Annotated in this window: 54 protein-coding genes and 2 tRNA genes (1 of these 56 only partly in view); 28 read left to right on the top strand and 28 right to left on the bottom strand. The window is 71.8% G+C overall.

Features of this window, described 5'->3' with window-relative positions; all coding sequences use genetic code 11:
- Both trpB and ABD140_RS30425 read right to left on the bottom strand, forming a co-directional pair.
- Positions 1–826: the 5' portion of a tryptophan synthase subunit beta gene (trpB, locus tag ABD140_RS30430; RefSeq protein WP_425544168.1), read on the bottom strand. Its footprint begins 386 nt before the window's first position; the window shows 826 of its 1,212 coding nt (coding positions 1–826); the start codon lies at positions 824–826; its stop codon lies beyond the left edge, outside the window.
- Between the two features lie 116 nt (positions 827–942).
- The gene (locus ABD140_RS30425; protein ID WP_344244578.1) at positions 943–2,280 is read right to left on the bottom strand and encodes an aminotransferase-like domain-containing protein; all 1,338 of its coding nucleotides are present in this window, start codon (positions 2,278–2,280) and stop codon (positions 943–945) included.
- A gap of 204 nt (positions 2,281–2,484) precedes the next feature.
- Between ABD140_RS30425 and ABD140_RS30420 the strand changes: the two genes are divergently transcribed.
- Positions 2,485–3,147: a LysE family translocator gene (locus ABD140_RS30420; RefSeq protein ID WP_344244576.1), complete on the top strand. Its 663-nt coding sequence runs from the start codon at positions 2,485–2,487 to the stop codon at positions 3,145–3,147.
- A gap of 77 nt (positions 3,148–3,224) precedes the next feature.
- On the top strand, positions 3,225–3,860 hold the full coding sequence (locus ABD140_RS30415) for a class I SAM-dependent methyltransferase (protein WP_344244634.1): 636 nt from the start codon (positions 3,225–3,227) through the stop codon (positions 3,858–3,860).
- Positions 3,861–3,876: 16 nt separating this feature from the next.
- On the opposite strand, the gene ABD140_RS30410 is transcribed toward ABD140_RS30415, so the two are convergent.
- Together ABD140_RS30410 and ABD140_RS30405 are read right to left on the bottom strand one after the other, a co-directional pair.
- Entirely contained in the window at positions 3,877–5,388 is a 1,512-nt protein-coding gene (locus ABD140_RS30410; protein ID WP_344244574.1) for an ArnT family glycosyltransferase, read from the bottom strand.
- Between the two features lie 87 nt (positions 5,389–5,475).
- The gene (locus ABD140_RS30405) at positions 5,476–6,105 is read right to left on the bottom strand and encodes a TetR/AcrR family transcriptional regulator (RefSeq protein ID WP_344244572.1); all 630 of its coding nucleotides are present in this window, start codon (positions 6,103–6,105) and stop codon (positions 5,476–5,478) included.
- A gap of 142 nt (positions 6,106–6,247) precedes the next feature.
- On the opposite strand from ABD140_RS30405, the gene ABD140_RS30400 reads away from it, so the two are divergent.
- Positions 6,248–7,321, top strand: a complete 1,074-nt coding sequence (locus tag ABD140_RS30400) for a glycoside hydrolase family 113 protein (protein ID WP_344244570.1) — start codon at positions 6,248–6,250, stop codon at positions 7,319–7,321.
- Positions 7,322–7,542: 221 nt separating this feature from the next.
- On the opposite strand, the gene ABD140_RS30395 is transcribed toward ABD140_RS30400, so the two are convergent.
- Positions 7,543–7,929, bottom strand: a complete 387-nt coding sequence (locus ABD140_RS30395; RefSeq protein ID WP_344244568.1) for a winged helix-turn-helix transcriptional regulator — start codon at positions 7,927–7,929, stop codon at positions 7,543–7,545.
- 64 nt (positions 7,930–7,993) lie between these two features.
- Between ABD140_RS30395 and ABD140_RS30390 the strand changes: the two genes are divergently transcribed.
- On the top strand, positions 7,994–8,626 hold the full coding sequence (locus ABD140_RS30390) for an NADPH-dependent F420 reductase (protein ID WP_344244566.1): 633 nt from the start codon (positions 7,994–7,996) through the stop codon (positions 8,624–8,626).
- Positions 8,627–8,689: 63 nt separating this feature from the next.
- Here ABD140_RS30390 and ABD140_RS30385 read toward each other — a convergent pair whose 3' ends face one another.
- Positions 8,690–9,259 carry a TetR/AcrR family transcriptional regulator gene (locus ABD140_RS30385; RefSeq protein ID WP_344244564.1) on the bottom strand — a complete coding sequence of 190 codons (570 nt, stop codon included), beginning with the start codon at positions 9,257–9,259 and terminating at the stop codon, positions 8,690–8,692.
- 64 nt (positions 9,260–9,323) lie between these two features.
- Between ABD140_RS30385 and ABD140_RS30380 the strand changes: the two genes are divergently transcribed.
- Positions 9,324–9,713: a nuclear transport factor 2 family protein gene (locus ABD140_RS30380; RefSeq protein WP_344244561.1), complete on the top strand. Its 390-nt coding sequence runs from the start codon at positions 9,324–9,326 to the stop codon at positions 9,711–9,713.
- 87 nt (positions 9,714–9,800) lie between these two features.
- Here ABD140_RS30380 and ABD140_RS30375 read toward each other — a convergent pair whose 3' ends face one another.
- On the bottom strand, positions 9,801–10,523 hold the full coding sequence (locus ABD140_RS30375; RefSeq protein ID WP_344244559.1) for an enoyl-CoA hydratase-related protein: 723 nt from the start codon (positions 10,521–10,523) through the stop codon (positions 9,801–9,803).
- Between the two features lie 297 nt (positions 10,524–10,820).
- Here ABD140_RS30375 and ABD140_RS30370 point away from each other — a divergent pair, with 297 nt between their 5' ends.
- Positions 10,821–11,240: a nuclear transport factor 2 family protein gene (locus tag ABD140_RS30370; protein ID WP_344244557.1), complete on the top strand. Its 420-nt coding sequence runs from the start codon at positions 10,821–10,823 to the stop codon at positions 11,238–11,240.
- A gap of 23 nt (positions 11,241–11,263) precedes the next feature.
- On the opposite strand, the gene ABD140_RS30365 is transcribed toward ABD140_RS30370, so the two are convergent.
- Entirely contained in the window at positions 11,264–12,478 is a 1,215-nt protein-coding gene (locus ABD140_RS30365) for an acetyl-CoA C-acetyltransferase (RefSeq protein WP_344244555.1), read from the bottom strand.
- A 61-nt stretch (positions 12,479–12,539) separates the two neighbouring features.
- Positions 12,540–13,166: a TetR/AcrR family transcriptional regulator gene (locus ABD140_RS30360; protein ID WP_344244553.1), complete on the bottom strand. Its 627-nt coding sequence runs from the start codon at positions 13,164–13,166 to the stop codon at positions 12,540–12,542.
- A gap of 93 nt (positions 13,167–13,259) precedes the next feature.
- Between ABD140_RS30360 and ABD140_RS30355 the strand changes: the two genes are divergently transcribed.
- Positions 13,260–13,922 (top strand): PaaI family thioesterase, encoded by a 663-nt coding sequence (locus ABD140_RS30355; protein ID WP_344244551.1) that lies wholly within the window; start codon positions 13,260–13,262, stop codon positions 13,920–13,922.
- Between the two features lie 49 nt (positions 13,923–13,971).
- Here ABD140_RS30355 and ABD140_RS30350 read toward each other — a convergent pair whose 3' ends face one another.
- Together ABD140_RS30350 and ABD140_RS30345 are read right to left on the bottom strand one after the other, a co-directional pair.
- Entirely contained in the window at positions 13,972–14,688 is a 717-nt protein-coding gene (locus tag ABD140_RS30350) for a TetR/AcrR family transcriptional regulator (RefSeq protein ID WP_344244548.1), read from the bottom strand.
- A 143-nt stretch (positions 14,689–14,831) separates the two neighbouring features.
- On the bottom strand, positions 14,832–15,983 hold the full coding sequence (locus tag ABD140_RS30345; RefSeq protein ID WP_344244546.1) for a CoA transferase: 1,152 nt from the start codon (positions 15,981–15,983) through the stop codon (positions 14,832–14,834).
- A gap of 428 nt (positions 15,984–16,411) precedes the next feature.
- Between ABD140_RS30345 and ABD140_RS30340 the strand changes: the two genes are divergently transcribed.
- The 6 genes from ABD140_RS30340 (at position 16,412) to ABD140_RS30315 (ending at position 23,370) form a co-directional block, all read left to right on the top strand.
- Entirely contained in the window at positions 16,412–18,892 is a 2,481-nt protein-coding gene (locus ABD140_RS30340; RefSeq protein WP_344244544.1) for a glutamate--cysteine ligase, read from the top strand.
- A gap of 38 nt (positions 18,893–18,930) precedes the next feature.
- Positions 18,931–20,703: an N-acetylglutaminylglutamine amidotransferase gene (locus tag ABD140_RS30335; RefSeq protein WP_344244542.1), complete on the top strand. Its 1,773-nt coding sequence runs from the start codon at positions 18,931–18,933 to the stop codon at positions 20,701–20,703.
- 49 nt (positions 20,704–20,752) lie between these two features.
- Positions 20,753–21,529 (top strand): class II glutamine amidotransferase domain-containing protein, encoded by a 777-nt coding sequence (locus tag ABD140_RS30330; protein WP_344244540.1) that lies wholly within the window; start codon positions 20,753–20,755, stop codon positions 21,527–21,529.
- A gap of 90 nt (positions 21,530–21,619) precedes the next feature.
- Positions 21,620–22,057, top strand: a complete 438-nt coding sequence (locus ABD140_RS30325) for a nitroreductase family deazaflavin-dependent oxidoreductase (RefSeq protein WP_344244538.1) — start codon at positions 21,620–21,622, stop codon at positions 22,055–22,057.
- A gap of 116 nt (positions 22,058–22,173) precedes the next feature.
- A complete protein-coding gene (locus ABD140_RS30320; RefSeq protein ID WP_344244536.1) occupies positions 22,174–22,962 on the top strand; it encodes a thioesterase family protein in 789 nt (262 codons plus the stop codon).
- Positions 22,963–22,986: 24 nt separating this feature from the next.
- Positions 22,987–23,370: a hypothetical protein gene (locus ABD140_RS30315; protein ID WP_344244534.1), complete on the top strand. Its 384-nt coding sequence runs from the start codon at positions 22,987–22,989 to the stop codon at positions 23,368–23,370.
- A 13-nt stretch (positions 23,371–23,383) separates the two neighbouring features.
- On the opposite strand, the gene ABD140_RS30310 is transcribed toward ABD140_RS30315, so the two are convergent.
- Genes ABD140_RS30310 through ABD140_RS30300 form a run of 3 tightly spaced genes read right to left on the bottom strand, consistent with a single transcriptional unit; the run spans position 23,384 to position 25,324 of the window.
- On the bottom strand, positions 23,384–24,265 hold the full coding sequence (locus ABD140_RS30310) for an amidohydrolase family protein (protein WP_344244532.1): 882 nt from the start codon (positions 24,263–24,265) through the stop codon (positions 23,384–23,386).
- A gap of 10 nt (positions 24,266–24,275) precedes the next feature.
- Complete coding sequence (locus ABD140_RS30305) at positions 24,276–24,683, bottom strand: VOC family protein (RefSeq protein ID WP_344244530.1); 408 nt, start codon at positions 24,681–24,683, stop codon at positions 24,276–24,278.
- Entirely contained in the window at positions 24,671–25,324 is a 654-nt protein-coding gene (locus ABD140_RS30300; RefSeq protein ID WP_344244528.1) for a nucleoside/nucleotide kinase family protein, read from the bottom strand. Before ABD140_RS30300 ends, ABD140_RS30305 begins: the two co-directional genes overlap by 13 nt.
- Before the next feature lie 81 nt (positions 25,325–25,405).
- Here ABD140_RS30300 and ABD140_RS30295 point away from each other — a divergent pair, with 81 nt between their 5' ends.
- The gene (locus tag ABD140_RS30295; protein WP_344244526.1) at positions 25,406–27,025 is read left to right on the top strand and encodes an ABC-F family ATP-binding cassette domain-containing protein; all 1,620 of its coding nucleotides are present in this window, start codon (positions 25,406–25,408) and stop codon (positions 27,023–27,025) included.
- A 67-nt stretch (positions 27,026–27,092) separates the two neighbouring features.
- On the opposite strand, the gene ABD140_RS30290 is transcribed toward ABD140_RS30295, so the two are convergent.
- On the bottom strand, positions 27,093–27,755 hold the full coding sequence (locus ABD140_RS30290; RefSeq protein WP_344244524.1) for a DUF998 domain-containing protein: 663 nt from the start codon (positions 27,753–27,755) through the stop codon (positions 27,093–27,095).
- 135 nt (positions 27,756–27,890) lie between these two features.
- Here ABD140_RS30290 and ABD140_RS30285 point away from each other — a divergent pair, with 135 nt between their 5' ends.
- The 3 genes from ABD140_RS30285 to ABD140_RS30275 all read left to right on the top strand — a co-directional run bounded on the left by ABD140_RS30285 (position 27,891) and on the right by ABD140_RS30275 (position 30,812).
- Positions 27,891–28,208: a YciI family protein gene (locus tag ABD140_RS30285; RefSeq protein WP_344244521.1), complete on the top strand. Its 318-nt coding sequence runs from the start codon at positions 27,891–27,893 to the stop codon at positions 28,206–28,208.
- A gap of 56 nt (positions 28,209–28,264) precedes the next feature.
- Positions 28,265–30,214, top strand: coding sequence for a sigma-70 family RNA polymerase sigma factor (locus tag ABD140_RS30280; protein WP_344244519.1), 1,950 nt, complete (start codon positions 28,265–28,267; stop codon positions 30,212–30,214).
- Between the two features lie 241 nt (positions 30,215–30,455).
- Positions 30,456–30,812, top strand: coding sequence for a TSCPD domain-containing protein (locus tag ABD140_RS30275; protein WP_486303351.1), 357 nt, complete (start codon positions 30,456–30,458; stop codon positions 30,810–30,812).
- 467 nt (positions 30,813–31,279) lie between these two features.
- Here ABD140_RS30275 and galE read toward each other — a convergent pair whose 3' ends face one another.
- Together galE and ABD140_RS30265 are read right to left on the bottom strand one after the other, a co-directional pair.
- Entirely contained in the window at positions 31,280–32,233 is a 954-nt protein-coding gene (gene galE / locus ABD140_RS30270) for a UDP-glucose 4-epimerase GalE (RefSeq protein WP_344244515.1), read from the bottom strand.
- 257 nt (positions 32,234–32,490) lie between these two features.
- Positions 32,491–33,747, bottom strand: coding sequence for an aspartate aminotransferase type Ic (locus ABD140_RS30265; RefSeq protein ID WP_344244513.1), 1,257 nt, complete (start codon positions 33,745–33,747; stop codon positions 32,491–32,493).
- 88 nt (positions 33,748–33,835) lie between these two features.
- Between ABD140_RS30265 and ABD140_RS30260 the strand changes: the two genes are divergently transcribed.
- From ABD140_RS30260 to ABD140_RS30235, 6 genes are all read left to right on the top strand, one after another.
- Positions 33,836–34,306 (top strand): low molecular weight protein-tyrosine-phosphatase, encoded by a 471-nt coding sequence (locus ABD140_RS30260; protein ID WP_344244511.1) that lies wholly within the window; start codon positions 33,836–33,838, stop codon positions 34,304–34,306.
- A complete protein-coding gene (locus ABD140_RS30255; RefSeq protein ID WP_344244509.1) occupies positions 34,303–35,091 on the top strand; it encodes a fructosamine kinase family protein in 789 nt (262 codons plus the stop codon). Before ABD140_RS30260 ends, ABD140_RS30255 begins: the two co-directional genes overlap by 4 nt.
- A 21-nt stretch (positions 35,092–35,112) precedes the next feature.
- Positions 35,113–35,934, top strand: coding sequence for a PSP1 domain-containing protein (locus ABD140_RS30250; protein ID WP_344244507.1), 822 nt, complete (start codon positions 35,113–35,115; stop codon positions 35,932–35,934).
- Between the two features lie 99 nt (positions 35,935–36,033).
- Positions 36,034–37,530 carry an alpha/beta hydrolase gene (locus ABD140_RS30245; protein ID WP_344244505.1) on the top strand — a complete coding sequence of 499 codons (1,497 nt, stop codon included), beginning with the start codon at positions 36,034–36,036 and terminating at the stop codon, positions 37,528–37,530.
- A gap of 60 nt (positions 37,531–37,590) precedes the next feature.
- Positions 37,591–37,664 (top strand) — tRNA-Thr (locus ABD140_RS30240).
- A 150-nt stretch (positions 37,665–37,814) separates the two neighbouring features.
- Entirely contained in the window at positions 37,815–38,408 is a 594-nt protein-coding gene (locus ABD140_RS30235; protein ID WP_344244503.1) for an NADPH-dependent FMN reductase, read from the top strand.
- Here the strand turns inward: ABD140_RS30235 and ABD140_RS30230 are convergent.
- Positions 38,371–39,603 (bottom strand): TDT family transporter, encoded by a 1,233-nt coding sequence (locus ABD140_RS30230; protein ID WP_344244501.1) that lies wholly within the window; start codon positions 39,601–39,603, stop codon positions 38,371–38,373. The genes ABD140_RS30235 and ABD140_RS30230 overlap by 38 nt on opposite strands.
- A gap of 70 nt (positions 39,604–39,673) precedes the next feature.
- Between ABD140_RS30230 and ABD140_RS30225 the strand changes: the two genes are divergently transcribed.
- The 3 genes from ABD140_RS30225 to ABD140_RS30215 all read left to right on the top strand — a co-directional run bounded on the left by ABD140_RS30225 (position 39,674) and on the right by ABD140_RS30215 (position 42,083).
- The gene (locus ABD140_RS30225; protein ID WP_344244499.1) at positions 39,674–40,597 is read left to right on the top strand and encodes a LysR family transcriptional regulator; all 924 of its coding nucleotides are present in this window, start codon (positions 39,674–39,676) and stop codon (positions 40,595–40,597) included.
- 192 nt (positions 40,598–40,789) lie between these two features.
- Entirely contained in the window at positions 40,790–41,284 is a 495-nt protein-coding gene (locus ABD140_RS30220) for a hemerythrin domain-containing protein (RefSeq protein ID WP_344244497.1), read from the top strand.
- A 175-nt stretch (positions 41,285–41,459) separates the two neighbouring features.
- Positions 41,460–42,083 carry a hypothetical protein gene (locus tag ABD140_RS30215; RefSeq protein WP_344244495.1) on the top strand — a complete coding sequence of 208 codons (624 nt, stop codon included), beginning with the start codon at positions 41,460–41,462 and terminating at the stop codon, positions 42,081–42,083.
- A gap of 53 nt (positions 42,084–42,136) precedes the next feature.
- Here the strand turns inward: ABD140_RS30215 and ABD140_RS30210 are convergent, their stop codons facing one another.
- The 4 genes from ABD140_RS30210 to topA all read right to left on the bottom strand — a co-directional run bounded on the left by ABD140_RS30210 (position 42,137) and on the right by topA (position 49,714).
- Positions 42,137–43,810, bottom strand: coding sequence for a S8 family peptidase (locus ABD140_RS30210; protein ID WP_344244493.1), 1,674 nt, complete (start codon positions 43,808–43,810; stop codon positions 42,137–42,139).
- A gap of 85 nt (positions 43,811–43,895) precedes the next feature.
- On the bottom strand, positions 43,896–45,047 hold the full coding sequence (locus tag ABD140_RS30205) for a DNA polymerase III subunit delta' (protein WP_344244490.1): 1,152 nt from the start codon (positions 45,045–45,047) through the stop codon (positions 43,896–43,898).
- A 49-nt stretch (positions 45,048–45,096) separates the two neighbouring features.
- Positions 45,097–47,085 (bottom strand): dTMP kinase, encoded by a 1,989-nt coding sequence (gene tmk / locus ABD140_RS30200; protein WP_344244488.1) that lies wholly within the window; start codon positions 47,083–47,085, stop codon positions 45,097–45,099.
- 28 nt (positions 47,086–47,113) lie between these two features.
- Positions 47,114–49,714, bottom strand: coding sequence for a type I DNA topoisomerase (gene topA, locus ABD140_RS30195; RefSeq protein ID WP_344244486.1), 2,601 nt, complete (start codon positions 49,712–49,714; stop codon positions 47,114–47,116).
- A gap of 263 nt (positions 49,715–49,977) precedes the next feature.
- On the opposite strand from topA, the gene ABD140_RS30190 reads away from it, so the two are divergent.
- Positions 49,978–50,175, top strand: coding sequence for a DUF5703 family protein (locus tag ABD140_RS30190; protein WP_344244484.1), 198 nt, complete (start codon positions 49,978–49,980; stop codon positions 50,173–50,175).
- Between the two features lie 55 nt (positions 50,176–50,230).
- Here ABD140_RS30190 and ABD140_RS30185 read toward each other — a convergent pair whose 3' ends face one another.
- Together ABD140_RS30185 and ABD140_RS30180 are read right to left on the bottom strand one after the other, a co-directional pair.
- Complete coding sequence (locus tag ABD140_RS30185) at positions 50,231–50,671, bottom strand: hypothetical protein (RefSeq protein WP_344244482.1); 441 nt, start codon at positions 50,669–50,671, stop codon at positions 50,231–50,233.
- Positions 50,672–50,793: 122 nt separating this feature from the next.
- Positions 50,794–52,092 (bottom strand): M20/M25/M40 family metallo-hydrolase, encoded by a 1,299-nt coding sequence (locus ABD140_RS30180; RefSeq protein ID WP_344244480.1) that lies wholly within the window; start codon positions 52,090–52,092, stop codon positions 50,794–50,796.
- A gap of 135 nt (positions 52,093–52,227) precedes the next feature.
- Here ABD140_RS30180 and ABD140_RS30175 point away from each other — a divergent pair.
- Positions 52,228–52,316: transfer RNA gene (locus ABD140_RS30175), tRNA-Leu, on the top strand.
- Positions 52,317–52,522: 206 nt separating this feature from the next.
- Here the strand turns inward: ABD140_RS30175 and ABD140_RS30170 are convergent.
- From ABD140_RS30170 to ABD140_RS30160, 4 genes are all read right to left on the bottom strand, one after another.
- Positions 52,523–52,732 carry a hypothetical protein gene (locus tag ABD140_RS30170; RefSeq protein WP_344244478.1) on the bottom strand — a complete coding sequence of 70 codons (210 nt, stop codon included), beginning with the start codon at positions 52,730–52,732 and terminating at the stop codon, positions 52,523–52,525.
- Entirely contained in the window at positions 52,666–53,370 is a 705-nt protein-coding gene (locus ABD140_RS40230; protein WP_425544167.1) for a helix-turn-helix domain-containing protein, read from the bottom strand. Before ABD140_RS40230 ends, ABD140_RS30170 begins: the two co-directional genes overlap by 67 nt.
- A gap of 186 nt (positions 53,371–53,556) precedes the next feature.
- Positions 53,557–53,943: a hypothetical protein gene (locus tag ABD140_RS30165; protein WP_344244476.1), complete on the bottom strand. Its 387-nt coding sequence runs from the start codon at positions 53,941–53,943 to the stop codon at positions 53,557–53,559.
- Positions 53,940–54,292, bottom strand: a 353-nt coding sequence (locus ABD140_RS30160) for a tetratricopeptide repeat protein (RefSeq protein ID WP_344244474.1), incomplete at its 5' end; no start/stop codon positions are given. The genes ABD140_RS30165 and ABD140_RS30160, both read right to left, overlap by 4 nt.

The following is a 54,292-nucleotide window of genomic DNA, read 5'->3' as shown; positions in this document are numbered from 1 at the left end:
CCTCGACCCCGACCAGCCGGGCCGTCGTGTCGACGAAACCGGCGAACGTCCCGGCGGCGTTGGAGCCCCCGCCCACGCAGGCGACCACGTGGTCGGGCACTCCGCTCGGCAGGCCGGCCGCGCACTGGCCGCGGGCCTCCTCGCCGATGACGCGCTGGAACTCGCGCACCATCCACGGATAGGGGTGCGGCCCCATGACCGATCCGATGCAGTAGTAGGAGTCCGCGGCCGACGACACCCAGTGCCGCATCGCCTCGTTGCAGGCGTCCTTGAGCGTGCGGCTCCCCGAGGCCACGGGCACGACCTCCGCGCCGAGGACCTCCATGCGCAGAACGTTGAGCGCCTGCCGTTCGATGTCCCGCGCGCCCATGAAGACCGTCGTCTCCAGGCCGAGGAGCGCGCCGGCGGTGGCGGTGGCGACGCCGTGCTGCCCCGCCCCCGTCTCGGCCAGCAGCCGCCGCCTGCCCATCCGCCGGGCGAGCAGGGCCTGCCCGATGACGTTGTTGATCTTGTGCGACCCGGTGTGGGCCAGATCCTCGCGCTTGAGGAGCAGGGTGACGCCGAGCTCCTCCGACAGCCGCCAGGCGGGGGTCAGCGGGGTCGGCCGGCCCGCGTACACGGTGAGGAGCGTCTTCAGGCGCCCGCGGAAGTCGGGGTCGGCCCACGCGTCGCGGAAGGCGGCCTCGACCTCGGCGCACGCCGGGACGAGCGACTCGGGCACGTACCGGCCGCCGTACTCCCCGAACCGGCCCGTCGCCCCGGGGTCGCCCATCCCGTGCCGGGCGACCGGATGGGCCGGCCCGCTCGGCGAAGTCAACTCGCCCATGATGCTCGCTCCCGTCGTTCTAGATCTCTTGCCATCTGTTCTAGAACAGTAGCCGAAATCGTTCTCCCCGGGAACCCGGTTCTTCGGCGCGGGGCGGCGGGGCCCGGCCGATCCGATCACTCGGCCATCAGGTCGTCCGGGGCGGATCCGGCGAGCTCGGCGAGCGTGCCCAGCGCCTGGGAGAGGGCTTCGGCCGGCGGGGAGGCGAGCCCGAGGCGGACGGCGTTCGGGGCGCGGTACCGGCCCACGGCGAAGGCCGCCGCGGGGGTCACGGCGATGCCGCGGCGTGCGGCGGCGGCCACGAACGTGTCGGCCCGCCACGGGTGCGGCAGCTCCCACCAGCAGTAGTAGGAGTTCGGGACGCCGCGGATCGAGAACCCTCCCAGATGCCGGGCGACGAGTTCCTGCCGGGCGGCCGCGTCCCGCTGCTTGGCGCGGCCCACCGACCGCACGGCGCCGTCGTCCAGCCAGCGGGCGGCGGCGTCCAGCGCGAAGCGCGTCGGCGCCCATCCGCCGGAGCGCAGGGCCGTCGCCATGCCGGAGGAGAGCGCCCGCGGGACGACGGCGCACCCGACCGTCAGCCCGGGGGCGAGCCGCTTCGACAGGCTGTCGATCAGGACGGTCCGTTCGGGCGCCAGGGCGGCGAGCGGCGGGAGGCCGTCGTCCAGGAACGACCAGACGGCGTCCTCGATCGCGTGGAGGCCGAGCCGTTCCAGGACGTCCGCGATCCCCGCCCGGCGGTCCAGGGGCATGGTGGTCGACAGCGGGTTGTGCAGGGTGGGCTGGAGGTAGACGGCGTTGAGCGCGGCCTTGCGGGCGGCGGCCTCGATCGCCTCGGGCACGAGCCCGGCCTCGTCGACGCCCAACGGCACCAGGGTGATCCCGAGCCGGTTCGCGATCGCCTTCAGGACCGGATAGGTGAGCTCCTCCACGCCCAGCCGGGATCCCGGAGGCGCCAGCGCGGCCATGGCCGCGGCGATCGCCTGCCGTCCGTTGCCGGCGAACAGCACCTGCTCGGGGTCCGGCCGCCAGCCCGCGCGCGCGAGCAGATCGGCGAAGAGCTCCCGCGCCGAAGGCGTGCCGGCCACGCCGACCGGTCGCATGGACGACTCCAGGACGTCGGGGCGGAGCAAGGAGCCGATGCCGTGGGCGAGCAGCTCCGCCTGCCCGGGCACGACGGGGTGGTTGAGCTCCAGATCGACCCTGGTTCCGGCGGGTTCGGCGAGCGCGGGGCCCGGCACCCGGCCGGCGGCCCGGACGAACGTGCCGCGGCCGACCTCCCCGACCGTCAGGCCGCGGCGGGACAGCTCCTTGTAGACCCGGGCGGCGGTGGAGGCGGCGATGGCGCGCCGCCGGGCGAACTCCCTTTGCGGCGGCAGCCGGTCACCCGGCCTCAGCCGTCCGGCCGCGATGTCCGCGGCCAGCTCGTCGGCGACCCGCAGGTAGTCGTCCACGTCCGTCTCCTCCTCCGGGCGATCCGAAAATTGCTCCGAGAACATTTTCCTCTATTGCATTGAAATGGAGGGCGGAGATACTGTCAATGCACGCCGCTGAATCGGTGTGAATGGGAGGCCGTATGCTTTCCCGCCGATTCCGGCGTTCGTCGGCCATCGGCCCGTCGTGATCCGTATGACCCGCGTGAAGGAGGCGTCCGGGCCATGGTCGAGAAGACCGCGCTGCTGGGTGTCGTGTCCGTCGCCCTGGGAATGGTCCTGTCCCCGGGACCGAACATGATGTACCTGGTCTCCAGGAGCATCGGCCAGGGGCGGCGGGCCGGAATCGTCTCCCTCGGCGGGGTGGCGGCGGGCTTCCTGGTCTACCTGGTGGGCGCGAACCTCGGCCTGGCCGTACTGTTCGCCGCCGTCCCCGAGCTGCTCACCGCCCTCAGGATCACCGGCGCCCTTTATCTGCTCTGGCTCGCCTGGAATACCGCCAAGCCCGGCGGCGTATCGGTCTTCACCGTCCGGGAAGTGCCGCACGATTCGCCGCGGCGCCTTTTCGTCATGGGCTTGGCGACGAATCTGCTCAATCCGAAGATAGCCATTCTTTATGTGTCGGTCATTCCTCAGTTCATCGACCTCGACAAGGGCGACGTCCTGCTGCAGGGCGCCGTCCTCGGCGGCTCCCAGATCCTGGTGGCCGTGTCGGTGAACCTGTCGATCGTGCTCGCCGCCGGAGCCGTCGCCGGTTTCTTCGAACGGCGCCCCTCCTGGCTGCGGCTCCAACGGATCGCCATGGGAGGCCTCCTGGGCGTCCTCGCCATCACGCTGGCCCTCAGCGGCATCCCCTCGACGGGGGACGGGGGCGCCGCCGGCGGCTGAGACCCGTGTCGCCGCCGGCTTCGCCGGATCCCGCATCGACGATCTAGGGTCGTCGACTGTGATCGAGTCTTCTCTCCCTGGACACCACCCGGGCGGCCTACGATGCCGTCGCCACCCATTACGCCGAGCTGTTCCGCGACTCGGTCGAAGGACGGCCGCTGGACCGGGCGCTGGTCACCGCGTTCGCCGAGTCCGTACGGGCCGCGGGCGGCGGGCCGGTGGCCGACCTCGGATGCGGTCCCGGCGGCGTCACGGCGCGCCTGGCCTCCCTCGGCGTGACCGCCTTCGGCGTCGACGCCTCGCCGGCGATGATCGAGCTGGCCCGCCGGGAGTACCCGGACCTGCGGTTCGACGAGGGTTCGATGTTCGCGCTGGACATCGCGGACGGCGCATTGGGCGGCGTGCTCGCCTGGTACTCCATCATCCACACGCCTCCGGAGGACCTGCCGGCGATCTTCGCGGAGTGCGCACGGGTGCTGGCGCCGGGCGGCCACCTGCTCCTCGGGTTCTTCACGACAGACGGCGACTCGCCGCACCCGGTCGAGCCGTTCGACCACAAGGTCTCCCTCGCCTACCGGCTCTCCATCGACCACGTCGCGAGCCTGGCGGCCGGAGCCGGGCTCGCGGAGACCGCCCGGCTGCGCCGCGAGCCGGGCGAGAACGAGAGGTTCCGGCAAGGCCGCCTCCTCGCCCGCAAGCCGGCAGCGCCGTAGGCGCGCGTTCGCCGCCTCAGCTCAGGTGGGCGAGCCGCGGCCAGAGCACGGGCCAGGGGGCGCGGGGCCCGCGGCAGATCCAGACGGTCTGGTCCTGCTCCTCGTTGTCGAGCCCGACGCCGTTGTCGATGCGGCCCGCGGCGGTGACGTCGGTCCAGAAGCGGGACAGCCCCGCGGCGCTCTGCGCGCCCACGAAGATCACCGGGCCTCCGGTGTCCGGCGGGCGGCCGAAGTCCCGGTAGCCGTTGTGGCCGCTGTGGGCGCGGGGCAGGCCGAGATCGGGGCCGTAGCGGTCGATCGCCCCGGCCTCCCCGTAGTTCGCCGTCACGATGACGGCGCGGGAGCGCTCGTCCTCGGGCAGCGAGCGGTGCACCCGGGCCACCTCGGCGACCAGGCGGGGCCAGCCGACGGTCTCGGCCGCGTCGGCGTTGACGTACGGCTGCGGGGTGCGGGCCAGCAGGTCCACCGGATACACCGGCAGGGCGATCAGCACGGTGACGGCACCGGTGACCGCGTACACCGGGGCCGAGACCGCCCACCCCGCACCGCGCGGCGCGCCCCGCCGCTCGACCTCGACGGCGCCCGCCGCCCACAGCGCCGCCCACAGGCCCGCCAGGTAGTACGGCTTCCCCGCGGTGAGGAGGAAGACGAACGCCAGCAGCAGGGACGCCCAGCCGAGGAAGCGGAAGGGGGCGAGGTCCGGCGAGCGGAACAGCCGCCACAGGCCGTACATCCACAACCAGGACAGCACCGTGCCGGTGAGGACGAGCTGGAACGGCAGGAAGCCGAGCCGGCCGCCGAAGTCGCCCTCGGCGGCGATCCGGTCGGCCATCTCCAGCTGCGGCCACCCGTGCCGCGCCTGCCAGAACAGTCCGGGAAGGGCGGCGAGCACGGCGACGGCGGCTCCGGCGAACGTGGCGGGACGGCGCAGGAATTCCCGGGGCCCGCTGACCAGCAGCCCGGCCACGAGCGCGGCGACCAGGAAGACCACCAGGTATTTGACGTTCAGCGAGAAGGCCGCCACACCTCCCGCGGCGAACGGCTCCCACCGTCCGCGGGTGCGCGCCCACCGGATCGCCAGCCACACCAGCGCGGTGGAGGCGAACACGTCGAAGGTGGCCGTGGACAGCAGATGCCCGGTGGCGACGATGAAGGGGCACACCGCGTATGCCCCGGCGGTGAGCAGCTGGGCGCGCCGCCCGCCTCCCAGCTCCCGGGCGGTCACCGCGGCGAGCACCACCCCCGCCGCCGTCAGCAGCGCGGCCGGCGCCCGCAACGCGATGAGCGACTCCCCGAACACCTCGGTGACCGCCCGCGCGACCAGCGGCACCAGCGGAGGCTGATCGGGATACCCCCAGTCCGGATACCGCCCCGCGACCCGGAAGTACAACTCGTCGCGGTGATACCCGTACCGCCCGGCGAAGGCCAGCAGCACCGCCCCCACCCCGGCGGCCAGCACCAGAACAGGCCGCCACGCGACCGGCGGCACACCGGATTCCCGCCCCCGCGACCCGTCCGGCTCCGACATACGCGCACCCTAAGCGGCCGAACCCCGCCCCGCACGGCCTCTGTCCGCACCCGGCCGGAGAAGCGCCCGCCCCGCCGCGCCGTTCGATCACGGTCCCGAGGCGCGGCCCCGGACGAGGGGAAGGAACACCTCGTCCACGATCTCGGTCAGCGCCGTGTCCGGGACCGGTGGGTTTCCCCGGAGCGCGTACTCGTTGCGCAGCAGCGCGATCGGCAGCGAGGCGACGCGAGGATGGACGGCTTCCGGGGGCGCCTCGCCGCGTGCCACCGCGCGGTCGAGCAGGGTCAGCCAGGCCGCGTCCATGGCGCTGCCGTCGGCCTGTTCGCGGAGCAGTCCGAGCAGCCGCGGATCGTCGCCGACGGCGGCGAGAAGGTCCCTGAGGACGGCGCCCCGCGGGGAGGACCAGGTCGCGTTCGCCTGCCGGAGCAGCGCCAGCGCGTCATCGCGCAGGGAGCCGGTGTCGGGCACCGGGATCTGCGCCTGGGCGAGGTGGCGGTAAGCGGCGGCGCCGAGCGCCGCGCGGTGCGGCCAACGGCGGTAGATCGCGTTCTTGTTGGTGGCGGCGCGCCGGGCGACCCTGTCCATGGTCATCCCCGCATAGCCCGACTCCAGCAGCTCCTCCGCCGCGGCCTGGAGGATCGCCTGCTCCAGCGCCTCGCCCCGCCTGCGCTGGGGAACCCTCTCCCCGTGCCGAAGGCCTTCCCCGGCGGATGCCATGCCGTGCCCCCCGCCTTTCGAAAGCCGCGAACCCCGACCGCGATCAAGGGTACGCCCCGGGCCGCACTCCGCCGATTAGGGTACGTTGAGTACCTTAAATCGGCGGATGATCCGCCTTGCCACGTTCCGCGGAGGGGTACTGATGCGAGCCCACGGTCTCACCTACGACACCGGCTTCACGAGCGCCGGAACCACCACCCACGAGCCCTACGACCCGGACGCGGTACGCCGTGAGATGAGGATCATCCGCGACGAGCTGCACTGCGACGCGGTCCGTGTCACCGGAGGGGTCCAGGACCGCCTTGAGACGGCTGCGCGCCACGCTGCCGCCGCCGGGCTGGAGGTCTGGTACAGCCCGTTCACCAACGGCCTCACCCAGGACGAACTGCTGGCGTTCCTTTCGGACGGTGCCGAACGAGCCGAGCGCCTGCGCGGGGAGGGCGCCGAGGTCGTCTTCCTCACCGGCTCCGAGATCAGCCTCTTCACCCACGGCCTCCTCCCGGGTGACCGCCTCGAAGAACGGCTGGCGGTGCTGGCCGACCCCGAGCGCATGCGCGCCGTGCTCCCGCTGCTGCCCGCCCGCGTCAACGTCTTCCTGGCCCGGGCCGTCCCCGCCGTACGGGCCCGCTTCACCGGCCCGGTCGGCTACGCCTCCCTGCCCTTCGAGGGCGTGGACTGGTCGGTGTTCGACGTGGTCGCCACCGACGCCGGCTACCGCGACGCCACGACCCCGCCCGGCTTCGGTGAGCGCCTGCGAGAGCAGACCTCGCAGGCCAAGCCGTTCGCCGTCACCGAGTTCGGCTGCACCACCCACCGCGGAGCCGCTGCCCTGGGCGGACGCGGCGAGTCCATCATCGAGTGGGACGAACATGCCCGCCCCGCCCGGCTGACCACCCCCGTCGTCCGAGACGAGCAGGAACAGGCCGCCTACATCCGCGAACTCCTCGACGTCTACGACGAAGCGGGCGTGGACACGGCCTTCGTCAACACCTTCGCCCGCCGCGACCTGCCCACCTCCGCCATCCCCGAACGGGACTTCGACACCGCCAGCTTCGGCATCGTCAAGGTCCTGGCGCCCGGCGCCACGGGAACGACATACCCGGGACTGCCCTGGGAACCCAAGGCGGCCTTCCACGCCCTGGCCGACTACGGGCGCGCCAAGGCGGCCGCGGGAGCCCGGGAGGACCAGCGGGCAGGGCGGGTCCGGGGCTCCTGACCTCCTTCCGGTACGGGTTCCACGACGTGGACCGGCGACGGCGTGGCCGGCGCGGTCGAGCTGCTGCGGCGCGGCCTCCGTCCCGGCGGCATGATGCCGGTCGGCCATCCGTACCGGCACCACGACCCGCCGGACCGGGAGACCGTCGAAGCCCGCTACGCCCGGGACAAGGGCGACTTCCTGCTCCTTCCCCAGCTGATCGGGCCGTTCGGCGGGCTGGGCTACGACCTCGTCGAGATGGTGCTCGCGGCGCCGGTCCGGGCGTTTTCCTGGGCCTCGAACAGCTCGTCGCCGTGCTCGGCGATCCAGCGGGCCAGCGCGGTCATGGGGCCGTCCACAAGGCTCCGCCCCAGGCCGGTGAGCCGGTAGTCGACGCGGGGCGGCGCCTGGGCGTACGCGCGGCGCTCCACGAGCCCGTTCGCGGCCAGCCGGCGCAGGGACTCGGTGAGCGCCTTGTCGCTCATCCCCCCGATCGCCGCGCGGAGTTCGTGCCTGCGGTGCTGGCCCCGCTGGAGCGCGGCCAGCACGACCGGATCCCACGTGTGCGCGAACAGTTCCGTCGCGGCCCGCAACCGGCAGTCCGCCACCACCTCATGGCACTCGCTCATGGGCGCCATGGTCGCATCCCGACGCGCACCGATCGGTGCGCGCCGGGATGCCTACCGTGCCCCCATGAACATCGGAATCCTGGGAACCGGAAATCTGGCCGAGGCTCTCGGCACCGCCTGGACCCGCGCCGGGCACGAAGTGACGATCGCGGGACGTTCTCCGGCCAAGGTGGAGGCGCTGGCCGACCGCCTGGGCGCGCGGGCGCACGCCGCCACCCCCCGTGAAGCGGCGACCGGACGGGACGCGGTACTGCTCGCCGTGACCTGGACGGGCGTCGCGGACATGTTGCATGCCGCCGGAGGCCACGACGGCGTGCTCGAAGGCACACCGCTCATCGATCCCACGAACGCCGTGGAGCACGGTGTGGGCGTCCTGCTGACGGGTGCCGAAGCGATGGCCGAGCGCGTCGCCGCACTCGCCCCGGGCGCACGCGTGGTCAAGGCCCTCCACCTCTTCCCCGCCACCCTGTGGACGCGACCCCCGGCCCAGGACGAGGAGCCGGTGACCGTGGTGACGTGCGGCGACGACCCGGCCGCGCTGAAGACGGTCGGCGGCCTCATCCGCGACCTGGGCGCCGTCCCGGCGGCGCTGGGCCCTCTGTCCCGGGCCCGGCAGCTGGAGGAGGCCGCCGGTTTCGTCATCGGCCTGGTCTTCTCCGGCGTCGACCCGCACTCCGCACTCCCGCGCGTCGGCTGACGGTCGACGCCCGGCTCCTTCGTCCCGGTGGGAACGGGAGTGCTTCGGCGCGGGCCTCGCGGCTCATCCCTGCGAGGGCGGAATCAGCGCGTGGCAGGTCGTGGTGATCAGCTCGTCGACGGTCTCGGGGGGCCGCCTTCCGGCGAGCAGGTGGCGCCGGACCGCGGCGTAGGGGACGTCGACGGTGGCGAAGGCCAGCGTTTCCGGGTCGAGGCCGGGATGGCGCGCGGCGAAATCGCTCAGCGCGTCCGTCAGTTCGCGCTCGAGCAGTTCGGCCTCCGGGCCGAGCCGCTCGGGCCAGTCGGCGACGACGTCCTGCCGCCGGTGGAGCAGCAGGAGCCGGGCCCGCGCGGGATGCGACCGGCACCAGCGGGGGGTGTGCAGGGCGGCGGCCAGGGCGTCGTCCGCGGCCAGGGCCTCGACGAACCCCCGCTGGAAGCGCCGGACGCCGTGGATCCAGAGGTCGGCCAGCAGGAGGTCGCGGGAGGCGAAGCGGTGGTAGAGCGATCCGGTCGGGGCGCCGAGCCGGGCCGCGAGGGCGGCCATGGTCACGGCGCCCGGCCCGCTCTCCGCGGTGATCTCCAGAGCCGCGGCCAGGATGTCCTCCCGGGTGAACTTGGCCGGTCGCCCCATCGTCCTTCCGCCTCCCAGTATTAGAATGTGGATTCTAGAATCCTAGTTCACTGAGGAGGCGGGCATGCCCGACGCCGTCGATGAGTTCTACGCCGCCACCCGGCGGGCGGACGCCGCGGGGATCCTGGCCCTGCTCCACCCGGAGTTCGAGGCGCACACCGCCCCCGGCATGCCGTGCGGGGCGGGAGGCGCGTTCCAGGGGCCGGAGGAGACGCTCGCCCGGGTCTGGGGAGCGGTCTTCACCGACTACGACACGGCTCCCTACGCCGAGACGCGGCACCGGACCGAGGACGGGATGATCGTGGTCACCGGGCGGTACCGCGGCACGGCGCGCGCCACCGGGCGCGGCTACGAGGCCGAGTTCGTCCACCTGTGGAGGCTCACCGACGGGCGGATCTCCTGGCTCCACCAGTACACCGACACCGCACGCTGGCGCGAGGCCCTCGCCTCCTGAAGGGAGGCGCCGCAAAGGAACGCGGGGCGCGGACGCGCCCCGCGTTCGGATCGGCCCTTGCGGAGCCGGGCGCGCCCCGCGTTCGGGTCAGCCCTTGAGGAGCTCGGAGAAGGCGGCGTCTTCGCGGGAGCGGGCGGCGAGGACGGCTTCGCGGTGGGCCTCGGTGATGACGCGCTTGGTGGCGAGGAGGGAGGGGAGGGGCTTGGCGGCGAGCTCGCGGGCGAGGTCGAGGGTCTCCTCCAGGACCTTCTCGCGGGAGCAGATGCGCAGGGCCAGGCCCGCTTCGACGGCCTCTTCGGCGGTGAGGGGGTGGCCCCAGAGGAGGACCAGGTTGGCCTTCTGCGGGCCCAGGTAGTGGGGGAGGAGGTAGCTGCTGGCGGCCTCGGGGGCGACGCCCATGGTGGTGAAGGGGGCGCTGAGCTTGGCGCCTTCGGCGATGAGGACGAGGTCGCAGTGGGGGAGGATCGTCAGGCCCAGGCCGATGCCGTGGCCGTTCACCGCGGCCAGGAGGGGCTTGGGGAAGGCGACCACGGCGTCCATGAGGATCTGGAAGCCCTTGCCGGTGTCGGGGGTGGCGTCGCCCGCGGCGACGGCCTGGGCGATGCCGGCCATCTCCTTGAGGTCGGTGCCCGCGGAGAAGATCCGGCCCTCGCCGGTGAGGACGACGACCGAGACGGCGTCGTCGGAGGCCGCGGCGTCGAGGGCGGCGGCGGTGGCGCGGTAGAGCTCCTCGCTGAAGGAGTTGGCGGCCTCGGGGCGGCGGAAGGTCAGGGTGCGGACCTTGTCCGCGTCGTGGATTCCGAGCACCATGTCAAGCTCCCGTCAGGTCGGCGTCGAGGTGGCGACCGGCGCGTCACGGTGATGATCGCCGCCGCCGAAGAGCAATTGTGATCTCTTCGCCCGGTGAAAGTACAGACGGGTGGGATGTTCCCGATGCGCACGCCGCGCGGCGCCGTGCCACCCTTCGGGACCCGCGGCCCGCGCCTCGGGCCCGGGCGGGAGCATGGACGCCGTCGGCGGCCGTCCACCGGGGCGTGCGGCCAGGGTCATATATAAAATCCCTTTGCTGTCGAGCAGGGCGGGCCGAGGCCCGCGGAAAGGTGCGTCATGGGTGCGAGCAGGCCGGGAGAGACCGTGGCCGACGAGCTGGAGATCCGCAACGTCCTCGCCCGCGTCGCGCAGGGCTCCGACACGGGCGACCTGACCGCGTACGGCGAGCTGTTCACCGAGGACGCCCGCTGGGAGATGCCCGGCGTGCCGGTGAAGAGCGGCCGCGCGGAGATCGTCGCCGCCGGTGCCGCCCGCCGCGCCGAGGGCGTCACCGGACCCGGCTCCCACAGCCGCCACCTCATCACCACCGTCGCGGTCGCCGTCACGGGGGACGAGGCGGTCGCGGAGTCCTACTGGCAGTTCTTCACCGGCACCGCGACCACCCCGACCCTGCGCTCCATGGGCGCCTACCGCGACACCTTCCGCCGCACCGCGCACGGCTGGAAGCTCGCCGAACGCCTCATCACCCCGGGCTGACCGAACCGGCCCGCTGCCACGGGTCAGCCCTCCAGGCGTTCGAAGACGGCGGTGAGGCCCTGGCCGCCGCCGATGCACATGGTCTCCAGGGCGTAGCGGTCTTGGCGGCGGTCGAGTTCGCGCAGCAGGGTGGCGAGGATGCGGCCGCCGGTGGCGCCGACGGGGTGGCCGAGGGAGATGCCGGAGCCGTGGACGTTGGTGCGCTGCCAGTCGGTGTGGGTGAAGTTCCATTCGCGGGTGCAGGCCAGGACCTGTGCGGCGAAGGCTTCGTTGAGTTCGATGAGGTCGATGTCGGAGAGCTTCAGCCCGGCCCGCTCCAGGGCGAGGGCGGTGGCGGGGACCGGGCCGATGCCCATCGTTTTGGGCGGTACCCCTGCCACGGCCCAGGACACCAGGCGGGCCAGCGGGCGCAGTCCCAGGCGTTCGGCGTTGTCCCGGTGGGTGATGATGCAGGCCGAGGCCCCGTCGTTCTGTCCGCTGGCGTTGCCGGCCGTCACCGTGGCTTGGGGATCCTGGCGGGCCAGGACGGGTTTGAGCTTGGCGAGGGCTTCCAGGGAGATGTCCGGGCGGGGGTGCTCATCGGTGTCGACCGTCGTTTCGCCTTTGCGGGTCTTCACCGTCACGGGGATGATCTCCTGGGCGAACACTCCGGTGTTCTGGGCGGCCACGGCCCGCTGGTGGGAGCGCAACGCGAGTTCGTCCTGCTCGGCGCGGGAGATGTCGTACTCGGCGCGGAGGTTCTCTGCGGTCTCCAGCATCCCGCCGGGCACGGGATGGAACTTCCCGCCCGCGGTGATGCGTCCTCTCGCGAGGCCGTCGTGCAACTCCAGGGCTGCGCTGCGAACTCCCCAGCGCATGTCGGTGGTGTAGAAGGCTGCTGAGCTCATGCTCTCGGCCCCGCCCGCCACGATCAGCTCGCTGATGCCGGTCTGGATCTGCATGGCGGCGTTGAGGACGGCCTGCAGTCCCGAGCCGCAGCGCCGGTCGATCTGCAGTCCGGTGACCGAGACGTCCAGCCCGGCGTCCAGGGCGGCGATGCGTCCGATGGCGGGTGCGTCGGAGTTGGGGTAGCACTGCCCCAGGAACACCTCGTCGATGTCGGCGGAGGTCAGCCCGGTGCGTTCGAGGAGTCCGCGCAGCACGGTGGCGGCCAGGTCGACGGCGGGGGTGTCCTTGAAGGCCCCGCCGTAGCGGCCCACGGGCGTGCGGACGGGCTCGCAGATGACGGCCTCACGCATGTCGTCTCCTTCTGAAAGGGGGGAGGATGCAACACCAGCATGAAGGTCGCGCCCTCCGGCCTCACGACCCGGTCGTCACGAAGGCCGCGCCGACCGTCTCCAGCAGCGTCGCCAGGGGAAGGGGCCCCGACTCCTCCTCCGCCAGCTCGCTCGCCTGGAAGGCGCTCACCAGACCGGAGAACATCCGCGCCAGCAGCTGCGGGTCGCCGTCCTTGAGGACGCCCTGGCGCTGTCCGCGCCGGAACAGCTCGGCCTGCATCTCCTGCGCCTGCCGGAAGTTGGCGAGGATCGCCCCGTCGGCGGGGGCCCCGGTCGGCGCCGAGGCGATCGAGCCGCTGCGCAGGACGAGCCTCCCGTACCCGGGGTGGGCGCGGAAGAACCCCGCCTGCCACTCGGCGAGCTCCAGCAGCTGCCGCTGGGGCGGGTGGGGAGAGGACAGCACCTCTTTCATGCCGGTCAGGAACACGGTGGCGCGGCGCAGGAAGATCTCCCGGTACAGCTCGTCCTTGCCGCTGAAGAACCCGTAGACCGCACCCACGGAGTACTCGGCGAGTTCCGCTATCTCCCGCAGGGAGGCGTCGTGGAAGCCCTTGCGTGCGAAGACCCCTTCGGCGACGTCCAGGATCTGGTCGCGGCCGAGTTCACGGCGGCGCTCACGGCGCTGCTCCCGCAGGCTTCGCTCGCTCATCGGAGTGCGATCCCCCTTCACGCTGCACGGCACGGAACATCGTATAGTCCGGATCATTCCAGGCAGCCGACCCCGAACCCGCGAAGGAACCCCATGGAAGCCGCAGCGCAGTCCGCTCCCGTCCATCCCGTCCTGGAAGGGCGGCTGGACGCTTCGCTGGAGCTGGCCGACGCCGTCCGCAGGCTGATCGGCCTGACCACGGCGACCCGCGCTTCCCAGGAGGACACCCTGGCCGCGGCCCGGGAGCTGAACGCGGTCGCGGACCGGCTGGAGCGCCACGTCCCCGACCCGCCGCTGCCCAAGACGATCGTGCACCCCGCCGACGGGGGCACCGACCTGGCCGGGCGCATGCCCTTCGACGTGGTGGTCGGTCGGCACAACCCGCTCGCGGTTCCGCTGACGCCGCGCTTCGAGCCGCCCAAGGCCTTCCTGGAGGGGGTCTTCACCCGCCCCTACGAGGGGCCTCCCGGCTGCGTGCACGGCGCGGTGATCGCCTCGTCCTTCGACATCATCCTGGCCGCCGCCAACTTCATCTCCGGGGTCTCCGGCCCCACGGCGCGGCTGGAGATCTTCTACCGGCGGCCGACGCTGCTGGACGTCCCCAGCGTCTTCGAGGGGTGGGTCGAGCAGCAGGAGGACCGTTCCGTGCGCACGGTGGGCCGCCTCCTCCAGAACGGCCGCGTCACCGTGGAGGCCGTCGGCGAGTTCGTCCGCCTCGACCGGGAGCAGATGGAGAGGCTGGCGAGCCGCCGCTGAGGCGGGAGCGGCGCGCCGCCGCCCGGAGCCGCGGAGGCGGCGCGGTGTGTCAGTCCTCCGCGGCCACCGACTCCAGCAGCGCGGAGAGCTCGGTCCAGTCCTCGCCCCGGCGCACCGCGATGCCGGCCAGGACGGTGTGGATCTGCTCGGTGAAGGGCGCCTGCTCGATCAGGCCGGGGCCGGCCGCGAGCCGCTCCAGGTGGGGCAGGCTCCGGTCGCCGAGCGCCAGGACCCGCCGCACCTCCGGCTCGAACGGCCGGTTCCGCTCGCTGAGCCGGGTGATGGCCGCGCCCAGGGCGCACTCGGAGACCAGGTCGTAGGCACGCCGCGCCTCCGTGGGCGAGAAGCCCTGGCGCAGGCACAGTCCGAGCGCGGTGTTCACGGGCTCGGCCATCACCTCGAGGCTGATCGCGCCCTTGACGTACTGGGTGAACAGCCCCGGGTCGCGGACGAACGCCTGACGGATGTAGTGCGCCCACTCGCAGAGCCAGACGGCCCAGTGCTGGCCGCGGTCGACCGGCAGGGTCAGCCGGGTCACCGACTGCTCGGCCGCCAGTTTCAGCAGGTCGTCACGGCCCTGCACGTAGTGGTAGAGGCTGGGCACGCTGACGCCGAGCCGCTCGGCGACCAGCCGCAGGGTCAGATCGCTCAGCGGGATCTCGCTCGCCACCCGGGCGATCGCCGCACGGTCGATCTTGGGCGGGCGGCCGGGCCCGCGGCCGCCGGTGCGGCCCGTGCCCGCCGGAGAGTGCTTGGTATCGCTCACGACGCTCCTGACGGTGCGCGGCGGCCCGTGCCGCCGTGCCTTCTCCAGACAGGATTCCATGTCCCGCGGAGAAGGCACGGCAGGATCCTTCCGGCGGCCGCGGCGATCCCGCCGCGAGGTCCGCGCACGGGCTCCGCCGGGGGTCAGCCGAGGGCGCCGGAGGCGCGGAGGTCCGCGACGGCCGCCTCGCCGAGGCCGAGGTCGTCCAGGACGGCTTCGGTGTCGGCGCCGAGGAGGGGCGCGGTGCGCACGCCGCGGTCGGCGGTCCCGGCGTCGATGGGGGACGCGGGGACGCGGAGGCGGCCCAGGCCGGGCTGGTCGACCTCGTGCAGGAGGGGGTGCTCCTGCTGGAGGAGTTCGCGGAAGGTGCGGTAGGGCGACCACAGGACGGACGTCGCGGCGAGGGCCTCGGACGCCTCGGCCAGGGTGCGGGCGGCGAACCAGGGCTCGAAGAGCGCGGCGAGGGATTCGCGGTGGCGGTAGCGGTCGCCTTCGGCGGTGAAGTCGGCGCGGGTGAGGCGCGCGAGGTCGGCGACGCCGTCGGCGGTGCCGGTGAGGGCGACCAGGTCGGTGAAGTGGCGGTTGGTCAGGGTGACCAGCATGAGGCGGCCGTCCTTGACGGGGAAGTCGCGGGCGAAGCTGCCGTAGAGGTGGTTGCCGATGCGGGGGCGGTCGACGCCGTTCAGTTCGGCCTCGCCGAGGAAGCCGAGGTTGCCGGCGGTGGCCAGCGCGACGTCCGACAGGGGTACGCGGATGCGGCTGCCCTCGCCGGTGCGGGAGCGGTGGCGTTCGGCGGCGAGGATCGCGACGGCGGCGTACAGGCCGCAGGCGATGTCCCAGGCGGGCAGCACGTGGTTGACCGGCCCGTCGGTGCCGGCGGCCCCGGTGACCAGGGGGAAGCCCGTCTCGGCGTTGACGGTGTAGTCGACGGCGGGCCGCCCGTCGGCGCGGCCGGTGATCTGCACGTGGATGAGGCCGGGGACCTGGGCCGCGAGGTCGTCGTAGCGGGGGCGGGGGGCGTTGGTCAGCACGACGCCGGACCAGCGGGCGAGGCGGGCGAGCAGCTCTCTGCCCTCGGGGACGCGCTGGTCGATGGTGACCGAGCGCTTGCCCTTGTTCAGGCCCGCCCAGTAGAGGGACGCCCCGTTCTCCGTCAGCGGCCAGCGCCCGGTGTCGGCGGCGCCGCCGGGCGGGTCGACGCGGATCACCTCGGCGCCGAGCTGCGCCAGGGTCATGCCGCCGAGGGGCGCGGCGACGAAGCTGGAGACCTCCAGCACCCGAAGTCCACTGAGCATGCTCTCTCCTCCCGGACCGGAATAGTCATATATCTTATACAATCCTGCTCTTTCCTGCCGCGGGAGTCGGGCCCATGAGCCTCACCGACCGCGTCTCCCTCGCCCCCGACGAACCAGCCGTCATCGTCCCAGGCCGCCCGTCGCCGGCCCACCGCGGGCGGGAAGTCCGCCGGCTCCGGGGGCCTCGCGCCGTTTCCGACAGGCCGCGGCCCGCCGCCCTATCAATGGCCGGAACGGGCGGAATTGCTGCCGGTTCTTCCTCGAAACATGATGGGGGAAATCATGAAGTCGAAACTCCGTGATGAATGCCACGTTTAGCAAAGGCCTTTTTCGTCCACCCGTCTGAACTCCTGTGATCTCCCTGACCCCCAGGAGTGAAGGTGGTCAATAGGGGCATAGTAGACAGAAATGACTACTGGCTGAGGATCATGTTGGAGAAACTGGAATCCGTGGCGGTCGGTGTGGAAGAGGAATTCCACACCGTTGATCTCGCGACCCGCAAACTGGTGCCGCGGGCAGATCGGCTCCTGCAGAATCTTCCGGACGACAGGTTCTCCGGGGAGCTGCAGCGCTCGGTGGTGGAGACCAACAGCAGGCCGTTCGTCCGGCTGGCCGACGTGCTGGAGGACCTCGCCGCGCTGCGCCGGGCCGTGGCCACCGAGGCCGAGGCCTTCGGGCTGGGCGTCGTGGCCGCCGGCACCGTGCCGATCGTCGACCTGGACGCGCTGAAGGTGACGCCCGACCCGCGCTACGAGAACATGCTGGAGGAGTACCAGCTGCTCGCCCGCGAGCAGCTCATCTGCGGCGCCCAGGTGCACGTGGAGGTGGAGGACCGCGACCTGGCGGTGCAGATCGGGCACCGGGTGTCCCCGTGGATGCCGGTGCTGCTGGCCCTGTCGGCCAGCTCCCCGTTCTGGCTCGGCTCCGACTCCGGGTACGCCAGCTACCGCACGCTGCTGTGGAACCGCTGGCCCACCACCGGGCCCATGCCCGCGGTCTCCTCGGCCGCCGAGTACGAGGGGATGGTCGCCGACCTGATCAGGACCGGGGTGATCACCGACCCCGGGATGGTCTACTACGACGTGCGCCCCTCCGACCACGTGCCCACGGTAGAACTACGCATTCCCGACGCCTGCCCGCGGGTGGAGGACGTGGCCCTGCTGGCGGGGATCTTCCGCGCCCTGGTCGCCACCGAGCTCGACGCGATCGAGCAGGGCCGTCCGCCGGTGCCGACCGCCCGCCCCGAGCTGGTGCGCACCTTCACCTGGCGGGCCGCGCGGGCCGGACTGGAGGGCGAGCTCGTCGACCCGCTGGAGGGCAGGGCCAAGCCCGCCCGCCAGATCGTCCGGGAGACGGTGAACCGGCTGCGCCCGGCGCTGGAGGCCACCGGCGACTGGGACCTCGTCTGCGACCTCACCGACAACGTGCTGCGCCGCGGCACCTCGGCCACCCGGCAGCGCACCGCCTACGCCACCGGCGGTCTGGAGGCCGTCGTCGACCTGCTGGTCTCCGAGACCAAGGCCAACACCGAGTGGTGGCCCGAGGCGCGCTGCGCCGAGATCGTCTCCATGATGGGCGGCGCCTACGACACCTCCGCCGACGAGGCGGTCGTCTTCGACGGCACCGCGCGCGGCCCCTACGGGCTCGTGCTCACCGCCCTCGACCGGCTCGGCGCCCAGGGGCTCGCCGAACGCGACAGGCAGAAGGAGCAGGTCCAGCACGACCTCGGCATGTACTTCGAGGAGGGGCGCCTCTTCCCCGTCGACCTCATCCCGCGCATCGTGGGGAGCGAGGACTGGGAGCTGCTCCAGTCGGGGCTCAGCCAGCGGACGCGCGCCCTGGAGCACTTCCTGCACGACGCCTACGGGCCCGGCCGGATCATCGAGGACGGGGTCGTGCCCAAGGACCTCGTCACCGGCGCCCCCGGCTACCGCGAGGAGGGCAGGTTCGTGCCGCCGGAGGCGATCCGGTGCGCGATCTCCGGCACCGACCTCGTCCGGGACGGCGCGGGCCACTGGTTCGTGCTGGAGGACAACCTGCGCGTGCCGTCCGGGCTCGGCTACGCGATGGCCAACCGGTGGCTGTCGGCGCGGGTCGTGCCCGAACTGGTCCGCGCGGTGGCCACGCCCGCGCCGCGGCGCGCCATGGCCGTGCTGCGCGGCGCGCTCACCCAGGCGTCGCCGGAGCTGGCGCTGATCACGTCCGGGTCGTCCGACCCCGCCTACTACGAGCACCGGCTGCTCGCCAGGGAGCTGGACGTGCCGCTCGTGGAGCCCGGTGACCTGGAGATCCGCGACGGCGAGCTGTTCACCCTGGAGGGCAGGCGCATCCGCGTGCTCTACCGGCGGATCGACGAGGAGGACCTCTGGGCGGCGATGCCGGAGCTGCGCGACCTGCTGGCGGCCGGCTCGGTCGTGCTGGCCAACGCGCCCGGCAACGGCCTGGGCGACGACAAGGCGATCTACGCCTACGTGCCGCGGCTGATCTCCTACTACCTGGGGGAGACGCCGATCCTCGACAACGTGCCGACCTACCTGTGCCGCGAGCCCGCCGACCTGGAGCAGGTGCTGGACCGGCTGGAGGAGCTGGTCGTCAAGCCCGTCGACGGGTACGGCGGCCAGGGCGTGGTGATCGGCCCCGACGCCTCCCCGAAGGAGCTGGAGGCCGTCCGCGCCGAGATCGCCGCCGACCCCGACCGCTGGATCGGCCAGGAGACCGTGGCGGTCTCCACCCACCCGACCTTCACCGGCGGCCGGCTGGAGCCCCGGGTGGTGGACCTGCGGACCTTCGTCTGCCTGGGCGCCGAGCCCGACGTGGTGCCGCTGGCCCTCTCCCGGGTCGCCGCCCACGGCAGCAGGATCGTCAACTCCTCGCGCGGCGGCGGCTCCAAGGACACCTGGCTCCTGTGACCCGATGACCTGAGACCGCTAGAGAAAGGACCTTCTTCATGTGTGGCTTCTGCGGTGAGTTCCGCTTCGACGGGGCTCCCGCCGATGTGACGGCCGTGACCAGGATGAACGCCACCCTGGCGGCCCGCGGGCCCGACGGTCAGGGCGTCTGGTCGTCGGGCGCCCTGGCCCTCGGTCACCGGAGACTGCGGATCATCGACCTCTCCGACCGGGGAGCCCAGCCGATGACCGACCCGGAGCTGGGGCTGACGGCCGTCTTCAACGGCTGCGTCTACAACTACAAGGAGCTGAGGCGCGAGCTGGAGGCCGCCGGATACCGCTTCTTCTCCACCTCCGACACCGAGGTCATCCTCAAGGGCTACCACCACTGGGGCCGCGACTGCGTGAGCCGCTTCAACGGCATGTTCGCCTTCGCCGTGCACGAGCGCGACACCGGCACCCTGGTGCTGGCCCGCGACCGGCTCGGGATCAAGCCCCTCTACCTCAGCGCCGGGCCGGGGCGGCTGCGCTTCGCCTCGACACTGCCGGCGCTGCTGGCCGGGGGAGAGGTGGACACCTCGCTGGACATGGTGGCCCTGCACCACTACATGACCTTCCACTCGGTCGTCCCGGCGCCGCGCACGATCCTCAAGGGCGTCTCCAAGCTGCCCCCGGCGACGGTACGCACCGTCCAGCGCGACGGGAGCTTCGAGGACCACGTCTACTGGGACCCGTCTTTCACCCGGGGCAACGGGCCCGAGGACCCGAGGGAGTGGCCCGCGGCGATCCTGGAGAGCCTGCGGGCGGCCGTGGACGTGCGGATGGTCGCGGACGTGCCGGTGGGCGTGCTGCTCTCCGGCGGGCTCGACTCCAGCCTGATCGTCGGGCTGCTGGCCGAGGCCGGGCAGCAGGGCCTGGAGACCTTCTCCATCGGGTTCCACTCCGCCGGAGGGGAGTCGGGCGACGAGTACGAGTACTCCGACCTGGTGGCCCGGTACTTCGGGACGAAACACCACAAGATCCATGTCGGTGACGACCGGCTGCTGCCCGCCCTGCACGGCGCGGTCGGCGCGATGAGCGAGCCCATGGTCAGCCACGACTGCGTCGCCTTCTACCTGCTCTCCCAGGAGGTGTCCCAGCACGTCAAGGTCGTGCAGTCGGGGCAGGGCGCCGACGAGGTGCTCGGCGGCTACAGCTGGTACCCGCCGCTGGCCGGAGTCCCCCGCGCCGAGGCCGCGGCCGCCTACGCGAAGGTCTTCTTCGACCGGCCGCACGCCGAGCTCGCCGCCCAGCTCGGCCCCGCCTACCTGGACCGCGACCACAGCATGGAGTTCGTCGAGGCCCACTTCGCTCGGCCGGGCGCCGAGCAGGCGCTGGACGCGGCGCTGCGCCTGGACACCACGGTCATGCTGGTCGACGACCCGGTGAAGCGGGTGGACAACATGACGATGGCGTTCGGCCTGGAGGCCCGCACCCCCTTCCTGGACTACCGCCTGGTCGAGCTGGCGGCGGCCTGCCCGCCCGAGCTCAAGATCGCCCAGGGCGGCAAGGGCGTGCTCAAGGACGCGGCGCGGGGAGTGGTGCCCGACGCCGTGATCGACCGCACCAAGGGGTACTTCCCCGTCCCGGCCATCCGCCACCTGTCCGGGCCCTACCTGGAGCTCGTCCAGGAGGCGCTGACGGCGCCGGAGGCCAAGTCGCGCGGGCTCTTCCGCCCGGAGTACACCGAGCGCCTGCTGGCCGACCCCTCCGGCGAGCGCACCACGCTGGGCGCGAGCGCGCTGTGGCAGCTCGCACTCCTGGAGTTCTGGCTGCAGAAACACGGTGTTTAGCTCCTATCCTGAACGAGAAGAAGCGGCGACGGACAGTGAGGGAGGCTCTATGTGCCGACACTTCGCCTGGCTCGGGAGTGACCGTTCGGTCAAGGAGCTGGTCCTCGAACAGCCCTACGGTCTGCCCAAGCAGGCGGCACGGCCGCGCTGGCAGCACATCGACCTGATCAACCAGGACGGCTTCGGCGTCGGCTGGTTCCCCGCCCCCGGAGTGGCCACCCACTACCGCCGGACCGGCCCCATCGAGGCCGACCCCGGCTTCCCGGAGTTCGCCGCCTCCGTCGTCGCCGACTGCGTGATCGGCGCGGCGCGCGGCGCGAGCCCCGGCATGCCCATCGAGGCGGAGGCGACCGCCCCGTTCACCAACGGCTCGGCGCTGATGTCCCTCAATGGGCACCTCAACGTCGGCCTCACCGCGTCCCTGCTGGAGCCGGGCCGCCGGCCCGAGTCCACCTGCGACGCCGCCTACCTGGCGGCGCTGCTGTGGCAGCGCCTGGAGGCCGGGCTGCAGCTCACGGCGGCCGTGCCCGAGCTGGTGCGCGACGTGGCGGTCCTGGACCCGAACGCCTGCCTGAACCTCCTGGCCACCGACGGCATGACCGTGGTCGCCACCACCTGGGGCGAGACCCTGTGCTACCGCCGGGAGGAGGAGGGCTCGCTGCTGGCCAGCGAGCCCCTGGACGACGAGGCGGACTGGGTCAGGGTCCCCGACCGGCACCTGGTCATCGCCGACCCGCTGGGCGTCACCGTGATGCCCCTGCAGATCGACCTCCCGCACCAGGAGACCGGCTCGGAGCAGCCCTCCCAGGTGCCCGACCCGATCTGATCGACCGATCCGCCCGTCCGGGCCGCCACCCCGGCCCGGACGGCTCCGCGGCTCCATGAGATCTTGGAGTGGACACGGAGAGGAGTCGAGATGCCACTCAAAGGTGAGTACGAGCCGAGCCCCGTCGCCCCGGTCGCCGAGCAGGTGGAGCTGTACGAGCGCACCGGCGGCGAGGAGGGCGGCATGATGCAGGGCCTGCCCGTCATCATCCTGACCACCAAGGGCGCGAAGTCCGGCAAGATCCGCAAGACGCCGCTGATGCGGGTCACCGACGGCACCCGCTACGCCGTCGTCGCCTCGCAGGGCGGCGCGCCCAAGCACCCCGTCTGGTACCACAACATCGTCTCCGAGCCCCACGTCGTCCTCCAGGACGGACCCGTGGTCGGCGACTACGTCGCCCGCCGCGTCGAGGGCGACGAGCTCGACCGCTGGTGGGCCCGCGCCGTGGAGGCCTTTCCCCCCTACGCCGACTACCAGAAGAAGACCGACCGCGACATCCCGGTCTTCGTCCTGGAACCCTCGCCCTGAGGCGCCGCCCGCCGATGAGGCGAACGCCTCAGTCGCCACGGCCCGGCGGCGAGAACTCGGCGCCGGGCCCGGTCGTCGGAACAGGTGACGATCTCCGAACGACTGCGAGAAGGACGATGACCTCCACGATCACCCCGCCCCGGGCGCCGACGCCCGGAGCGTTCCTCGACGCCTCCTCGGGCGGCATGGTCGAACCCGGCACGGGACTGCGGGGCTTCGGCGGGCTGACCGACGGGCTCGCGCTCGGCTTCATGGCCGGCGCGATGAACGCCCACCTGCCCGGGAGCCTCCCGCAGAGCGCGACGATCCGGTTCCACCGGCCCCTCACCGGGGCGTTCCGGCTGGAGACCGAGCTGGGCGGCACCGGCCACCCCCTCATCACGGCGACGGCCCGCGCCTTCACCGACCAGGGGATCTGCGCCGACGCGACCGCCGTCTTCGCGACGGAGCACACCGGAGGCCACCGCGTCGCCGCGCCGCCCGCGCCGTCCGTGCCGGGGCCCGAGCGGTGCGAGCGCCACGTCGTCGCGCCGGAGGCCGCGCCGGTCACGGCGCACCTGGACATCCGGCCGGTCGCCTCCGCGCCGGCCCGTCCCGGCGGAGCGCCGGAGCGGACCGCGTGGATCCGGCTCACCGAGGACGACACCCCGCCGGACTTCTTCCGGCTCATGGTCCTCATGGACGTGCCCGCCGCGTTCTGCGCCCCCGCCCCGCACCCGACCCTGCAGTTCACCGCCTACCCGGGCCTGGGCCTGTCCCGCGCCGCCTCCCCGTGGGTGCTGGTGCGCGCGACCGTCCACCGCGCGGACGAGGACGGCCGCACCGACGAGCGCGTCGACGCCTGGGGCCCCGACGGCCTCCACCTCGGCTCCGCCCGCCGCCTGCGCACCGTCCGGGGCGGCTGACGCCCGCGACCGGAAGGAACCGCCATGACCGACGTCTACCCGTTCGAGTTCGCTCCCCGCTACCGGAGCCTGCTGAAGGCCCTGGGAGTCCGGCCGGACAACAGCCGGGTCGTGGTGGGGGACGGCCTCTTCTCGGCCCGCTTCGGCCGGTGGGAGCTGACCACCCCGCTGGCCAACCTCGCTTCGGCCGAGGTCTCCGGCCCCTACAAGGCGGTCAGGGCGATCGGGACGCGGCTCTCCCTGAAGGACTCGGGGCTGACCTTCGGCAGCGCGCTGAACGGCGTGTGCATCACGTTCCGGGAACCCGTCCGCGCCTTCGGGCCGCGTGCGCACGCGGCCCTCACCGTCACCGTCGCCGACCCCGAGGCCCTCGCCGGGCATCTCGCCTCCGTCATCGCGGAGCGCTGAGGCCGCGGCCCCTTCACAGGCCGAAGAGGTCCGCGGCGTTGTCGTGGCAGACGGTGCGCAGCCACTTCTCGCCCAGGTCCAGGCGCTCCAGGCTCTGCAGGGAGTGGAGGTAGGGGTAGGGGATGTTGGGGAAGTCGCTGCCGAAGAGGACGCGGTCCTGGAGGTCGAGCAGCAGCGGCAGGTCGGCGCGGGGGAAGGGCGCCTCCTCCTCGATGAAGTCGGTGAAGACCATCGTGGTGTCGAGGCGGACCTCCGGGTGGCGCAGGGCCATGCGCACGAAGTCGGAGTACTCCGGCGCTCCGCAGTGCGCGATGACGACGCGCAGACCGGGGAAGCGCTCCAGCACCTCGCCGATGGGACCGGGGCCGGTGAACGGGCCCGCCAGGCCGGGGCCGGAGCCGCAGTGCACCACGATCGGCACGGCGGCGTCCCGCAGCGTGCCCCACACGTCGTCGAGCAGGGGATCGCGCGGGTCGTAGGCGCCCACCTGCAGGTGCGACTTGAAGACGCGCGCGCCCGCCTCGACGGCCTGCGCGACGTAGCGGGCGGCGTCCGGTTCGGGGAAGAACGTGGCGGTGTGCAGGCAGTCGGGGGTGCGGGCGGCGAAGTCGGCGCACCAGGCGTTCAGGTTCGCCGCCATGTCCGGCTTGTGCGGGTAGATCATGGAGGTGAAGGCGCGCACCCCGTAGGCCCTGAGCCGCGCCAGCCGCTCGTCCTCCTCGTGCCGGTAGGTGATGGGCCACGTCCTGCCGATGGCCGGGCCGGCCATGTCGAAGTAGGCCCACACCTTGTCCAGCAGCCGCTTCGGCATGAAATGCGTGTGCACGTCGATGAGCCCGGGCAGCCCCAGCCGCCGCCAGAACTCCACGACCGGTGCGGTGTCGGAGAGCGTCATGCGCCGGAGCCTACGCCTCGGGGCCGGCCAGGACCCGGGTGTCCCGGCGGAGGGGGTGGTCGGCGGGGATCTCCACCAGGACGATCCGCACCCCGTCCGGGTCGGCGATCCACATCTCGATCAGCCCCCAGAACTCGAGCTTCGGCTCCCGCAGGACGGTGACGCCCGCGGCGGCGAGCCGCTCGTGCTCGGCGTGGACGTCGCGGACCTGGATCCACAGCTCCAGCGACGGGCCGGGCGGCTCGGCGGAGCCCCCCGAGACCTCCAGGAAGCCGGAGCCGAGGAAGAACACCGTGCCGAGCGCGTCCGGAGGACCGAACTGGCGGTGGACCGCCAGCCCCAGCACGTCCCGGTAGAAGCTCCGGCTGCGTTCGAGGTCCGTCGGGTGCAGCAGGACCCGGCTGCTCAGTACGTCCATGAGTCCGATCCTCCCCCCTCGGTGAGGAGGGCGGGATGGCGGGGGTCGTCCACCTTGACCACGACGTCCGCCGTCCGCAGCGGCGCGGCCTCCTCCTCGTACCGGGCGTAGGCGGGCAGCGTCCAGGCCTCGTCCCCGCCGGTGCGCCGCGCCAGGGCGGCGGGGGAGAGGGCGAGGTGGACGGTCAGGTCGAAGGGGAGCTGCCGGCCGAGGAGCAGCGCCCCGTCCAGCAGGAGGACGCCCCCGTCCGGGACGTCGACGTACCGCGCGCGGGCGGCGCGGTCGCGGTCGCGGTCCCACAGGCGGGGCAGCACCTTGCCGGTGCCGCCGGGATCCAGCGGGGCGAGCGCCTCCCGCAGCAGGCCTCCCGTGTCGAGCCAGTCGTCGTAGAAGACGTCCGGGTCATACCGCCCGAACTCGTAGCGGAGGGAGGCCGGGCGCAGGAAGTCCCACGCGGACACCCGGACGACCTCCCGGCCCCGCGCCCGCACCGGACCGACCAGCGCGTCGGCGAGAGCACCCGGCTCCGCCGCCGGGGCGCCGTCGATCGCGACCCGCAGCCACTGACCGCCGGGAGCCGCCGCGATCCGCTCGCACAGCTCCTCGACCAGTCGCTCCGGTGAGATCGGCCGTCCGCGCATACCGCAGATCCTTTCACGGCGTGTGCTCCCGCCCCGGCGAACGGTTGGCCCGGGGCTCGGGGAGGGCTTTAGGCTTCGGCGATGGGACATGTCGAGGCCGCGCACGTGGAGTACTTCCTACCGGACGGGCGGGCGCTGCTCGGTGACGTCTCGTTCCGGGTCGGGGAGGGCGCGACGGTCGCCCTGGTGGGAGCGAACGGGGCGGGGAAGACGACGCTGCTGCGGCTGGTCGCGGGCGAGCTGAAGCCGCACGGCGGGAAGGTGAACGTCACCGGCGGGCTCGGGGTGATGCCGCAGTTCGTCGGATCCGTCAGGGACGAGCGGACGGTGCGCGACCTGCTGGTCTCCGTCGCGCCGCCGCGGATCAGGGCGGCCGGGCTGGCACTGGACGAGGCCGAGACGGCGATGATGGAGCGGGACGACGAGGCCGCCCAGATGGACTACGCGCAGGCGCTCAGCGACTGGGCGGAGGCCGGCGGCTACGAGGCCGAGACGCTGTGGGACATGTGCACCCTGGCGGCGATGGGGACGCCGTACGAGAGGGCGCAGTGGCGCGCGGTGCGGACCCTGTCCGGCGGCGAGCAGAAGCGCCTGGTGCTGGAGGCGCTGCTCCGCGGCCCCGACGAGGTCCTCCTGCTCGACGAGCCGGACAACTACCTGGACGTTCCCGGTAAGCAGTGGCTCGAACAGCGGTTGAAGGAGACCCGCAAGACCGTCCTGTTCATCTCGCACGACCGGGAGCTCCTCGCCCGGACCGCGGAGAAGATCGTCAGCGTCGAGCCGGGTCCCGCGGGCAGCGACGTGTGGGTGCACGGCGGCGGGTTCGGCACCTACCACGAGGCGCGTGCGCAGAGGTTCGAGCGGTTCGAGGAGCTGCGGCGGCGGTGGGACGAGCAGCACGCGAAGCTGAAGAAGCTCGTGGTCGACATGCGGCAGTACGCCAAGCGCAGCGACGAGATGGCCTCGCGCTACCAGGCGGCGAAGACCAGGCTGCGCCGGTTCGAGGAGGCGGGCCCTCCGCCGGAGCCGCCGCGCAAGCAGGAGATCACCATGCGGCTGCGCGGCGGCCGGACCGGGCTGCGGGCGGTGACCTGCGCGGGCCTGGAGCTGTCGGGCCTGATGCGGCCGTTCGACCTGGAGGTCTTCTACGGGGAGCGGGTGGCGGTCCTGGGCTCCAACGGCTCGGGGAAGTCGCACTTCCTGCGGCTCCTGGCGGGCGAGGACGTCGCCCACACGGGCGCGTGGAAACTCGGCGCCCGCGTCGTCCCCGGCCATTTCGCCCAGACGCACGCCCACGCGGAGCTCCTGGGACGCACCCTCGTGGAGATCCTGTGGGCGGACCACGCCAAGAGCCAGGGCCCCGCGATGAGCGCGCTGCGCCGCTACGAACTGGACAAGCAGGGCGACCAGCGCTTCGAGACCCTCTCCGGCGGCCAGCAGGCCCGCTTCCAGATCCTGCTGCTGGAGATCGGCGGCGCCACCGCCCTCCTGCTGGACGAGCCGACCGACAACCTCGACCTGGAGTCGGCCGAAGCCCTGCAGGAAGGCCTGGAGGCCTACGAGGGCACGGTCCTGGCGGTGACGCACGACCGCTGGTTCGCCCGCTCCTTCGACCGCTACCTCGTCTTCGGCTCCGACGGCGTCGTCCGCGAGACGCCCGAGCCGGTCTGGGACGAACGCCGGGTGGCCCGCGACCGCTGAGGAGAAGGCTCCCGAAGGGGCGAAGCCCGGCCGTCGTCGGACGGTCGGGCTTCGCCCCTTCGGCGGGTCAGAGGGCCGTGGCGCGGAGGCGGGCGGCGACGGCGGAGATCCAGAGCATGCCGGTGATGACGCCGACGGCGAGGGCGAGGGAGGCGGCGGGGGAGCCGCTCATCGCCCACAGGTTGCCCAGGGCGACGGCGGTGCCCGCGAAGCGGGAGAGGACGGCGCGGGTGCGGTCGCCGGCGCGGGCGAAGCGGCGGGCGAGGACGAAGCAGGCGGCGGCGAGGGCGATGAAGGCGATGGAGCCGGAGGCCAGGTGCAGGAGGGCGTGCCAGCTCATCGTGGTCGGTGCTCCGGCGGGGGTGCCGACGGGGAAGCCGTCCGCGGGGTCCATGACGAAGACGCCCGCCGCGACCATGCCCAGGCCGTAGGCGGCGACCAATCGAGGTGCCCAGGTGCCGCCGGGAGCACCGTGCAGGGCGCGGCGCAGGCCGATCGCTCCGGCGGCCGTCAGGAGGCCGCAGACCAGGAAGTTGGCGATCTGGAGCCAGCCGAGGGAGCCGGTGCTCAGCACGCTCAGCGGGTGCCGGGTCAGGTCGTAGCCGTCGCGGGTGAACGCCTGGGCGAGCGAGACCGCCGCCCACAGCGGGGAGGCGGCCGCGACGAGCGCGAGCAGCGTCCGGGTGCGGGCCGGTGCGGGGGCGGCGTGCTGGAGGGTGATGGTCGTCATGGTCTCTCCCGGTGCGTTCGGCTGTTCTCGTCCGGGACGTCGTACCGGCGATGTGACAGGGAACGCGTTCCCTGTCACATCCTCCCGATCGACGGAGGTGCGTAAGGCGAACGAGAGAACGAAGAAGGAGCGGGCATGCGTTACCTGATGACCACCAAGGGCGGCGCCGAGGCGGACGAGAAGCTGTACGCCGAGATGGGCGCCTTCGTCGAGGAGATGACCAAGGCCGGCGTGCTGCTGGCGACCGGCGGACTGGAGCCGCGCGGCCTGCTCGTCACCTCCGCCGGCGGGGAGATCACCGTGACGGACGGCCCGTTCCTGGAGGCCAAGGACGTGGTCGGCGGGTTCGCGCTGGTGGAGGTGCGCTCCAAGGAGGAGGCGGTCGAGGTGGCGCGGCGCTTCCGGAAGATCGTCGGCGACGGCGAGAGCCAGATCTGGCAGGTCTTCGCCTGACCGTCCCGGCACCGCCCCGGTTGCGGCCGCGCCGGGGCGGTGCTGTGATGCCCGGCATGACGGTCGAGGACGTTCACCGCACGATCGACGCGGTCTGGAAGCTGGAGGCCGCGAAGATCGTCGCCGCGCTCACCCGGCTGGTCCGCGAGGTGGGCCTGGCCGAGGAGCTGGCGCAGGACGCCCTGGTCGCGGCGCTGGAGCAGTGGCCCTCCGGCGGCATCCCCGACAACCCGGCGGCCTGGCTGATGACCGCGGCCAAACGCCGGGCCATCGACCACCTGCGCCGCCTCGAACGGCTGGAACGCAGGCAGGAGCAGCTGGCCCACGAACTGGAGCACGCCCCGGAGCCCGAGCCGGAGGACGGCGACGTGCTGCGCCTGATGTTCGTCTCCTGCCACCCGCTGCTGCCCACCGAGATGCGGGTCGCCCTGACGCTGAGGCTCCTCGGCGGCCTCACCGCGGGAGAGATCGCCCGCGCGTTCCTCGTCTCCGAGCAGACGGTCGTCCAGCGCGTCGCGCAGGCCAAGCAGGCGCTCGCCGACGCGGACGTCCCCTTCGAGCTCCCCGCCGGGACGGAGCTGGCCGGGCGGCTGTCGTCCGTGCTGGAGGTCGTCTACCTGATCTTCAACGAGGGGTACTCCGCCACCTCGGGCGACGATCTGATCCGCCCCGCCCTCTGCCTGGAGGCGCTGCGCCTCGGACGCCTGCTGGCCGGGCTCGCGCCCGGCGAGCCCGAGGTCCACGGCCTCGTCGCGCTCATGGAGATCCAGGCGTCGCGCTCGGCCGCGCGCACCGGTCCGTCCGGAGAGCCGCTCCGCCTGCACGAGCAGAACCGCGGCCGCTGGGACCCGCTGCTCATCCGCCGCGGCATGGCCGCCCTCCTCCGCGCCCGCGAGAACCCCCGCCCGCCCGGCCCGTACGTCCTCCAGGCCGCCATCGCGGTGACCCACGCCCGCGCCCGCACCGCCGAGGAGACCGACTGGCCGCAGATCGCGGCCCTCTACGACGCCCTGCTCCGGGTGACGCCCACCCCCGTCGTCCGCCTCAACCGCGCCGTCGCCCTCGGCAAGGTCCACGGCCCCGAGACCGCCCTGGCCGTCGTCGACGAGCTGACGGCCGACCCGGCCCTGAAGGACTACCACCTGCTCCCCAGCGTCCCCGCCGACCTCCTGGCGCTGCTGGGCCGCCCCGCCGAGGCCCGCGCCGAGTTCGAACGCGCCGCCTCCCTGGCCCGCAACACCGCCGAGCGCGCCTTCCTCCGCAACCGCGCCGCCGCCCTCCCCGCCGCTCCGCCCGGCCAGGGCGACACCCTCGCCGAAGCCGCCGAGGCCTTCCTCGCCCGCGACGACCTGACCCCCGCCACCCGCCGCTCCTACACCCAGACCCTCCACCGCCTCACCCTCTACCCGGGCCCCGGCACCCCCCTCGGGGCGCTCACCCCCGACCACGTGGCGAAGGCCTTCGCCACGACCTGGCCGGACGCGGCGCCCATGACCTGGAACCGCCACCGCGCGGCCGTCCGCTCCTTCGCGGACTGGACCTCCGCCCCGCCCCGGACCCGGCCGACCGCCGATCTCGCGGCCCGCCTCCCCCGCCACCCCGAGCCCCGCCTCCCCAAACCCCCTCTCCACCCCGCCGAAGTCGCCCGCCTCCTGAACGCTCCCGACATCCCCCTCCGCGAACGGGCCCTGTGGTCCCTCCTCTACACGTCCTCCCCGACGATCACCGAAGCCCTCGCCCTCAACGTCGAAGACCTCCACCGCCGCCCCGCCCCGCCGGACCCCGCCACCGCGTCCCTGCTCACCCGCCTCACCGGGGCCCGCACCCGAGGCCCCCTCTTCCTCTCCGACCTCATCACCCGTCTGGAGTCCCTCGCCCTCTCCGACCTGTCCTCCCTCCTGGAGGAACTGAAGTCCTCCCCCACCCCCCTCGCCCTCTGGCCCCGCCTCATCGAGGCCCTCACCACCCTCACCCGCCCGCGCAAACGCCCCTTCTGGAAACGCTGACCTTCACCCCGCCCCACAACAGCACCCGCGTCCCCGCAGCACCGGGGCTGTCCCGAAGCGTCGCTCCAGGCCGGGGCGTCGTCGGAGGCCGGTCCTTCGTGGCCGGCCTCCGGGCTGTGGTCGCTCCGCGGGGGCGGGTGGGGGCGGCCCTTGGGACGACGGGTGGGGCGGCCCTTGGAGGGGCTTCGGCGAGTCGGCGGGGCGTTCTGTCCGCGGGTGGGAGTACCTTCGCCGGGTGACGATGAGCAGTGGCGTTCCGGCGCGCGTCGAGACTTCCGAGACCGAGGTCCTCATCACCTGGGGGGAGGCCGGCACCACCGCTGCGGGTCTGGCCGAGATGTTGTCCACCGCTCTGACGGTGGCCCTCCGCTCGGGTGTTCCCGCCTATCCCCTGGTCGAAGAGCTCCTGGGGCTCCGCTTCGTTCCGCACGGTCGTACCGGCGATCCTCTTGTCCCCTTCGCGTCCTCTGTCGCCGACCATGTGGCCCGCCACCTGGCGATCCGCCATCTCACGCCGGAAGAGCGCCGCAAACTGGGTGTCTTCGTCGCCGCCGACTCTCCCTGGCCCGACGCTTACACCCAGGCTCCGGACGCCTGACTCCGCGTCGCCCGCGTCCGCACCGGTGCCGGCTCTCGGCCCAGGCCGCCAGGAGATCCCACCAGGCGGTCGCCGACCGGACGCCGGACCGTTCCGGCGACCTTGAAACCGGTCTTCAGGGGAAGCCCATGTCCGGGGTCGCGGCGCCACCACACGAACCAGGCGCCATGGCGGCGCAGGCGGCATATCTGAGCGGCGCGAAGACCACGCTCAAGTGGCGCAGGCAGCATGTCCCAGACGGCACAGGCAGCATGCCGAGGGACCCGGCAACCACGCCTGGACGACACGAGCAGCATGCCGAGGGGCGTAAGCGGCATGCTGAGGCGGCGTGAGCGGCGTGCCGAGGTGGCATGAGCGGCATGCCGAGGGGCGTAGGCGGCATGCCGAGGCAGCGTGAGCGGGGTGCGGGTGCCGGTTCGGGGACGTTGGCGTGCTGCGGGGTGCGGAGTGGGTGAGGGCGCCGGGGATCAGAGGGTGGACTGGAGGAAGGTCCAGGCGTCGGTGACGATCTCGGAGAGGGGGCGGTGGGCCTTCCAGCCGAGGTCGGCGGTGATGCGGGCGGAGGAGGCGACGAGGACGGGGGGGTCGCCGGCGCGGCGGGGGAAGGTCGTCACGGGGATGGGGTGGCCGGTGACGTCGCGGGCGGTGGAGATGACCTCGCTGACCGAGTAGCCGGTGCCGCTGCCCAGGTTGTAGATGCGGTGCGTGCCGGGGGTGACGGCCTCCAGGGCCAGGAGGTGGGCTTCGGCGAGGTCGGCGACGTGCAGGTAGTCGCGGATGGCGGTGCCGTCGGGGGTCGGGTAGTCGGTGCCGTAAAGGCTCACCGACGGGGCGAGGCCCGCGGCGACGCGGAGGACGTTGGGGATCAGGTGGGTTTCGGGGTCGTGGCGCTCACCGAACCCGGCGTAGGAGCCACCGACGTTGAAGTAGCGGAGGCTGATGGCGGCCAGACCGTGCGCGGTGGCCTCGCCCTGGAGGGCGTAGTCGACGGCGATCTTCGACTGGCCGTAGGGGTTGATGGGGACGGCGGGGGTGTCCTCGGTGATCGGTTCGTCGCCCGCGATCCCGTATGTGGCGGCCGTGGACGAGAAGACGATGCGGCGTACGTCCGTCCGACGCATCGCTTCGAGCAGGGCGAGCGTCCCGGAGACGTTGTTGTCCCAGTACAGCTCGGGCTTGGCCATCGATTCGCCCACCTGCGACTTGGCCGCGAAGTGCATGACGGCGTCGTAGCCGCCCTCGCCGAGCACGTCCCCGGCCTGCTTGATATCCCCTTGGACGAACCGTGCGCCTTGCGGTACGGCCTCCGCCACGCCGGTCGTCAGGTTGTCCAGCACGGTCACCGTGTGCCCTGCTTCGAGCAGCTGTGCCGTGACGACCGACCCGATGTAGCCGGCTCCTCCTGTGACGAGCACCTTCATGACCATCCTCCAACCTGCCCGTTCGGGCTTCCAATGGTTTCCCAAGTAGTTCACAACCGGCTGAGAGCAGAATCAGCGAGGCGCACGAGAACGAGAGGAAACCATGAAGGGTTCGTGCCTGATGATGGCGCTCCTGCTCGCGGTGACCGTCCTCGGCACCGGATGCCAGGCGCGAGGCTACGCGATGCCGGTGGAGACGACGCAGAGCGTCTCCCGATGAAGAAAGGCCCGGGTCTCGCCCGGGCCCTCCCTTCGCGTCAGAGCTGCTTCTCGTACCCGGCGAGCCGGACGCAGGTCGCCAGGCCCTCGATCGCCACGTCGAGCTCGGCGGGGACCGGGAAGGTCGGCGCGATCCGGATCGTGCGGTCGGCCGGGTCGACGCCGTGGGGGTGCGTGGCGCCGGCGGGGGTCAGCGCGACGCCCGCCTCCTTGGCCAGCTGGACGACGCGCTTGGCGCAGCCTTCGGGCACGTCCAGGCTGATGAAGTAGCCGCCTTCGGGCTTCGTCCACTCCGCCAGGCCCGTACCGCCGAGCTCGCGGGTGAGGATGCGGTCGACGGCGTCGAACTTCGGCCGGACGATCTCGGCGTGCTTGCGCATGTGCGCGGCCAGCCCCTCGGCGTCCTTGAGGAACTGCACGTGCCGCAGCTGGTTGATCTTGTCGGGCCCGATGGTGCTCTTGCTCAGGAAGCCCGTCATCCACTTGACGTTCGCCTCGGACGAGCCGAAGAACGCCACGCCCGCGCCCGCGAACGTCACCTTCGAGGTGGAGCCGTAGACGAACACCCGGTCGGGGTTGCCCGCGGCTTCGGCCTCCGCGAGGACGTCGAGGATCTCGGCGGGCTTGTCGGTGAGGTGGTGAACGGCGTACGCGTTGTCCCAGAAGATGCGGAAGTCGGGCGCGGCCGTGCGCATCCGGGCCAGCCGGCGCACGACGTCGTCGCTGTAGGAGATGCCGGTCGGGTTGCTGTACTTGGGCACGCACCACATGCCCTTGATCGTGGCGTCCTCGGCCACGAGCCGCTCGACGACGTCCATGTCGGGGCCTTCGCCCGTCATCGGCACCTGGATCATCTCGATGCCGAAGCGCTCGCAGATCGCGAAGTGCCGGTCGTAGCCGGGCACGGGGCACAGGAAGGCGACGCGCTCGCCGTCCAGCCAGCGGCCGGTGCCGCCGGGGACGCCGTTCAGCAGCGCGTGGACGACCGTGTCGTGCATGATCGTGAGGCTGGCGTTGCCGAGCGCCAGCAGCCGCTCGGCGGGCACCTGGAGGCCCTCGGCGAAGATCTCGGAGAGCTCGCGGAGCCCGGTGAGGCCGCCGTAGTTGCGCAGGTCGGTGCCGTCGGCGGACTTGTAGACGCCTTCACCGGGCAGCGTCAGCAGCCCGTTGGAGAGGTCGAGCTGGGCGGGCGCGGGCTTCCCCCGGGTGAGGTCCAGCTTCAGCCCACGGGCCTTGAAGGCCTCGTAGTCCTGGCGAGCCTGTTCGTGGAGTTCGGCCACTGTCTGAGAAGTCACTACGCGTCCCTCGGGAGATGCCGGTCCTGGCTCATGCAGGATATCGAAACGGTTCGGGCGTTCAGTTGAGCCGGGCATTCTTGGTGCCATGACGTATCGCGTGACCTTTGTCTGTACGGGGAACATCTGCCGCTCGCCGATGGCCGAGCACGTCTTCCGCAGGCACGTCGAGGACGAGGGCCTGGACGTGGAGGTGGACAGCTCGGGGACGGCCGGATGGCACGAGGGCAATCCCGCGGACCAGCGGACGGTGCAGATGCTCCAGCGCGGCGGGTACACGAGCGCGCACCAGGCACGCCAGTTCCGCGAGGGCTGGTTCGACCACTACGACCTGGTCATCGCCCTGGACGAAGGGCATTACCGCGACCTCCAGGCGCTCGCCCCGCGGGAAGAGCACCGCGCCAAGGTGCGGCTGCTGCGTTCCTACGATCCGCAGGCCGCGGATTTGAACGTCCCCGACCCGTACTACGGCGGCGACGCCGACTTCGAGGAGTGTCTGGAACTGATCGAGGCCGCGATGCCGGGACTGCTGGACGAGGTGCGCAAGGAGCTTCCGTGAGGCTCCTCGGCCTCCGCGTCGTGCGTTCCCGGGAGCTGGGACACAGCCATTCCTGGACGTTGCACCACGCGTCTCTGGAGGACGGGCGCACGGTTTTCGTCAAGAGAGGCGGCGACTTCACGGCCGAGGCGAACGGGCTGCGCTGGCTGGGCAGCCCGTCCGTAGAGGTCCTTGAGGTGGGCGAGGACCTGCTCGTCCTGCCGTGGCTGCCGTCCGAGACCGCCACCGTCCCGATGGTCGAAGAGACCGCGCGGGCCGTGGCCGACATGCACCGACGTGGAGCGCCCCGGTTCGGCGCCGACTGGCCCGGGAACATCGCCGACCTACCGCTGGACAACTCACCTGCGGAGGGCGGTTGGCGGGACTGGTACGCCGAGCGCCGCGTGTTGCCGTACGCCCGGATGGCGCGGGATCGGGGCGTCCTCAGCGCTTCGGACGTACGGGAGGTCGAGGCGGCGCTGCACCGTGCCGAACAGCCGGAGGAACCTCCTTCGCGCATCCACGGCGACTTGTGGGGCGGCAACGTCCTGTACTCGCAGGGCAGAGGGTGGCTGATCGACCCGGCCGCGCACGGCGGCCATCGCGAGACGGACCTCGCGATGCTCGTCCTCTTCGGCACTTCGCACCTGGAAGCGTTCCTGAAGGCGTACGACGAAACCTCTCCGCTGGCCGAAGGATGGCGAGAGCGTATCCCTTTGCACCAGCTTCACCCGTTGCTCGTGCACTGCTGCCTGTTCGGAAGCTCGTACCGGGAAAGCATGTTGGCCGCTGCGAGGTCCGTTTAGCAGCCAAGTAGTGTGATGTTCATGGGCATGGTGATGGCTGTCAGCTTCACCCGTTATGGACGTCTCTACTACCTGGATCCGGGGCGGCACGCCCCCCGGGTGGGAGACCGGGTCCTGGTGCCCACCGACCACGGCCCCGAGGTCGCCGAGTGCGTGTGGGCGCCCCAGTACGTCACCGACGACCTCGAAGGCCTCCCCGTCTGCGAGGGGCTGGCGACGGACGAGCACCTGGCCCGCGACGAGGCCAACCGGATCCGCCGCGCCGAGGGCAGGACGACCGCCAAGAAGATCATCCGCCAGCACGGCCTCCCGATGAAGGTGATCGGGATCGACTACCTGGACGAGGCCAACACCTACCGCCTGTACTTCTCCGCCCCGGGCCGGGTGGACTTCCGGGCGCTGGTGAAGGACCTCGCGCGCGGCATGCAGGCGCGCGTCGAACTCCGCCAGATCGGACCGCGCGACGAGGCCCGGCTGCAGGGCGGCATCGGCCCCTGCGGGCGCGACCTGTGCTGCGCCACGTTCCTGAAGGACTTCGAGCCGGTGACCGTCCGGATGGCCAAGGACCAGGACCTTCCGGTCAACCCGCTGCGGATCTCGGGCGCCTGCGGGCGCCTGATGTGCTGCCTGAAGTACGAGCACCCGCTCTACCAGGAGGCGCGGGAGCGCATGCCCCGCCTCGGCTCCGAGGTCACCACGCCCGAGGGCTCCGGCCAGGTCGTCGGGCACAACGTCCCGTCCGACCGGGTGACCGTCCGGCTGGACTCGGGCCGGCGCTGCTCCTGCCCGTCGGCGTCGGTGTGTTCGCCCCGACAGCAGCATGATGAGCACTATTCCGACTGATCTTTCCGGCATCGCGGACAGTACGCACGCGACGACTAACGGTTTGTCGGCGGGGTGATGTAACCATGGAGGGGCACATCGACGAACAGGGGCGCTGGCGTGAGAGTACGGGGAGTGGCCGCGGGGCTGGCGGCCTTGGCACTGACGGCGGCGTGCACCGCCCGGAGTGACGCCGAGCCGGGCACGGCGCCGCAGAGCGGTTCCGTCGCCCAGGCGCCCGCGGCGCCCGGAGCCCTCAGCTGGACGGACTGCGGCGGCGGGTTCCAGTGCGCCAAGCTCGCCGTCCCGCTCGACTACGCCGATCCGGACGGCGAGCGGCTCACGCTCTCCCTGATCAGGCAGCCCGCCAAGGGCAAGAAGATCGGCTCCCTGCTCACCAACCCCGGCGGACCCGGCGGCTCGGGCGTGGAGTTCGTCCGCTCCAGCGCCGCCTCCTTCGGCGACCGGCTCCAGCAGCGCTTCGACATCGTCGGCTTCGACCCGCGGGGCGTCGGCCAGAGCAACGCCGTCGAATGCCTGACCGACGAGCGGCTGGACGCGTTCCTCGCCACCGACGTCTCCCCCGACGACACCGGGGAGGTCGAGAAGCTGGCCGAGGAGGCCCGCGGCTTCGCCCACGGCTGCCAGAGCGGGTCCGCCAAGATCCTCCCCCATGTCGGCACCCGCGACGCCGCCCGCGACATGGACCGCATCCGCGAGGCGCTCGGCGACGACAAGCTCACCTACTACGGCGCCTCCTACGGCACCTACCTCGGCGCCTGGTACGCCGAGCTGTTCCCCGGGAAGGTCCGCGCCCTCGTCCTGGACGGCGCCATCGACCCGAAGGCCTCCTTGGCCGAGATCAACCTCCAGCAGGCCAAGGGCTTCGAGACCGCCCTGCGCGCCTTCACCGCCGACTGCGTCAAGCGCGAGAAGTGCCCGCTGGGCACCGACGTGAACGCCGGGCTGAAGAAGATCAAGGGACTGCTGGACTCCGCCGACGCCCAGCCGCTGAGCAACGACACCGACTCCCGCAAGGTCACCGAGTCCCTGGCCACCCTCGGGCTGGCCACCCCGCTGTACCAGAAGGAGGCCTGGCCGCTGCTGCGCACCGCCCTGACCCAGGCCTTCGACGGCAACGGCACCACCCTGCTCCGCTTCGCCGACCTCCTGGTCGAGCGCAAGGAGAACGGCACCTACTCCAGCCAGACCGAGAGCAACATGGCGGTCAACTGCGTGGACAAGCCCACCGTCGGCCTGGAGGAGATCAAGCGGCAGGCGGCCCGCGCCGCCAAGGAGGCCCCCCGCTTCGGCGAGTTCATCGTCTGGGGCGCCCTCCCCTGCACCTACTGGCCGGCCAAGCCCGTCGAGGCCACCCGCGCCCTCCACGCCAAGGGCTCCGCCCCCATCCTCGTCGTCGGCACCACCCGCGACCCCGCCACCCCCTACCAGTGGTCCAAGAACCTCGCCTCCCAGCTGGACAAGGGCGTCCTGCTCACCTACGACGGCGACGGCCACACCGCCTACCTGACCGGCTCCAAGTGCATCGGCTCCGCCGTCGACACCTACCTGCTCAAGGCCGCCCCGCCCGCCTCCGGCAAGACCTGTCGCTCCTGATCCGCCCACGCACTTGCCCAACCCTGTAGACTGCTATCCGCACCGGCTCGAACCGGAGCTGCCGCCTTAGCTCAGTCGGCCAGAGCGACGCACTCGTAATGCGTAGGTCAAGGGTTCGATTCCCTTAGGCGGCTCACAGTGTGACCAGGGCGTTCATCCCGATGGGGTGGACGCCCTGATCTGTTTCCGTTGCAGTTCATGCCGTCCTGGGCCATCGATGACGCGGCGTGCGTGTACTTCTCGGTGGCCCTCACATCCGGGTGGCCGGGACGTAGGTTGGGCGGATGTCCACTCTTCCGGTGATCCTGTTGTTGTCGGGGAGCCTGCGGGCCGGCTCCACCAACGAAGCCGTGCTGCGCACCGCCCAAGCCGTGGCTCCGTCCGTAGGGATGCGCGCCGTTCTGTACGGCGGTCTGGCGGAGTTGCCGCACTTCAACCCCGATGACGACGCAGATCCGCTGCCCGCTTCCGTGGTCGCGCTGCGGGAGGCGATCGGCGGGGCGGCCGGGATCCTGGTCTGCACGCCGGAGTACGCGGGCACTCTGCCGGGTTCGTTCAAGAACCTGCTGGACTGGACGGTCGGCGGCACCGAGATCTGCGGCAAGACGGCGGCCTGGGTCAACGCGGCGGCGCCGGGGCGCGGGCAGGGCGCGGAGGCCACGCTGCGGACGGTGCTCGGCTACACCGGCGCCGACGTCGTCGAAAACGCCTGCGTGAGGCTTCCGGTGGACCGGGGGATGGTCGGCGCGGACGGGCTCATCGCCGATCCGGCGGTGCGCCGGGAGTTGACGGAGGTACTGGGGCTGCTGGTGGGCGATCGGGCCGCCTTCCCGGCGGTGGTCAGGTCTTCTGCTGGTCGTGGCGGTGGATCGGGGTGAGGAGGACGAAGCCGGATTCGCGGGCGGCGGGGGCCTTGTCGGCCGGGGTCGTCCTTGCGTCTCGGGCGGGTGCGGGCGGAGGGAGGAAAAGGGTGCCGTGGAGGGCGCCGCGGAGGGTGCGCATGGCGACGATGAGCCAGGCGGCGACCAGGAGGAGGTAGAGGGCGACCGCCGAGGCGGCGAGGGCGGTGGAGTGGAGGCTGGCGGCGAGGGCGCTGGTGCCGGTCACGCAGGTGCCGACGGGGAAGGTGAAGCTCCACCAGGTGAGGGAGAACGGCAGGTGGCGGCGGGCGGTGCGGAGGGTGATGCTCGCGGCGAGGGCCAGCCACATCATCGCGAAGCCCCAGGTGGGGACGCCGTAGAGGAAGCCGAAGAGTTCCGCGCCGGTGGACTGGGGGCGGGGCAGCGCCAGGTGGGCGGCGGAGCCGAGGAGGTTCGCGGCGGTCACCGACTGGCCGAGGGGGCCGAGCACTATCCACAGGGTGGGGACCATCGCGGCGGGGCCGACCTTGTGGTGGACCAGGCGGCTCCACACCTGCGTGATGATCACGATACCGGCGAACATGCTGATCCCGAACATCGCGTAGCAGGCCAGCAGCAGGGTCAGGCGGCCCTCGCCCGGCGCGACGTGCGGGATCAGGGCCGCGCCGGTGGCGGCGGAGACCATCGGCGGGACCACCGGCATCAGCCAGCCGCCGAAGGCGGAGTCCTCGGCCACCCGGTGCCCGGTCATCGCCTTGAAAGGGATCCAGACGCTGGTGACCAACCCGAGGAGGGTGCCCGCCGTCCACAGCACCGCGTGCACGTGGACGGCCGCGGAGAGGCCGATCCAGTCCCGCCCCACTTCGAGCGTGCCCGCGCCCACCGTCATCAGGGCCATCGCGGGGGCGCCCCAGAAGTGGGACATGACGGGGTGGCGGGCGTGGCTCCGCGCCGCCTGGCGGTAGCGCGCCCACTGGACGACCCAGACCGACGACAGCACCACGAGGAGGAGCGCGGCGGACGCCCACACCACGGCGGCGGCCGTCCGCAGGCCCGGCGCGTGCAGCGGCAGGCCGGTCGCGGCGTTCGCCACGATCCCGGTGCCCATCACGGAGGCGAACCAGTTCGGGCCGAAGTTGCGGAACAGGTCGGCCGGGTGGTCGAGCTCGCGCAGGAGTCCGGCGGGCAGGCGGCGTGCGGTGCGGGAGCTCATGCCCCCACCCTCGCGGCTCCGGGTTCCGGCAGGTAGGCAGCTATCCGGTATGAAGCCATAAGCTCGGATTATGCCTTTGTCCAGCAAGGTCACCGACCTCGGCCCCTTCGAACTGCTGCTGTCGATCGCGCGGCACGGCAGCGTCGGAGCCGCCGCCCGGAGCCACGGCATCAGCCAGCCCGCCGCCAGCGCGCGCATCCGGCACCTCGAACGCCGTCTCGGCCTGCGGCTCCTGGACCGCTCACCGCGGGGGTCCCGGCTGACCGGACACGGCGCGCTCGTCGCCGACTGGGCGAAGACCGCCCTGGACGCGGCGTCCGCGCTGGAGGCGGGCATCGCGTCCCTGCACCACACCGCGACGAGCAGGCTGCCGGTCGCCGCCAGCCTCACCATCGCCGAGTACCTCCTGCCGCACTGGCTGGTCCGCTTCCGCGCCCGCGTCCCCGGCACCACCGTCGCCCTGACGACGGGCAACTCCGACGAGGTCGCCGCGGCGGTCCTCTCCGGCCGTATCGACATCGGCTTCATCGAGGGCCCCGCCGTCCCCCACGGGCTGAGCGCGCGGACCGTCGGCCACGACGAGCTCACCGTCATCACCCACCCCGCCCATCCGTGGGCCCGCCGCCGCGGGCGCGGCGTCTCGGCCGAGGAACTGGCGGCGACGCCGCTCGTCGGCCGCGAACACGGCTCCGGCACCCGCCTGGCCCTCGAACTCGCCCTCCGTGCCAGTACCGGGACCGCCCCGGCCCCGCCGCTGCTGGAGCTCTCCTCCACCACGGCCATCAAGACCGCCGTCGCGGAGGGGGTCGCCCCCGCCGTCCTCAGCAGCCTGGCCGTGTCCCAGGACGTCGAGGCCGGGACGGTGGCCGCCGTCCCGGTACCCGGCCTCGACCTCACCCGCCGGCTCCGGGTCGTCCACCGCTCCCGCGACCAGCTCCTCGGCCTCGCCCGCGACCTCGTCGAGATCGCCTGCACGTCCGCCGAGCCCCGCTGACGTCCCCGGCGGCACCGTACGGGCCCGAAGTCCCGGCTCGTACCGGACGGCCGCGACCCGCCAGCCGCGTCGGCGGCCGGGGTGAAACCGGTTGACCGGTTCGCCGGAACGATATAGATCTTGATGCAGCGTCGCAGTGCACCCGGCAAAGAGACCGCCGAGGGCATGGAGGCGCCGGTCCAAGGGATCTCCTTGTCGACATCTCAGGGACGCCTGACGGCGTTCGGAAACCAACTGATCGAAGTGCACATCGCGCTGCGCGAGGATCTCGCGGCACTGCGCGAGAGCGTTGAAGCCCACCTTGCGGGCGGCGTACGCCCCCGCCGCCTGCAGGCCCACTGCCTGGCCTTCTGCTCGACCCTGAACGGGCACCACACCGGCGAGGACGACGGCGCGTTCCGCGAACTCGCCGAACGCTTCCCCGAACTGCGCCCGGTACTGGAGGAGCTGAGCCGCGACCACCGACTGGTGGAGGACTGCCTCCGCCGCCTGGAGACGCTCGTCGGCGGCCTGGAGCAGGGAGCCGACCCCCGGGAGGTCCAGCTCGAACTGGACACCCTGGCCGCGCTGATGGAGACGCACTTCACCTACGAGGAGAAAAGACTCGTTGCGGCGTTGAACTCCCTGGACATACCGGACTGGGATCTCTCCCCACCCGCATTCCTGCACAAGGACACCGCGCGCTGACCGGTGCCCCAGGGCGCCCGGACGCGGAACGCGGTGAGCGCCTTCTCGTCGAGGCCGCGACCGGCACCGTCGCCCCGGGCCCGGGGGGCGTCCCAGGCGGGTCGGGACGCCGCTCACTGGGCTCCGGGTGGGCGGCGGAGCAGGATGCTCCTGGAACAGGGACTGGGAGAAGAACATGCGTATCGCACAGGCCGTGGTGGCTCTCGTCGGCGCGGGAGTGCTGAGCGCCTGCACGTTCAGCGCCGATGTGGGGACGGGCGGGCCCACGGGCAAGCCGTCCAGCCGGACGACGACGCGGGCCGACGTCGACGTGCCGGACCAGCAGGCGCCGCAGACCACCCAGCCCCAGGCGCGGCGGGTGACGGCGGCGGCGCAGGCCGGCGGGCTGGTGAAGCTCACCGGGCAGGGCGCGGTCAGCGACGTCGTGGTCGACCCGGGCGAGATGCGTCCCGACATGACGCTGGTGATGGAGAACTACAAGGTCCCGGCGCAGAACGAACCCGTGCTGATGATCGCGGTCGACAACGTCCCCGAGGAGACGAGCACGCGGCGGCAGCACCTGTGGCGCGGGCTGCTGCAGCACATCGGCTGGACGCACGGGAACATCACCGCCGAGCCGTACGAGCCCGGGAAGTACGGCGGCTCCGTCGAGTGCTTCCTGGCCTCGCTCGCCGAGACCGGCAACGTCGTCTGCGGCTGGGCCGACGAGAACACCGCGGGCGTGGCGCTGATCCCCAACAGCGACCTGGCCACGGCGGCCTCCGTGTTCGTGGCCATGCGCGGCGACATCGAGATCTGAGAGCTCCGCGTCCGGGCGGAAATCCGCCCCCACCGCCCGGACGCGGTCACCGTTCAGCGGACGGCGCGTGCGGCGTTGACGATCCCGACGCCGTAGAACCCGTTGCGGGCGCGCGTCCCCTCGCACTTCTGCGTGGTGCTGCTCTTCTCGTCCGCGCTGTTGAACCCGTCATACGTGTAGTTCGCCGGAGTGGGGCAGGGGTGCGGGACGGCCGATGCGCGCAGCTTCGCCTCGACCTTCCGCGGGTCCATGGTCAGGCCGCCGCCGCGAGCGGGCTTGCCGAAGCGGCTGATGATGAGCGCGGCGACCCCGGCGGCGTGCGGAGCGGCCATCGAGGTGCCCTGCAGGGAGAGGTAGTAGGCGCCGCCCTGCCGGATGACGTAGGAGACGGTCGGCTTGCCCTTGGCGTCGATCCTCTTGTTCTCGCGCGCCACGTTCTCGGGGTAGGCGGCCCAGATGCCGCCCTTGTCGTCGGTCTTCTTGGCCTTGTTGTCCAGCTTGTCGCCGCCGGGCGCGGCGAGCAGCACGTAGCCGAGCCCGTAGCTGGAGAAGTAGGACTTGCGCCGGCTCGGCCCCGTGGCCGAGACGGAGATGACGTGCTCGCCCTCGGACGGCTGGGAGACGCAGCTCGGCGGGACCTTGCGCTCCCGCGGCTTCTGCCCGGCCGTCACCGCGAAGTTCGGGCTGGCCGCGTCGGTGATCTCCTTGCTGTAGTCGGCCTGGCCGTTGCCGGCCGCCGAGATCAGCGTGACGCCCTTGCGGTGGGCGTAGCGCAACGCCCGGTTGGTCGCCTCGATGACCGTCTTCTGCTGGAGCCGGTCCTCGGCGCTGTCCGCCGGGTTGTCGAGGCAGTTCCACGCCCACGGGTCGATGTAGTACGACATGTTGACCACGTCGATGCCCTTGTCCGCCGCGTACGCCAGGGCGTCCAGGGTGGGCTTGAGGAAGAAGTAGCCGGAGTCCTGGCCGGTGCGCAGGTTCACCAGCGAGACGTTCGGGGCGACGCCCGCGATGCCCTTGCCGTTGAGCGGCGAGGCGATGGTGGACGCCACGTGCGTGCCGTGCTCGTTCTCGTCGACGTCCACCGGGTCCTTGCAGGACTTGTCGGCCTCCTCCGCGCACGGGCCGTCGAGCTTCTTGCCGTTGGCGTCGGTGGGGACGTCGACGGTGAAGTTGCGGCTGAGCTTCCGGTTGAAGTTCGGCGCTATGTCGGGGTGCCTGCCGTCGATGCCGGTGTCCATGACGCCGACGAGCACGCGCTTGTCCCCGCGCTCCAGGCGGTGCAGCCGTTCCGCGTCGATCTGCCGGAGGTTCCACTGGAGCGCGCTCAACGGCTCCCTGCCCGACCGGGGCCGCGGCTTGGGCGGCCTGGGCGCCGCGCCCGTGCCGAAGAGCTTCTCCGGCGAGTTCGCGAGCTTCTCGGCCGAGCCGGGCAGCGCTCCGACGACACGGTTGGTGGTGGCGCCCTCCAGCAGGGAGGCGGCGCCCACCCGCTGCAGGAAGCGCCGGTCGGTGGTGCGCACCATCGCGATGCCGAGCGCCGTGTTCTCCTCGACCACCCGCCCCCCGGCTGCTCTGACGGCCGCGCGCGCCGCGTCGGGCGCCGCCTGCTCCTCGTAGAGGACGACGTACTCCTGCTCGGCCTGTGGTTCCGCCCGCACGGGAACCGTGAGCAGGGTGGCCCCGACGGCGACCGCCGCGGATGTGGTGACGAGAACGTGCCGCATTCCCTCTCCCCGAAAGCTGGATCCGACCTCGGATACTACGGAGAGTGATCAATCGGTAACACTACTTCGAGGTAAGGAATCCGTTTCAGCCGGTGCGCAGCTCCAGCATCATCGCCTCGACGGCCAGCAGCGGGTTGACGTTGACGGCCAGCCGCCTGCGGCAGTCCATGATCGCGTCCAGCCGCCGGATCACCGCCTCCGCCGGCAGCTTGCGGGCGTGCGCCTGCAGCTCCGGCAGCCGGTCGGCGTTGACGAGCGGCACGGACGCGCCGAAACGCAGCGTCAGCACGTCCCGGTAGAACGAGGCGAGGTCCAGCAGCGTCCTGTCGAGCGCGTCGCGCTTCGTCCGGGTCGTCCGGGACTTCTGGCGGTCCTCCAGCTCCTTCATCGCCCCGGCCGTACCGCGCGGCATGCGGCCCTTGGCCGACTCCCCCAGCGCCTGGCGCATGGCTGCCGTCTCGGACTCGTTCAGCTCCTCGGTGAGCGCCTTGGCCTCCGCCTCGGCGGCCTTGACGAGCGCTTCGGCCGCCATGACGGCAGGTCCCACCGCCGTCAGCCTGGCCGGTACGGAGAGGATCTCCTGCCTCCGCTGGCGCGCGGAGCCGTCCGAGGCGAGCTGGCGGGCCCGCCCGATGTCGCCCTGCGCGGCCCTCGCCGACGCCGAGGCCAGCTCGTACTCGACGCCGTCGCGCTGGACGAGGAGGTCGGTGACGGCGTCGGCGGGCGGCGTCCGCAGCGTCACCAGCCGGCACCGCGAGCGGATCGTCATGACGAGATCGTCCGGAGACGGCGCACACAGCAGCCACACCGTCCGCGGAGGCGGCTCCTCGATCGCCTTCAGCAGCGCGTTGGCGGCGGCCTCCGTGGCCCTGTCGGCGCCCTCGAACAGCACGATCCGCCAGCGGCCTCCGCTCGGGCTGGACGCCGCGCGCAGCACGAGCTCGCGCGTCTCCTTCACCGAGTACGACAGGCCCTGGGGCCGCACCACCTCAAGGTCGGCATGCGTGCCCTGCAGCACCTGGTGGCAGCCCGCGCAGTAACCGCAGCCTGCGGGCTCCTCGGCGCACTGCAGGGCCGCCGCGAAAGCCGTCGCGGCCGTCTCCCTGCCGGAGCCGGGCGGGCCGGTGAACAGCCACGCGTGCGTCATCCCGCCGGAACCCTGCCGGGCCGCCGTCACCGCCGCCTGGAGCTGCGCGACGACCGGCCCCTGACCCACCAGGTCGTCGAACACCGTCATGACGCCAGGCTAAGCCCTCCGGCGCCGCGCCACGACGCCAACGGAGCGGTCAGGCATCGGTGATCACCGGGAAGGTCGAGGTGATGTCCTCCGTGGACGCCGGGACAGGGTCGGGAAGGATGCTGAGCACCTTCTCCTGGATCTGCCGGGTGATCTCGGACTGTGCCTGCGCGGCGTCCACGACGAGGTAACGGTGCGGCTCGGCGTCGGCCAGTGCCCGGAAACCGCGCCGTACGCGGTCGTGGAAGTCCTCCGGCTCGGACTCGATGCGGTCGGCGGGGGAGGCGAACCTGTTGAGGCCCACGGACGGCGGAACGTCCAGCAGGACCGTCAGATCCGGCCGCACTTCGGACGTCGCCCACTCGTTGACGGCCAGGAGCTCGGCGACGGAGATGCCCCGTCCGAAGCCCTGATAGGCCAGAGACGAGTCGATGTAGCGGTCCGTGATGACGATCGCACCGCTTTCCAGCGCCGGAAGGATGACGGTGTCGACGTGCTGGGCCCGGTCGGCGGCGTACAGGAGGGACTCGGCGCGGGAGGAGAGGGCGGTCGTCTCCCGGTCGAGGAGGATCGCGCGGAGCCGCATGCCGACCTTGGTGGCGCCGGGCTCGCGGGTCGTCACGACGTCGAATCCGTTGTCGCGCAGCCAGATGGCGAGCAGGCGCGCCTGCGTCGTCTTGCCCGCGCCTTCCCCGCCTTCGAAGGCGATGAACAGGCCGCGGTCCTTCTTCGGGACGGGTGGAACGTAGGGCACGCCCGTCAGTGCACCGGAAAGGTCGCGGCGGAGCGGGATGCCGCGCCGGTCGTCCATCAGCCGGTACGAGACCAGCCCGGTGATCAGGGTGAGGAGCGCGGCGACGAGCAGGACGCCGTTCGTGCCGTCCGCCCGGTACGCGAGGTCTCCGGTGCGCAGGAGGTGCGCGCCCGCGGCCCCGGCGGCCAGCGGCGCCAGCCCCAGGACGACGATCAGCGCGATCCGGGACATCGCCTGCAGGTAGCCGGAGGCGCGCTCCCGCTGCTCCTCCCGGATCTCCCCGTCGATCAGGGCGTGGCCGCCTCCGACCGTCGCGCCGGCGCCCAGGCCGACCAGGGCCGCCAGGAAGAACAGCGCCACCAGGTCGTGGACGAGCGCGGTGGGCACGAGGACGAGGGAGGTGAAGATGAGGGTCAGCCCGAACAGGCGCCTCCTGCTGAAGCCGGGCAGCATGCGCGGGCCGAGGAACAGGCCGAATCCGAGGCCGACGAAGACCGCGGCGAAGACCATCCCGTATCCGGCGTCGCCGCCGTGCAGGGCGTCCACGTAGATCCGGGAGACGCCGATCACGGACGCGCAGGCGATGGACGCGCCGATGCCGCCGACGATGAGCCCGCGGACGAGCGGAGTGCCGCCGACGTGCTTCCAGCCGTCCAGGATCTGTCCCGTCAGGGACGGGACGGAGACGGGGTGCCGCTCACCGCGCAGCGAGAACACCGTGGCGAGGCACGCCAGGAACACCGCGGCGGTGGCGTACAGGGTGAGGTCCGGGCCCGGAAGCACCGCGCGGGCGATGAGCGCGACGCCCGCGAACAGCAGCCCCGCGACGGGAGCGGCGCCGTAGACGGCCAGGAGGACGAGTTTCCGGGCGCGGTCCGACTCCTTCGGCGGCACCGTGCCCGGGACCATGGCCTCGCTCGCGGCCCGCCAGAAGAGCGTGAAGAACTCCACCAGGAACGCCGCGACGAACAACCACTCCAGCCGACCCACGAGGGGGACGGAGATCATCAGCCCGGCGCGCAGCACGTCCGCGACGACCATCGTCCAGCGGCGGTCCAGCTGCTCGGCGAGCAGCCCCGCCAGCGGCCCGAAGACCACCACCGGCAGGAGCTTGGCGACCAGCACGGCGCCGACCGCGTACGCCCCCGACGTGTAGCCGTCCGTCAGGGACCACGCGAACGCGGTGAGCGCCAGCAGACTCAGCCAGTCCCCCAGGCCGGACAGCGAGAGCGCGATCCACAGCCGGCGGAACGGCCTGGTCGGGAAAACGCCTGGATTGTTCATGCCAGGCAGGGTATCTGCGGCAGTGTCCTTATGCCTTGGACTTGGCGGTCCTCTTACGCGCCGGTTTCGGTCCGGCCGCCGCCACCTTCTCCCTCCGCTCCTGCAGCAGCTCCGCCGCCCTCTGAATGGTGATCGCCTCGACCTCGTCGCCCTTGCGCAGGGAGGCGTTGGTCTCCCCGTCGGTGACGTAGGGGCCGAAGCGGCCCTCCTTCACCGTGACCGGCTTGCCGGACGCCGGGTCGTTGCCCAGCTCCCGCAGCGGCGGCGCCGCGGCCCGGCGGCCCCGCTGCTTGGGCTGGGCGTACAGCTCCTTGGCCTGCTCGATCGTGACCGTGAAGATGTCCTCCTCCGAGGCCAGGGACCGGCTGTCGGTGCCCTTCTTCAGGTACGGGCCGAACCTGCCGTTCTGCGCGGTGACCTGCTCGCCGTCGAGCTCGCCCACCACCCGCGGCAGGGACAGCAGCAGCAGCGCCTGCTCCAGGGTGACGGTGTCCAGGGACATCGACTTGAACAGCGAACCGGTGCGCGGCTTGGGCGCCCCCGGCTTCTTGCGGCCGGAAGCGGTCGTGGTGACCTCCTCCGGGATGATCTCCGTGACGTACGGGCCGTAGCGGCCGCTCTTGGCCACGATCTCGTAGCCGGTCTCCGGGTCGGCGCCCAGCACCCGGTCGCCGCTGGGCTGGGCGAACAGCTCGTCGGCCTTGGCCTTGTCCAGCTCGTCGGGCGCCAGCTCCTCGGGGATGTTGCAGCGCTGGCCGTCCCGGTCCAGGTACGGCCCGTACCGGCCGACCCGGATCATGGTGCCGGGGTCGTCCTTCACCGGGAAGGAGGAGACCTCCTTGGCATCGATCTCCCCCAGGTCGCTGACCAGCTCCTTCAGGCCGTGCTCGCCGTGGTAGAAGCTGCGCAGCCACGGCACCCGCTCGGTCTCGCCGCGGGCGATGGCGTCCAGCGACTCCTCCATCTGGGCGGTGAAGTCGTAGTCCACCAGGTTGCCGAAGTGCCGCTCCAGCAGCTGGACCACGGCGAACGCCAGGAACGCCGGGACCAGGGCGGTGCCCTTCTTGAAGACGTAGCCGCGGTCGATGATCGTGCTGATGATCGAGGAGTAGGTGGAGGGGCGGCCGATCTCCCGCTCCTCCAGCTCCTTGATCAGCGAGGCCTCGGTGTAGCGGGCCGGGGGCCGGGTGGAGTGGCCCTCGGCCAGCAGCCCCAGCGCCTCCAGCACGTCGCCCTCGGCCAGCACGGGCAGCCGCGACTCCTGGTCGTCGGTGCGGCTCTCGGGGTCGTCGGCGCCCTCCACGTAGGCCTTGAGGAAGCCGTGGAAGGTGATCGTGCGGCCGGAGGCGCCGAACTCGGCCCTCTCCCCGGAGGAGGAGGTGCCCTCGATCCGCACCGAGACCGACTGGCCCGCCGCGTCCTTCATCTGCGAGGCGATCGTCCGCTTCCAGATGAGCTCGTACAGCCGGAACTGGTCGCCGGTCAGGCCCGTCTCGCCCGGCGTCTGGAACCGCTCGCCGGCCGGGCGGATCGCCTCGTGCGCCTCCTGGGCGTTCTTGACCTTGCTGGCGTAGATGCGCGGCTTGTCCGGCACGTACTGGGCGCCGTACAGGTTGACGGCCTGCGCGCGGGCCGCGGTCACGGCCGTCTCCGACAGCGTGATGCTGTCGGTGCGCATGTAGGTGATGTAGCCGTTCTCGTACAGCCGCTGCGCGATCTGCATCGCGTACTTGGGCGAGAAGCCGAGCTTGCGGCTGGCCTCCTGCTGCATGGTCGTGGTCCGGAACGGCGCGTACGGCTTGCGCGTGTAGGGCTTCTGCTCGACGGAGGCGACCTTGAACGGGCGGCCCTCCAGCCGGGAGGCCAGGCCGCGCGCCTCCTGCTCGTCCAGCTTGCGGACGGAGCCCTTCAGCTCGCCCCGGGAGGTGAAGTCCTTGCCCTGCGCGACGCGCGTGCCGTCCAGGGAGACCAGCTTGGCGGTGAAGCGGTTGGGCTCCTCCGGGCCGCCGGTGGCCAGGTCCGCGCTGACGTCCCAGTAGTGGGCGGGGACGAACGCGATGCGCTCGCGCTCCCGCTCGACGACCAGGCGCGTGGCCACCGACTGCACGCGGCCCGCCGACAGCTTCGGCATGACCTTCTTCCACAGCACCGGGCTGACCTCGTAGCCGTAGAGGCGGTCGAGGATGCGGCGGGTCTCCTGGGCGTCGACCAGCTGCAGGTTCAGCTCGCGGGTGTTGCGGGCGGCGGCGCGGATCGCCTCCGGGGTGATCTCGTGGAAGACCATCCGGTGCACCGGGACCTTGGGCTTGAGGACCTCCTGGAGATGCCAGGCGATCGCCTCGCCCTCGCGGTCCTCGTCCGTGGCGAGGAAGAGCTCGTCGGCCTCGCTGAGCAGCTTCTTCAGCTTGGCGACCTGCTGCTTCTTGTCGGTGTTGACGATGTAGACCGGCTCGAACTCGTGGTCCACGTTCACACCGAGCCGGCCCCACGGCTCGGTCTTGTACTTGGCGGGCACCTGCGCGGCGTCCGCCGGCAGGTCACGGATGTGACCGATGCTGGACTCGACGACATAGCCCTTGCCGAGGTAACCCGCGATCTTCTTCGCCTTCGCGGGCGACTCGACGATCACCAGGCGGGTACCTCCCGGCTTGCTGCCGTTAGTGGCTGGCACAGCGTTCCGACCTATCCATAGCGCTTCAAATCCGACACTTGATCGCCCGTGGGCTTCTTCAGTCGACGTTACCCGTGTCGTGACGGGTCCCCCGTCGTGCGGACTTCCCGCACATGACGCGACGATAAACCCTCGACAGGATGACACGCCCTTCGACCGGCGAGACTCAAGACCTTCCCCAAGGGTTCATCCTCCGGCCCTCATCTGTCATGATGCCCTTGATGGTGGAGTACACCTATCTCATCGTGAATCTGCCGGCGGGGACCACACGAGAGGTCGCCCGGCAGATCATGACCGAGCACGCCGAGTACGGCGGCTGGGAGCTGCACGTCGTCCGGGTCCATCGGGACGGGCGGCGGCGGATCCAGCTTCGCAAGAAGATCATCCGGCAGCGGAGCACGCTGCGCAGCCACACGTAAAAAAGGCTTTGCCCGCCCCGGCCGCGCATCCGGGACGAGCAAAGCGATCTTGGGTTCAGCCGCCACGGGTCCGCCGGACCCCGCCCCTGTGGCGCCCCCGGGCCCGGTGGCCGCCGCGGCCGCGCGGGCGGAGCCGGAAGGCGACGGCCAGGAGGAGGACCGGCGTCGCGCCCGCCGCCAGGACGTGGACCGGCCCGCCCCCGGCCGGACTCTCCCGCGGGGCAGCCACCAGAGCCCCTGGGCGGACGTCCGGCCGGAGGACGGGCAGGCCGTCGTGCGGACCCGGCTCCGGCATCCCGGGCAGGGCCCCTCCGAGCACCGTCAGCGCCTCGCCGGGGCGCGTCGACGGTGCGGTCGGAAGCTCGTCCGTCCGGAGGGCCGACGCCCTGAGCCGTTCGGAGGAGGGGGCGTCCGCGCACACCCCCCGCGCGTAGAAGGCGCAGGCGCCCGCGGCGAGGAGGACGGCCGAGGCACCGCTCCTGACCCACGCGCCCATACGACTCCCGAGGACATGGCCCCCGCCGGCCGAACGAACGACCGGCGGAAGCAAAGCTTCCCCTTACGAAGAGTCACCGTAGCATCACCCGAAGTCAAAAGGGGGAGGGGAGCGCAAAAGAGTTATGCGTTGTCGAGGAAACGATCCAGGACCCTGGCGCCGAACTGCAGGCCGTCCACCGGCACCCGCTCATCGACACCATGGAACATTCCCGAAAAGTCGAGATCGGCGGGGAGCCGGAGCGGCGCGAAGCCGTAGCAGCGCATTCCCAGCGTGGCGAACGACTTGGCGTCCGTCCCGGCGCTCAGGCAGTACGGGACGGGGATCGCTCCCGGGTCCGCCCAGGTCAGGGCCTCCTCCATCGCGCCGACGAGATCCCCCTCATAGGGCGTCTCCACCGCGATGTCGTAGTGCACGAATTCCCGCTGCACCTTCTCGCCCAGCAGCTTGTCGACGGTCTCGAAGAACTCCTTCTCGTAACCCGGAAGGAAACGCCCGTCTATCTGCGCCTCCGCGTGCTGCGGAATCACATTCGCCTTGTATCCGGCGTCCAGCCGCGTCGGGTTGAGCGTGCTGCGCAGCGTCGCCCCGATCATCCGCGCCAGCGTCCCCAGATGCGGAAGGCACGCCTCCGGGTCCTTCGGGTCGAACTCGACGCCGTACGCCTCGCAGGCCTGCTCCAGGAAACGCCGTACCGTGTCCGTCAGCCGCACCGGGAAACGGTGCTCCCCGATGCGCGCCACCGCCCTCGCGAGCTCCGTCACCGCGTTGTCGTCGTGGATCATCGACCCGTGGCCGGCCGTGCCGACGGCCTTGAGCCGCATCCAGGCCAGCCCCTTCTCCGCCGTCTCGATGAGGTACAGCCGCCTGTCGCCGGGCACCGTGAGACTGAAACCGCCCACCTCCCCGACGGCCTCGGTGCAGCCTTCGAAGAGCTCCGGGTGGTTGTCCACCAGCCAGTGTGCCCCGTAGGCGCCGCCCGCCTCCTCATCGGCCAGGAACGCCAGCACCAGGTCCCGCTTCGGCCGCCGCCCCGTCCGCGCCCGGTCCAGGACCGACGCGAGGATCATCGCGTCCATGTCCTTCATGTCGACGGCCCCGCGCCCCCACACGCACCCGTCCGCGATCTCCCCCCCGAACGGGTCGTGCGTCCAGTCCGAGGCCTGCGCCGGCACCACGTCCAGATGCCCGTGCAGCAGCAGCGCGTCCCGCGAGGGGTCCTCCCCCTCGATCCGCGCGATCACGCTGGCCCGCCCGCGGTCCGACTCCAGGATCGTCGCCTTGATCCCGGCGCCCTCCAGCTTCTCGGCCACGTACTCCGCGGCCGCCCGCTCCCCCGGCCCCGCGTTGTCCCCCGCGTTGCTGGTGTCGATCCGGATCAGCTCCCGGCACAGCTCGACGACCTCGTCTTCCATCCCCATCCGGGCCCTCTCCCTTCACACCCGCACAGCACTCCCCCCATCCTCCCAGTTGATCCCGTTGATCGAATCGCCCTTCGCCCCCAGCCTTTGGTACAGTTACGACGCACCGCAGCCCAGTGCTGCGGCGGCACCCACGTCCGGGTGGCGGAATAGGCAGACGCGCTAGCTTGAGGTGCTAGTGCCCTTTACGGGGCATGGGGGTTCAAGTCCCCCCTCGGACACCACAGCAGGACAGAACGCCAGGTCTTCGACCTGGCGTTCTTGCCATCTCATGGCCATGGGGGTTCATATCGGCGAGCCTGTCGTCCCAGGTTGGACGTATGGGGGTTCGACTCCCTCTCTGAGCCGCACCATTCACACATGGGCCGTATCAAGAGGGCATGTGCGCAACCTTCAGCAGGGAGCGCTTACCGAGCTTGAATTTTCAGGGTCAGGTCGGTTCGAGGGGTAGGCCGGTGTGGTGAAGGAAACCGGTGATCAGGTCGGGTCGCTGTTGGATGTCTCGGAGCCTGCGGGTGATGGTGGTCTTGGGGTCTTCCAGGCCGTGGAAGAGGCGGTTGCCCAGGCCGGTGGTCAGGTGGGCCCAGGCGCTCTCGGTGGCGTTGAGTTCGGGTGCGTAGGCCGGTAGGCCGTCAGCCACTCGCGGTCGGCGAGGTGGCGGCGCATCGCCCTGCTGATGAGGAGCGGCGGCCCGGCTGGAAGCACACCAAGCCCGCGATCGCTACTCTCCCCGACTCCTTGCCCGGCACTCGCGTGACCGGGGTGCGGCCCCGCCGGGACCAGGTGCGCGCTTGGGGCGGTCTCAGAATCCGGCCGGCCTCGTCTTCGAAACAGACCCACCCGTCCGAGACCGCCGTCCTTTGAGGCGGGCCAGGTCTCCTTCACCCACGTGTCGATCGCCTCTTGATGACGCTCGATGGCCCGGTGCGCGCTGACCTGGGGACTCCAGCCCAGCCGGTGCAGCAGCACCGAGATCCCCTTCTGGGTGTAGTACACCCCGAACAACTCGCCGATCAGCGCGGCGACCCGGTCCAGCGTCCACCGCTGGTCAGCCCACCCGTGCGCGGCCGGAACCGCGTCCAGCTCGGCTTCCAGCCTCTGCAACCGGGTCTGGTCCAGGCGGCACGTCTGACCTGCTGGGCCCTTGGAGACCAGCGCGTCGGCCCCGCCGGCCTGCCAGGCCCGGTGCCAGGCACACGCCGATTTCACCGACACCCGCAACACCTCGGCCACCCGCGAAGGCCGTACATCCTGCTCGAACATCTGGGCGGCCTGCATCCGCACCAGCTCATGCCGAGTCCGGCCACGCTCCGACAGACCACCCCCATCGGAATACCCCATACCCCGACGCAACCCGCCAGACCAGGGCATGCCACCCAAGCAAGTACCAAATAACCCTGAAAATTCAGCCTCAATAGCAAAATTCCTGACCGCAAACCAGCCGTCAGGGATCTTCGGAACACCTCACTGGTTCTCGGGCGAAGAGTCCTCGTTGTTGATCGCGCGGGTGGTTTCTTCAACGGTTGCTTGGATGATCCGGTCTCGTTGTTCCTCGTTGAGCGGCTCAAGAGTGCCGTTGTTGCCGAGTTCGATGCGGATGGTCCGGATGATGACTTGGGTGGGTGGTTGCTCGTTGTGTTTCTTCTTGTGGTCTTGATAGATCGTCCAGGCAAAGGTGGCGATGCTGACGATGAGCCCGGCCACGGAGACGGGGTCTAGGTACTGATCACGTCGGGGCACGTCTCCTGTGCTGTGGAGGGCGGCTTCAACGTCTGCAGGGAGGCGCCGGCCGTACTCGGGTGTCAGGCGGGTTGCTGTGGTGCGGGCTGCTTGCTGGATGGTGTTGTTCACGGATTCTCGTTTTCGTCGTGGGTGGCGTGGGTTTCGATGTGCGGGGGCAGGGGGTGTCCGGTGGTGGTGTGCCAGAGGGCGTGCAGGGTGGGGGTTCCGAGTTGGTGGGTGAGGCGTTGGAGGTGGTGGGGGGCGGGTTCGGTGGCGGGGTGGGGGAAGGTGTCGAACAGGGTGATGCACCGGATGGTCCAGGCGAGGGCTTGCCGGGGATCGCCGCGTTCTTCGGCGAGCAGCCCGAGCTGGCGGTAGGTGCTGGCCATGCCGGGTCGGTTGTTCAGGTCCTCTTCGATGGCGAGGGATTGGCGGTACCAGTCCTCGGCCTGATCCAGATCACCCCGGTCCTGCGCGG

Origin of the sequence: Actinocorallia libanotica (assembly GCF_039525175.1) — a bacterium.
In the GTDB taxonomy this organism is placed as follows: Bacteria; Actinomycetota; Actinomycetes; order Streptosporangiales; family Streptosporangiaceae; genus Actinocorallia; species Actinocorallia libanotica.
Note: the sequence above shows the minus strand (reverse complement) of the source record. Positions and strands in the feature narration are given on the sequence as shown.

Excerpts from the sequence above, each read along its gene's own strand:
- ABD140_RS30420 (WP_344244576.1), top strand. The coding sequence starts at position 2,485 with ATGGTCGAGAAGACCGCGCTGCTGGGTGTCGTGTCCGTCGCCCTGGGA.
- ABD140_RS30410 (WP_344244574.1), bottom strand. The coding sequence starts at position 5,388 with ATGTCGGAGCCGGACGGGTCGCGGGGGCGGGAATCCGGTGTGCCGCCG.
- ABD140_RS30405 (WP_344244572.1), bottom strand. The coding sequence starts at position 6,105 with ATGGCATCCGCCGGGGAAGGCCTTCGGCACGGGGAGAGGGTTCCCCAG.
- ABD140_RS30400 (WP_344244570.1), top strand. The coding sequence starts at position 6,248 with ATGCGAGCCCACGGTCTCACCTACGACACCGGCTTCACGAGCGCCGGA.
- ABD140_RS30395 (WP_344244568.1), bottom strand. The coding sequence starts at position 7,929 with ATGAGCGAGTGCCATGAGGTGGTGGCGGACTGCCGGTTGCGGGCCGCG.
- ABD140_RS30390 (WP_344244566.1), top strand. The coding sequence starts at position 7,994 with ATGAACATCGGAATCCTGGGAACCGGAAATCTGGCCGAGGCTCTCGGC.
- ABD140_RS30385 (WP_344244564.1), bottom strand. The coding sequence starts at position 9,259 with ATGGGGCGACCGGCCAAGTTCACCCGGGAGGACATCCTGGCCGCGGCT.
- ABD140_RS30380 (WP_344244561.1), top strand. The coding sequence starts at position 9,324 with ATGCCCGACGCCGTCGATGAGTTCTACGCCGCCACCCGGCGGGCGGAC.
- ABD140_RS30375 (WP_344244559.1), bottom strand. The coding sequence starts at position 10,523 with ATGGTGCTCGGAATCCACGACGCGGACAAGGTCCGCACCCTGACCTTC.
- ABD140_RS30370 (WP_344244557.1), top strand. The coding sequence starts at position 10,821 with ATGGGTGCGAGCAGGCCGGGAGAGACCGTGGCCGACGAGCTGGAGATC.
- ABD140_RS30365 (WP_344244555.1), bottom strand. The coding sequence starts at position 12,478 with ATGCGTGAGGCCGTCATCTGCGAGCCCGTCCGCACGCCCGTGGGCCGC.
- ABD140_RS30360 (WP_344244553.1), bottom strand. The coding sequence starts at position 13,166 with ATGAGCGAGCGAAGCCTGCGGGAGCAGCGCCGTGAGCGCCGCCGTGAA.
- ABD140_RS30355 (WP_344244551.1), top strand. The coding sequence starts at position 13,260 with ATGGAAGCCGCAGCGCAGTCCGCTCCCGTCCATCCCGTCCTGGAAGGG.
- ABD140_RS30345 (WP_344244546.1), bottom strand. The coding sequence starts at position 15,983 with ATGCTCAGTGGACTTCGGGTGCTGGAGGTCTCCAGCTTCGTCGCCGCG.
- ABD140_RS30340 (WP_344244544.1), top strand. The coding sequence starts at position 16,412 with ATGTTGGAGAAACTGGAATCCGTGGCGGTCGGTGTGGAAGAGGAATTC.
- ABD140_RS30335 (WP_344244542.1), top strand. The coding sequence starts at position 18,931 with ATGTGTGGCTTCTGCGGTGAGTTCCGCTTCGACGGGGCTCCCGCCGAT.
- ABD140_RS30330 (WP_344244540.1), top strand. The coding sequence starts at position 20,753 with ATGTGCCGACACTTCGCCTGGCTCGGGAGTGACCGTTCGGTCAAGGAG.
- ABD140_RS30325 (WP_344244538.1), top strand. The coding sequence starts at position 21,620 with ATGCCACTCAAAGGTGAGTACGAGCCGAGCCCCGTCGCCCCGGTCGCC.
- ABD140_RS30320 (WP_344244536.1), top strand. The coding sequence starts at position 22,174 with ATGACCTCCACGATCACCCCGCCCCGGGCGCCGACGCCCGGAGCGTTC.
- ABD140_RS30315 (WP_344244534.1), top strand. The coding sequence starts at position 22,987 with ATGACCGACGTCTACCCGTTCGAGTTCGCTCCCCGCTACCGGAGCCTG.
- ABD140_RS30310 (WP_344244532.1), bottom strand. The coding sequence starts at position 24,265 with ATGACGCTCTCCGACACCGCACCGGTCGTGGAGTTCTGGCGGCGGCTG.
- ABD140_RS30305 (WP_344244530.1), bottom strand. The coding sequence starts at position 24,683 with ATGGACGTACTGAGCAGCCGGGTCCTGCTGCACCCGACGGACCTCGAA.
- ABD140_RS30300 (WP_344244528.1), bottom strand. The coding sequence starts at position 25,324 with ATGCGCGGACGGCCGATCTCACCGGAGCGACTGGTCGAGGAGCTGTGC.
- ABD140_RS30295 (WP_344244526.1), top strand. The coding sequence starts at position 25,406 with ATGGGACATGTCGAGGCCGCGCACGTGGAGTACTTCCTACCGGACGGG.
- ABD140_RS30290 (WP_344244524.1), bottom strand. The coding sequence starts at position 27,755 with ATGACGACCATCACCCTCCAGCACGCCGCCCCCGCACCGGCCCGCACC.
- ABD140_RS30285 (WP_344244521.1), top strand. The coding sequence starts at position 27,891 with ATGCGTTACCTGATGACCACCAAGGGCGGCGCCGAGGCGGACGAGAAG.
- ABD140_RS30280 (WP_344244519.1), top strand. The coding sequence starts at position 28,265 with ATGACGGTCGAGGACGTTCACCGCACGATCGACGCGGTCTGGAAGCTG.
- ABD140_RS30275 (WP_486303351.1), top strand. The coding sequence starts at position 30,456 with ATGAGCAGTGGCGTTCCGGCGCGCGTCGAGACTTCCGAGACCGAGGTC.
- galE (WP_344244515.1), bottom strand. The coding sequence starts at position 32,233 with ATGAAGGTGCTCGTCACAGGAGGAGCCGGCTACATCGGGTCGGTCGTC.
- ABD140_RS30260 (WP_344244511.1), top strand. The coding sequence starts at position 33,836 with ATGACGTATCGCGTGACCTTTGTCTGTACGGGGAACATCTGCCGCTCG.
- ABD140_RS30250 (WP_344244507.1), top strand. The coding sequence starts at position 35,113 with ATGGGCATGGTGATGGCTGTCAGCTTCACCCGTTATGGACGTCTCTAC.
- ABD140_RS30235 (WP_344244503.1), top strand. The coding sequence starts at position 37,815 with ATGTCCACTCTTCCGGTGATCCTGTTGTTGTCGGGGAGCCTGCGGGCC.
- ABD140_RS30230 (WP_344244501.1), bottom strand. The coding sequence starts at position 39,603 with ATGAGCTCCCGCACCGCACGCCGCCTGCCCGCCGGACTCCTGCGCGAG.
- ABD140_RS30225 (WP_344244499.1), top strand. The coding sequence starts at position 39,674 with ATGCCTTTGTCCAGCAAGGTCACCGACCTCGGCCCCTTCGAACTGCTG.
- ABD140_RS30215 (WP_344244495.1), top strand. The coding sequence starts at position 41,460 with ATGCGTATCGCACAGGCCGTGGTGGCTCTCGTCGGCGCGGGAGTGCTG.
- ABD140_RS30210 (WP_344244493.1), bottom strand. The coding sequence starts at position 43,810 with ATGCGGCACGTTCTCGTCACCACATCCGCGGCGGTCGCCGTCGGGGCC.
- ABD140_RS30205 (WP_344244490.1), bottom strand. The coding sequence starts at position 45,047 with ATGACGGTGTTCGACGACCTGGTGGGTCAGGGGCCGGTCGTCGCGCAG.
- tmk (WP_344244488.1), bottom strand. The coding sequence starts at position 47,085 with ATGAACAATCCAGGCGTTTTCCCGACCAGGCCGTTCCGCCGGCTGTGG.
- ABD140_RS30190 (WP_344244484.1), top strand. The coding sequence starts at position 49,978 with ATGGTGGAGTACACCTATCTCATCGTGAATCTGCCGGCGGGGACCACA.
- ABD140_RS30185 (WP_344244482.1), bottom strand. The coding sequence starts at position 50,671 with ATGGGCGCGTGGGTCAGGAGCGGTGCCTCGGCCGTCCTCCTCGCCGCG.
- ABD140_RS30180 (WP_344244480.1), bottom strand. The coding sequence starts at position 52,092 with ATGGGGATGGAAGACGAGGTCGTCGAGCTGTGCCGGGAGCTGATCCGG.
- ABD140_RS40230 (WP_425544167.1), bottom strand. The coding sequence starts at position 53,370 with ATGCAGGCCGCCCAGATGTTCGAGCAGGATGTACGGCCTTCGCGGGTG.